We start from the raw sequence: 57,671 nt of genomic DNA, 5'->3' as shown, positions 1-57,671 counted from the left end.
GCTGTTTCTGTTCCGTGCCAAATCGCTGAAGGAATCCGAGTCTCTGCGCCTCTCCCGCATTCTTGCCGGGCTGAGCGAACGGCCGATGACCCTGAAGGAGCTGCTGGAGCTGTGCTGCAGCGGAGAAGATCCGGAAGGCATTTTCCCTGATGAGAAAACATTGCGCGGAGACCTGAAGTACCTTGAGGAGGTTGGAGTGCTTGCAAGGCAGCCCGGGCCGCGTCCATACCAGTACCGTCTGTATGACGATCTTATCCGGCAGCTGTCCGATGAAGAACTATGCGAACTGTTTGATTTCGTTGATGTGATGGCCAATACACAGGTCCCCTCGGTCCAGGGCTACTTACTCCGCGACAGCCTCAAAAAGCAGCTGAACCGCCGGAGCCTGACGGAGCCTGCAGCCGATCCTTTTTTATATAAATATCATTACTATTCCAGGATTCTTGATGAAGCACACCTCTATCCCCTGGTATCGGCTATGCGGGAGCACTGTAAAGTGCAGTTCCTCTACTTCTCTCCAAAGGAGGGCAAGAGCTACGCAGCCAAACCGACCAATCCGCTGTTCGGGCGGGAATCGGTCGGCAGTCTGGAGAAGGTGCTGCCGCTCAAAATCATCTATGACCATCAGTACGGCAGGTGGTATCTGCTGGCAAGCGACAAACGCAAAAGCATCCGCAAGTACAGGCTGGAGGGCATCACACAAATTACCGAAGCCGAGTCTGTCGCCGAGGAGCTTTTCCTGGCTGAAAAAAAGCTGCTTGAGGAGCGTCTGGCCTTGAGCTGGATGATCGATACGACGAATCCGGTGACGATCCGCGCCAGGTTTCTTCACCCGCTGCCAGGCACGGGAAATAATTTTGTTAAGGAACGGGTGCTGCTGCAGGGACAATGGGGCGTCATTACCGAGGAGGACGGGCATTCTTTTATATATGAGATAACTGTTAACGGGTTCACCGAAATCAAGCCCTGGCTGCGCAGCTTCGGCTCCAGCTGTGAAATCCTTGAGCCCCTGCAGCTGCGTGAGGAACTGATTCAGGAATGGAAGGAGCTGCTCGCCTATTATGAATCCTTTTGAAAAGATTTTTAATTACAGGGTTCTGTCCAGACTGGAGGACTCCGGAGCCTTTCTGTCCACATCCCACGAACGCTCCTGGCTGAAGCTGATGCTGGAGCATCCCTCATCGGCCACGGCCTTTTCCGGTCCTACTCTCGATAAGCTCCGCAAGCTGCTGGAGCAGGACGAGAGCATTCTTTTGCACGATCATCTCACTCACAAAGCCTCCAGCAAAGAGCGGCAGGTCTTCCATCCGCTCCTGCGGACGCTCCGCCGATGCATTCAGCAGAAACAAGGGGTCCGGCTGACTTTCACTCTGAAAGACGGCCTGATTAGCCCGAAGCAGTCCGGCCTCCCTTACCGCCTGGAGTATTCCATGGTCAAACGGGAATGGTATTTGCTGTGGTACAGCTGGAAGCGGCGTAACTTCTTGAGTGTCCGGCTGTCCAAAATAGCTTCCATCTCCGAAGTCCCTGTTCACCCGGAAGCTTATACCGCAGCACTGGACGATATTCACCACCTTCTGGAAAGCCGGAAGCAGCGGGCCGTGATTCAGGTGCAGCCGGAATATAACCGTGAGCTGTCACGCATCCTGTACGCTTTTTCCTGCTTCGAGAAGGAAGTGCATTATGAAGAGCAGACGGGTACCTACTCCATTATGTTGACCTATCTCGGCAATGAGGGTGAATATGTGTTGTCCAAGCTCCGTTTTCTGGGCAAAAGAGTGCGTGTCATCGAAGGCAGTCTGCTCAAGAAACGGATGCGTGACTCGGCTGTAAAAGCACTCACTCAATACGGGGTCTTGGAGCGGCCGGCGGAATAACTTGCGCTTATGCATTAACCCTACTGTGAACGGGCATAGTAAAGGCAGTTCTGATCAGGCTGTGCTCACATTCCATTAGGAGGCCGACAAGCATGAACACGCATGAATTCGTAGCAAAGTTTCAGGAGAACCAGCGCAAGGCAGAGAAGAACAAGCGCCGGGGCCAGGGCTCCCCGCAGGCAAGACTGGCCAATAAGCAACACAGCACCAACAAGTAAGCCGGATTGGCCGAATCCTTACGGCATGAATCATTCACGCCATTAACCCTCAAAAAAGCAGCAGCCGCTTCTGTGTGTACAGAGCTGGCTGCTGCTTTCTATTTTTTTAGCTGACACGTTTGAAGTGTATTATTATTTACTCAATTTTGCTACATTAACGGCTACCTTTTCCAGTTTAGCCTTGCTGAGCGACTGATCCGGTGAGCTGATTGTTACATAGCGGTCGTCCAGTTTGAAGGTCAGCATCGGGATATCGGAAGGTGTATACCATTTGGCGCTTGTTCCATTCGAAAGCTTCACTGCAGTTCCATCATAGTCATAGGAGTAATCACGCGGCGAAATGTTGACACGCATATGCTTGAACAGGAAGGATACGCCGTCCTCGCCGCCGCCTACACTGACAAAGCTGTCCCCGCTGATCATCTGGGCTGGAGCATAAGCTGTTTCAAAGCCCTGATAATTTGCGAATGCTTTGGTAATCTGCTCCTTTTGCGCCGCGCTGTAATTTATTGCTGCCAGATTGATAGTGGAGCCACTGTCCGGTGTCCCTGTACCTGATGTCGTTCCAAGCACAACCTGATTAGCGGAGGCGTCGAAGGTTACCGGAACCTTGAGTGCATCGGCCAGGGCACGCACCGGCAGGTAAGTCGTATTATTGTAGGTAATAGGGGCAAGTGTTTTGCCGTTCCCGTCTACAGGCGTATAAGCCGTTCCGTTAACCTTAAAGCCGATGCTGTGATTTAGATAGGCGCTGATCTTCTGCAGATTTGTTCCGGCATAGACACCTGCTGAGCCTGTTACGGCCATTCCGAACACCATGGTTGCTATGATCATTTTTTTGCTTTTCATTGAATATCGTCTCCTTTGGGGTTAGCTTTGTAGTTTGTGTTGTTCCTTGCTATACATTCATTTAACCATGGACTTGTTTCGAACTTGTATCCGGATTGTAAAGAAGGATTTCAAGGCAACGGTAATCAATATCATCCTGCAAAATAAAGCAGCCCGCGCAATCACAAGGATTACGCGGGCTGCTGTGTGTAAATAATCATTATTCGCTGCCGGAGGCAGCAATCTGGTAGACACCGGTGTAGAGAATGTCCCGGTACCGCCGGAACTCCTCTGCGCTGACAGAACAGGGATAGGTCATGATACGCAGCGGGAGCTCCTGCTGGCCGGAGCGGAGCGGAGGCTGTACATAATCATAAGGATTGAGATGAAAACCAAGCCGTTCATAAAAGCCGATTCTGCGCTGCTCCAGCTCTCCCGCCGGCGGCTCCACCTCCAGCAGTACCGGTTTGGCGGAAAGCGCAAGATAGCGGTTCATCAGCCTGCGGCCGGTTCCGCCGCTTCGGGCATCCGGGCTGACTGCAATATGTTCAACAAAGCGCAGCTCCGGAAACTCCCACGCTGCCAAAAAGGCAATAATCCTGCCGCCTTCATCCTGCTCGGTATAAAGCCGGTAATGAGGGTTGTCCAGCAGGGCCTTCTGGCCGCTGTAGGTCCTTATCTCGCTTACTGGAAACGAGGCTTCCATAATGGCAAAAATCGCATCAAACTCTGCAAGCTTCATATGTATTCCTCTCTTTCCATCAAGGTATTAGGGTAACTACAGATTTGTCAGTTCAGTTGCCGTCCGGGCAACATGCTCATAAGCCCGGCTTAATTCCTGCATGGACTGTCCCTGATGCTGGGAAAAGCCTTTAATTTCCTGAATCGAACGGTCCATCTGCAGGATTGCCTGCTTCATCCCGGCCAGCTGGCTCTGAATATTCTGTACCAGCGAATGGCTGTCACCGGCCAGCTTGCGGATCTCTGTCGCCACGACGCCAAAGCCTCTTCCCTGCTCCCCCGCCCGTGCCGCCTCAATTGCTGCATTTAGCCCGAGCATATGCGACTGGTCGGCAATTCTTTTGACAGAGGACAGGATCTCAAAGCTGCTCTCAATATCACGCACCATGTCCTGGGAGTGGCTGACCAGCTCATCGAGCCGCTGCGACACGCCCAGCGCCGAACGGGTCACCTCTTCCGAAGTAGCGGTCATTTCCTAGACCAGGGACGACAGCTCCTGCGCACCATCCTGAAGAGACGCGGCACGGTGGGTTGAAACCATCGCAGCAATAACGCCGATTACCGTTCCGTTTTCGATAACCGGCACCGCCGAAGAAAGATAAGAGACACCAAAGGCTTCAGGCCCCCGCTCCTCACGCTGAACTGCTGCAGTCTCCATGGCTCTGTAAGATACGGTCCCTTTGAATTTTTCTATAGGAGCCCCTACCGGAACCTTCAGATCAATCTGCTGACCGGGAAGATACGCCAGCACCTTCTCCATATCAGCCAGCACAAGAGCCGCATCTTCCGGATACGTCTGCTGGATTACACTAAGCATGTCCTGTAATTCTTGTAGTTTATTCATCTGCATGGGCCTCAACCGCCTGTTCCTTGAAATAAGACTCTGCACTGATTATAACATTGCCTACTATGATAAATATTTCAGATTCCGCTCAAGGTCAATACGACAGCAATAACAGTCACAAAACCTTCTTGAAAGATATTCCCACTGATTAGCATCTGGTACTAAAAGAACATGGTATACTATAATAGCTGCACCATCATGTTTATTTAGGAGAGGTTCATTTGGACAATCAGCGTTTCATTGCACCTGAAATTTATAATCTGACTTCGGAAATGGATCAGCATCCGCCGGATAAGATCGCGCTTAAATGGCTGCATGAGAATGGAAGCTGCGAGGAAATTACCTACGGGGAGCTGCTCGGCCAGGCCAACCGGCTGGCCGGCGGGCTTGCCGGACTGGGTCTTCATAAAGGCGACCGCGTGCTGGTCATGGTACCGCGCCGCATTATCGCTTATGTTATCTATCTGGCCTGCCTCAAGCTGGGTCTCGCTGTCATTCCTTCCTCCGAAATGCTGCGGGCCAAGGATTTATCCTACCGCCTGCGCCATTCAGAGGCCAGAGCAGTCATCGTCTGGTCAGAGGTAACCGGAGAGGTCAACAAAATCACCGATGATCTGCCGGCTCTCGACTACCGCCTGTCTGTATCCGGTAATAAAGAGGATCTGGAGGAGGGCTGGAGTGACCTGGAGAGCCTGATGGACGGACAACCGGAACTCCTCGAGACACCAGTCACCAGCCGCGACGATATAGCTATTCTGGCCTATACCTCCGGCACTACCGGCAATCCCAAAGCTGTGGTGCATTCCCACGGCTGGGGTTATGCCCACCTGCGGATTACTTCCCCGCAGTGGCTGGAAATCCGCGAATCCGATACCGTCTGGGCAACGGCAGCGCCGGGCTGGCAGAAATGGATCTGGAGCCCGTTCCTGACGGTGCTCGGCAATGGGGCTACCGGCTTCGTGTACAACGGGTCCTTCCATCCGGACCGTTATCTGCAGCTGCTGCAGGATGAAGGTATTCAGGTTTTGTGCTGTACCCCTACGGAATACCGTCTTATGGCCAAGACGGAAGGGCTCTCAAGATATGACCTGTCCAAGCTGCGCTGTGCCGTGTCTGCGGGCGAGCCGCTGAACCAGGAGGTCATCAATACGTTCCAGCAGCATTTTGATATCACCATCCGGGACGGCTACGGACAGACGGAAAGCACGCTGATCATCGCCGCCCTGAAGGATGATCCGATCCGGATCGGATCCATGGGCAAATCCATTGCTCCCGGCATTGCTGAAGTCATTGACGAGGACGGAAATCCGGTTCCTCCGAATGTAGTAGGCGATATTGCTGTGCATCTCAGTATGCCGGCCCTGTTCAAGACCTACTACAAGGATCCAGATCGCAAGACCAATGCCTCGCATGGCGAGTATTTTGTAACCGGCGACCGGGCGCGCAAGGATGAGGACGGTTATTTCTGGTTTGAAGGCCGGGGAGACGACATCATTATCAGCTCAGGCTACACGATTGGCCCGTTTGAAGTGGAGGATGCGCTGATGAAGCATGCGCTGGTTAAGGAATGCGCCGTTGTTGCCAGTCCTGACGAAATCCGCGGTTCTGTCGTCAAAGCCTTCATTGTCCTGAAGGACGGAAATACAGGTTCGCCAGAGCTGGTCAAGGAGCTGCAGAGTCATGTCAAAGAGATGACAGCCCCTTACAAATATCCGCGCAAGATCGAATTCATCGCCGATCTGCCGAAAACGACCTCCGGCAAAATCCGCCGCGTAGAGCTGCGTGAGCAGGAAAAACGCGAGGCGCAGCAATAATTGCCCACAGGCAGCAAAAAGCCCCGTGTTCCGCTTACAGCGGAGCATGGGGCTTTGTTCGTTATTCCGACCAGTACTGCGCTCCGGGATTCAGCTCTGTACCAATCTCGCCTTCTTTTATCAGATCGCAGTCCAAAAAGCCTTCTTCATCCAGAAAATAAGCTTCCTGCTTATAGAATTCACACAATGTCTCCAGGAACTTCTCCGGGGAGTTGTACATCACAACCAAATCACCAAAGTCGTTCAGCAGGTCACAGATCACTTCCGAGCCGTCTTCCCGCTGCCATAGACAGATAAAGTCACTGCCGTAGTTAGTCAGGACAGGATACACCCTGCCGCCTGCGCTGTGTCCCTTCTCCTCCAGAATGGAAGTCAGCACCTGCATCTCCTGCGCATACTCGGCAATATGAATCAGCCGGTAGCCGGGAATGAATTCGATCAGGCTCGGCTCTTCTTCTTCACTGCTTGTCCCGGCGACCTGGCCGTAAATGACCTTCAGGAGCTCGGGTGCCTCCGGAGCAATGTCCGTAATTGCCTTGCTTCCTTCCGCGCTGTTCCCCAGGCTGGCAATATAATCAGGCCGGAATCCCGCAGAAAGCTCCAGATACTCCCGGAATTGTGCAGCCAGCGGAGCGTCATGAGAATCGTTATGCATATTGAATATTGTCACCCTTTACTATTTTGCTGAAAGCCACTGCTTCTCCAGCCACTTGTCGAATTCTTCGCCCTTCTCGCCTTCATAGGCATCGTAGATATCGATCCGCATCTTCTGCAGCTTCTCCTTGAAATCTTCGTAGGAGTGCTCCCTCGGAAGGCTCTTCTTGATGCGCAGCATGATCTTGCCGATTCCCTTGAACAGCTCAGGCTTATTCTTGGAAGGGGCAGCAACCTCTTCGCCGAATGCAATCAGCTTCCGGTATGCAGCTTCTTGAACGGTATATACAGGATCGCTGGTCATCAGACGATTCAGGATATCAATAACTTGCTTGTGGTTCCAGTTGCCCAGCTCTTCTACAGCCGCCAGACGCGCTCTCCAGTCCGCAGTACGGCCAGCCGCCTTCTTCAGCTCCGAATAGTTCTCCGGCAGCTCTTGATTCAGTTCTTCATTAGTCAAAAGATACAATCCCCTTCTTGGTTAAATCTGTTGGTAGTGCAATTCTACCGTTTGCGCTGCTTAATTTCAATCTTTGGCACCGAAATCACTCTGCATACCAGCGCGGAATCAATCTGTGAAAATCATCGTAATCTGAAAAAGCCTGCCCGGCGATATCCATCATGCCCTGAACCTCAGCTTCCCCGAACGGAATGGCCCATTTAATTGAAAAAAGCGAGCTGTACGCCACATAAAGTGCCTGTCTCTGCCAGAACACCTCCGGCGGCGGACCTGAGAAATAGCCGTCCAGCTTCCCTTTGGCAAAGGGAATACTCAGCCTCCGGTCAAAAAACTGGACCTTGTAGAACTCCTCGGCGTAATCGGCAATATCCCAGCGGTTGAAGTCAATTACACCAATTCCGCCCTCCGGGGTGTACAGCAGATTGCCGGCATGAAAATCCCCATGGTGATATACCTTCTCTACATTATGAATGAGCCCGATGTTCTCCTGGACATAACGGATAGCAACAGAATCATTCGCCATACGGTAAGGACAATCTTCGTACTCCCTGATCCTTCTCAGGATCTTGGCCTGCATCGCCGCTTCCCAGCCGGGCAGATCCTTATCCGTGCGGATACTGTGGATCCGGCGGAGAATTCGCCCTGCCTCTGCCCCCAGCTTATACTGCTCCTCTACAGGCAAATCTGCCAGGCAGTCCTCCAGCGGCACCCCCTCCACCCAGGTCAGCAGCATATAAACCTGTCCATCGGTGCAGGTGCCGAAACGCAGTGCCCGTGACATCGGAAAATCCAGCTCGTTAAACTTCCGGATGACTGCAAACTCTGCTGTTTTCCGTTCCAGTGTGTCTGCCGCCGATAGGCGGAGCAGCAGCTTCTCCCCTTCCTTATCTTCTATATAATACTTCCTGTCGGCTGACCAGCCTTTTAGCACCGGCTCAATTTTCTGCCAGGTCTCTGCACCGGGAATGCCCGGCATGCCGATATCCGTCATTGTCAAATCCTCCGTATCTGCTAGTGATTGTCATATTATATCGGAATACCCTGTTACATTCGACCTATAAATGCGTTATAAGAGTTTAAGCCTGCTGTAATCCGGGTAATTCTATTATTTTTAATTTAATACATGCATTACCATTTTCAAATTGACATGGCTCCATCACGGGTGGTACGCTCTCTGTGCGTTCTTTAAACCGAACAAAAACGGCTCCAAACCTACCTAAAACCCAGTAAGGAGAGTCCCTATGACTGACCGGTATACCCTTGACAAAGGGAGCTTATCTAAGGAAATATCGCTTCTTCTTCACTTGCTCACTACAGACTCACCCGATGAGCTGGCGCAGCAGAATCCCGAAACATTCACGGAGATCGACTGGAAGCTGTTCATCCGGCTTACGCTGCATCACCGTGTCTTCCCTTTCCTGTATCCGAAGCTCAGCAGGATGCACAATCAGCTTATTCCAGCCCATGTCAGCGAACGGCTGCAGCAGGAATACCGCAGCAATACTGTACGGATGCTTCAGCTCAGCGGGGAAATGGCCCGGATCGGGAAAGAGCTGAACAAGCTGGGAATCCGCTCGCTTTTTCTAAAAGGGCCTGTGCTGGCCGAGGATTTGTACGGTGATTTCTCCCTGCGAACCTCGCGTGATCTTGACTTCATGGTGCCGATAGACCGGCTGGCAGAGACGGAGAATTTTCTGCTGCGGCAGGGGTATGAGAAGATCGAGGTGTATGAGAGTATTCTCGGGGACTGGAAATGGCGGGAGCATCACTTAACCTTCAATCATCCGGACAGCAAAATAAAGCTGGAGGTCCACTGGCGGTTAGGCCCCGGCCCTTCTGCCGAGCCGGATTTCGCGGAGCTGTGGAAGAATGCGCGGACAAGTACGCTGCTCGGGTCAGATGTACGTTATCTGGGCCGCGAGGACTTATTCCTCTTCCTGGTCTCGCATGGTGCGCGCCATGCCTGGTCCCGGCTCAGATGGCTGCTCGATATTAAAATGCTGCTGCTCCAGCAGCCGGACAATGAGCAGCTGCTCCGGCTGCTGAAGCAATATAACTGCGAAGCGATTGCCGGCCAGACGCTGATTCTTGCCGCTGATCTGCTGGGCGCTCCGGTTAATGACAGGCTGTCAGCCCTGACGGAGAAGCCAAAAGCAAAGCGCCTGGCACAGGATGCTATTTTTTATGTGGCACGGATGGTCAATCTGAATGACCCACCGCTGGAGCCGGAAGTAGAGCTGCATTTCAAAGCCTACAAACCGGCGATTCTGACCACCCGCAACCGGCTGCTGCGTGCAGCAGGCTTCCTGTATCCTTATGCGGCGGATGCCCGGACGCTGCCGCTGCCGAAGCCGCTGCATGTACTGTATTTTCCGCTCCGCCCGTTTCTCTGGAGCTGGCGCAAGGTGACTGGCCGGGAGGAAACGTAGGCTGCTTATATTTAGTTATGATGAACGAAAGGCAGCCCCTGTTCGCACACCGTAGGTTAAAATGGAAGTGGAAACCACCATTTCAGAGCTACATGCGAAAGGAGCTGTTACTATGAAGAATACCATAAAATACGTCGGTTTGGATGTGTCTAAAGAAAAAATTGCGGTGGCGATTGCAGATGAGGGACGGGATCCTGCACGGTATCATGGCGCGATTGCCCACACCCCAGATGCTGTAGGGCGATTGATTCGGAAACTTCAAAGCTCAGAGGTCACACTGGAAGTCTGCTACGAAGCCGGACCGACGGGGTATGACTTGTATCACTGGCTGACGAAAATGGGGATTTCATGCACTGTAATCGCGCCTTCCCGTATTCCTCAGCGTCCTGGTGATGCCATAAAAACCGATCGGCGGGATGCCGAAAGATTAGCCCAGCTGCACCGCGCAGGGGAATTGACTGCCATTCATGTGCCTACCCCGGAAATAGAGGCCCTTCGCGATCTTGTCAGAGCCAGAGAGAACGCCCGGGAAGAGTTGCACCGGGCCCGGCAGCAGCTTATTCATTTCTTATTACGGCACCAGATTCACGCCCCGGAAGGGATGAAAAAACGCTGGACCCAACGATACCAGCAGTGGTTATCTACCCTGACGTTTGAGCATGCTGCCCAGGGCCGGGTATTCAGCGAGTTACTACAACAACTACGCGAAGTGGAAGAGCGAATCAAGCGGTTCGAAGCCACGATGCGAGAAGAAGCAGGCATCTGTACGTACGCGCCTGTCATACAAGCACTGCAGGGCCTGCGAGGCATTGCTCTGCTAACCGCTGTGACGCTAGTGGTCGAGATTGGTAACTTTGAGCGATTCCGCTCACCGGCCCAGCTCATGAGTTACCTCGGACTGGTCCCACGGGAATACTCATCTGGAGCCAGCACAAAACGCGGACGTTTAACCAAAACGGGAAATGCAGCCGTACGGCGTACACTCGTCGAGTCGGCCTGGAGTTACCGTCACCGTCCAGCGGTTAAAGGGGACTTAGAAAAACGCCTAGAAGGGCAGTGTGCGCATGTCCAAGAAACGTCATGGAAAGCCCAAGAACGGCTACACGGCAAGTATTTAAAGATGGTCAGACGAGGAAAACACCGAAACTTGGCCATGGCCGCAGTCGGACGTGAGTTAATCGGATTTATCTGGTCTATTGCGGTAGATGCAGAGCAAAGAATAGCGTAGTACAGAGAAAGCATGCAGAAAAGCAGGTTCCAAAAAGTGAATCTTTTGGGCATGGAGACAAAGAGAAAGGTTCGAGGAGAATCCGCGATTTCCAACTGCACAGGATCGATGGATCTGACGTGCGATATTAGTTTACGGAAGCTCCTTCGACGTAGGCATAACATGTGGTAACCAACCCACGGATAGCAGTGTGCCAGCCGACGACTCGCATTTTGTCTCTATGCCCAAGGGATTGAAAACACCTTGGTTTAAAAGGGTGACAAACAGGGAATTGACAAATTCGTTCATAGCAGTTGGAAAATCGGCATCTAATTGTCAGATGTTTGCCTCCTCCGGGTAATTAGATGGAAAAATGACACTTAAACTCGTTGAAATTGCCCTCTGAGCGATAAACAGCCCAAATTAAATGCCTTGTTTCCAACTAATGTACTGTTAGATCAGATATACACTGAACTCAACAAAGCCCCAGCCTCTACAGTGAGTAGGGACTGGGGCTTTGTTGATATACTTCCTTTTGGATCATAGCTACATGGCCTCCTGGCTGCTGAGCAGCCGGCTGAACATTCCGCCTGTTTCGGACGCCAGCCTGCCGTAGACTCCCTGCTGGATCACCCGGCCCTGGTCAATCACCAGGATCTGATCAGCCCCGCGGATGGTGGACAGGCGGTGGGCAATGACAATCAGCGTGACCGAATGCTTCAGCCGGTCCAACGCCTCCTGAATTTTCTGTTCATTCTCGGTATCAAGCGCGCTCGTCGCTTCATCCAGCACCAGGATCGACGGCTTGCGGATAATAGCCCGGGCCAGCACCAGCCGCTGCCGCTCCCCGCCGGACAGGCGGATGCCGCGGTCGCCGATCAGTGTATCCAGCCCTTCAGGCAGCCTGCGCACAAACTCGGCTGAGGAGGCGAATTCCAGCGCCTCCCACAGCTCCTCTTCGCTGGCATCCGGCTTGATCATCGTCAGATTATCGCGGATTGTAGCGTTGTAGAGGAACGGATCCTGGGCTACATAACCGATAGAGCGGCGGTAGGATAGCAGGCTTTCACCCGTAATCGGCGCACCATCAGCCAGAATAACCCCTGACTCAGGCTGCATCAGACCCATAAGCAGGTCAACGAGTGTACTTTTACCGGCACCGGAACGTCCGACAATGGCAGTCATGCGGTTGGCCGGAATCTTAACATTCACAGCCTGCATGGAATATTCAGGCTTCTGAGGGTCATAACGGAAATGGACGTCGCGCGCTTCCAGGCCTTCCTTGAGCACCATAGGTGCAGGCGCTTTCCCGCTTCCTGCTGCAGGGCCCTCTTCAGCAGCCTGCAGGCATTCCTCTTCCATTTCCTTAAGCTGCTTAAAGGAAGGCAGGACAGAAGCAAGCTGTTCCATCAAGGACTGCAAAGAGGAAAAGGTCGGCCACAGTCTAGCAAATACCAGAATGACCAGCAGCAGATTCGGACCCTCCACATGAAGGAACCGGAACGAAACGAAGATAAAGAGGGCGATCAGCAGAGTCGAGGACATTTTGTAGAGCAGCTGGGAGTTGGAGCGCAGACGGGTATACTCCAGCTGTTCATTCTTCACCTCTCCGGTAAAGCCATGCAGCCATTCCAGCCGCGATTGCTCCAGATTATTGCTCTTGATGTCCTTGATTCCGTTCAGCTGGTCGGTAATACCGGCAAGATACGTTTTGCCAAGCTGTGTGCTGCGGCTGCCCAGCTTTTTGGCTTTGCGGATGAACCTGCGCGAGAACAAGGACAGCAGGACGGCACAGACAATCACGGCGAGTGTCATCTGCGGCGACAGCCAGAAGGCAAAAGCAATCTGCACCAGCGTGAACAGCAGCGAGGTCAGAAACTGCAGGAAGCAGCTGATGCCTGCAAGCACCCGGGCGATTTCCGTAGTCATAAGATTAACGAGGTCGGAGGTTCTTTTTTTCAGGAAAAAAGACCACTCTGCCCGCAGCAGGGCACTATATACTTCATATCGCAGCTGCCGGCCGTAGGTCTGCTGAATCTCCACATTGCGGACCGCCACAAAGCGTGCAATCAGATTCTGGCAGAGCACAATGCCGATGTATGAACCCAGCACCAGCAAAAGCGCCGTTGTCTGCGGCAGCTCTGATATAAAGCCGAGCATAGGGAGATTAAAGGCGGCTCCCGCTCCTGCCCCGCCTAGCTGCAGGCCGGCCATCCCGAGCATCGGCACCAGCAGCAGAATGGCCGAGCTCTCCAGAAGACCGCTGATGACCATGCCGAGCAGATTCAAATACAGCTTGACTCCAGACAGCTGCTGAAGCTGCCGGACATAATAGATAATGGCTTGCATGATCCCACCTCGATTACTCGGCTTGTATCACCTTGGCAAATTTCTCGACCACAACAAATCCCCGCATCGCATCGTCACCGGACACATAATACGGCCCGCTGCGCAGCCAGGCATGGGCAATCATCTGCCCCTGCTTATCCCTGGCTACCCCCATGTACAGCGTGCTCTCGATTCCGCGTTTTTCGAGCATATTCAGAGCGGCAACGGCTCTGACCATGCAGGTGCTCTTCCAAGGGGTGAGCTTGCTCCCGCCCCGGATCGCCCGGGTAATCTGCTGAATGCTCGGTACATCGGCAGCCTTAACTTCCGCCGCCGTTTCCTGAGACTTCAGGCCAAGCTGTGGTGCCGTTCTGGCAAAAGGAAACAGGAGGCGGATTCTTGCCAGAAACAGGCGCCACAGCGCCTCGGGGAGAAGCGCCAGGACAGCCCGGTCCTGGATGAGCAGCCGCTGCAGCCTCTGGATGCCCGTCATGATGCAGAATCGATGGCGATCAGATCCTCAGCCAGCAGGCTGTGCACAAATTCGAGTACATCCCGCTCTGCAGTCTCGGCTGGAACATCGAAAGTCTGCTGAATAATCTCCACGATCCGGCTTACCGGCGCAGGTTGCGCTATCGCCGACCAGATTTCTCCGCCAACCTCGCCCAGATTGTAATACTTGCCGTTCTGGATATTGAGCATCACCTTCTCACCGTCCATGTCGCTGGCGATATTCCCCGGCTGCTGGACAAGCACAGTTTCAAGGGACAACACGTTTGCAGTACTCATTATTAGCCCTCCTCTGTCATTGGTTGGATCGTGTCGTAGATCAGCTCACTCTGCTGCGGGGCGCTAAACCCCTGCTGCGGCCGGGTAATCCGGTAGATTGGCAGCCGGTTCATAAAGGAGGCCAGCATACCGAAATGCCATTCCCGGATGCCGGTCCGGTCAATCATCGCCTTCTGATAGGTGTGATTGAATAACGTGTGGAACCTTTCCATTCCGTTAACCGGCTGCACGGTTACAGGTCCGTTCTCTTCGGATACCGCCAGTTCGAATATGCCAGCAAGCGGCAGCGGTTCCTTTTGAAAACGGTCATGCACCGGAACGGCAAATTTGGTCTCCCGCTCAAACAGCGGGCGGTAGCCGGACGAATTCATTCCCATATAGTCCAGACTCTGCTGCCACAGCTTCTGCTGGGGATAGCCTGGAACTGCAAGCGGCTTGCCATCCTGCACTATAACGGGAATAACGTCGTCACTAAGCATGAGATGCCCCTGCTCCATCAAATAAGAGGCAAGCGTCGATTTACCCGCTCCGGATTGTCCGACAAGCGCATAAGCCCGGTTATTCAGGACAAGCGCACTTCCGTGCAGCGGCAAAATCTGTTTCTGCATAAGCAGAACGCCCATGCAGCTCCCCAGAATATACAGCCGGACACTGTCCATATCGGCTCCGGCTAACGGATCAACCGTGATCCGGATTCCATCCTGAACGGAAAAGACCGCCCTGCCCTTCACCTCGAACATAACCTCTCTTGCCAGAACGCCAACACTCGGGGTAATCTTGGGAATGGCTTCCCAGCGCTCTGCAAGCTCCCCCCGGATGACTGCCACACTGCCGTTTAATCCCGGCCCATCTGCGAGTGGAAGCTCCGGTAAAGGAAATTCGCTGAAAATCTGCAGGCCGAAAGCTTGATAAGCCAGACCTTGAACTGTACTTGCCATACCCGTTCCTCCCTTGCCTAAAGATGATGGAAATAGCCCTTATCCCCCTCCAGCAAGCTCAGGGGGATGAGGGCTTCTCGTACCAAATGCTCTTAGGAGTGATGTACGATCTCATCCGGATCACTTTGGAAGGAGTCGGCGATTGCCAGTCCCGGTCCAGCCATAGTCATCTTAACGTCGAGTACTTCCAAAGCAGGCTTGCTGTATTCCTTTTTCATGTTTGTCACCCCCTTTCAAGCGATTTCCTCACGACAGGCGCTTCAGGAACCTGTAAAAGACAAGTCCGCGTGCCAGCAGGCGAAAATCTGTATTAAAAATCAGATGAGGTTCGGGCTCACTACCCAGCCGGTCCAAGCATCCGGCGAGCCCCGTACTGTTCAGATATACAGCAGCCTGCGGATCACGGGTCATCTCACGCAGTTCACCGAGAAAAGCACCCCATTCCGGCAGCATCCGCTGGATGCCGTCTGCCCCCTGCACCCCGCGCCGTTTGCGGTTGAGCCGGACATTGTCGGGCAGGCGCCCGGCCATGGCGCGCCGGATCAGCGAACGGTCCACCCCTTTCTGGACGTACTGCTCCTCGGGAACAGAGAGGCAGAACCGGATCACACGCAGGTCATTCGTCGGGTCACGGTCCCATACCCGGTATTTCAATGACAGCTTCGTAGCAACCGTACCGTTAACATTCCAGATATGCGGCTGCTCAAAATGTCTTTTGCGGAAATCATATATGCTCTGTGCGGAAGGATCCCCGGCTATGTTCAACCGCTCCAGCCGCTCATACACCTCTGTGCGTTTGGCAAATCCGGGGTCAATCAGCTCAGGCAGCTCCTCCTGGCTCTGTCTGTGGGACAGCAGGCTGCGTATTTCAGGAAAGGCCTTCCTGCCTACAATTTTCATAACCAGCTTGCGGTTCGCCTGCATGGACTGGTTATAGCCTTTGTGCTCCCGGTAGAAGGAGAGCAAGCGGAATTCCCGGAGCAGCTTGGCCTGATAGTCCAGAGCCGGGCCCCAGGAGACACTCCAGTTTCCCCTCTGTCCGCTTAGCAGGATACCGATATCCTGCTGCTGGGCCTGCTCGTAAATCCCTTTCAGCCAATAAGAATTCTCGATAAATTTATAGGGCATTTCCATAATGCCCAGCCAATCCTCGATATCGTTATAGGAGTTACGTTCAGGAAAATTCAGCAGGGTCGGCTGAATATTCCCCACATAATCTATCGTTTCCTGAATATAAGGGCGTTCATCAGCTACCCGGTTGCCCAGTTTGAAGCCGGTGAAGCCGTCTACCGGATACGAGCTGAACGTATAAAGCGGCTTTCCGCGGCGGCGCAGCTCCTCTGCCGCAAAGCTGACGACAGAACCGGAATCCAGCCCTCCGCTCAGGTTAGCGCCCGCTGCACGGTAAGTGCGGAGCCTATCCTTCACCGCCCGTCCAAACACTTCCCGGAATGCTTCCTCGTACTCCCAGTTGGAGCCAAGCCGCAGCTCCGGTGGAGCCTGGATTGTTAAGTAGCGGGAGAATACAATATTCCCGTCCGTTATAGAGACGGAGTGAGAGGGAGGAAGCTGTCCCACCGAGTCATATACAGTTAAGAAACAGTCCGCAGCATCCACTCTGTCCTGTATAGCCAGAAACTCGGCCACCCACTGTTCATTCAGCCCGTGTCCTGCACCCGGCAGCGACAAAAGCGGATGAATGACCGTACAAAAGGCGAAATAGGTTCCGGACTGATGAAAATAAAGGGTACGGTTGCCGGAGAAATCTCTTGCTCCAAACAGCTTATGCTGCCGCTCATCCCAGATCATGAAGGCAAAATCGCCTACCAGATGCACAGGTGCTGCTTCCCCCCACCTTTCATAAGCAAGCAGGATCAGCAGGCTGTCAGGAATGACCTCCCGGTCTATACCCGGGACATTTAATGCATCAAACAGTTCATTTCTATTATCAATGATCGCATCGGCCGTAATGGCGAGCTTCCGCTCCGGATCATAGTATGGCAGCTGCTCATTTACAGATTGCGGTGTGATCCACTGTGACCGGCATCCGAGAAAGATATCCCGGTTCTGCCAGCCTCTCGCATCGTCAGCCGGGTAACGGTTAAGCTGCTTCATCAGGCTTGTGCCCAGTTCAGGGTCCAGACTATGCTGCTGCAGATGATAGATACCAGCGATCGCACTCATAGGAAAGCCTCCACTTAGCGACTTCTTTGCGGGTTCGTAATAAAGAACATTTCTTATATATAAGATACAGTTCAGGACATGGAATGTGAATTACACAAAGGAGGAAAAATCGTTATCCTTTAGCGTATCATTATTAGTATACTTAGGTGGTAGATGGATGGGACATTTTTCCTAATAATTCTTTTAGAGGAGGCAGCACAATGGACAATAAAGCGGATGAACCTGTTCTGTTATCCATTCCGGACCGCTTTGAAAGCAGGCGGCTAATGATCCGTTCGGCGTTATGGGGAGACGGGGAAGCTGTGAATGAAGCGGTACGGGAGAGTGCCGGGGAGCTGCGGCCGTGGATGCCCTGGGCCAGGCAGCTGCCTACCCTTGAACAATCCGAAGCCAGCATCCGCAGATCCCGGCTGGAGTTCCTTGAGCGCACCGATCTTAGACTGCTCCTGTTCAGTAAAGACACTGGCGATCTTATCGGGAGCAGCGGCCTGCACCGGATTGACTGGCAGACCCGGAAATTTGAAATCGGCTACTGGGTACGCACCTCATACGGCAGGCAGGGATATATCAGGCGATTACAGACTACGCGGTTCAGGAGCTGCAGGCGAACCGGATTGAGATCCGCTGCGACTCCCGCAATGTGCAAAGCGCTCGGGTAGCTGAACGCTGCGGCTTCACGCTCGAAGGTATTCTCCGCAATGACAAATGCGATGTGGAGGGTCTGTTGCGGGATACGATGATTTTTTCCAGGGTACGGGGTGTAGAATATTAGGCATTATTAATAGAAGGAATTTTTTAGGAGGAAGCGGCTATGCAGCATTTGCAATTCGTTACAGATTACAAAAAAGAGGATCAGCTGCGGACCAGCTTCTTCGCGCTTGCTGCAGACACCTTCGGCTTAGAGCTGGAGAGCTGGTATCAGGAGGGCTTCTGGGACGGACGGTACATCCCTTTTTCCTATGCGGATGGAGACCGGATTGTTGCGAATGTATCGGTAAACCTGCTGGATCTTGTCATCGACGGGAACACTGTGCAGGCCATTCAGCTCGGCACGGTGATGACCCATCCCGATTACCGCCGGCAGGGCTTGTCCGCAGCATTGATGGAGAAAGTGATGACAGTGTACGGCAGCAGCTGTGAGCTGATGTATCTGTTCGCTAATGAAAGCGTACTCGATTTTTATCCGCGCTTTGGCTTCCAGCCGGCCGGGGAGCAGCTTTTCTCCGCCATATACAAGCCTTCCCTGCCTGCCACAGAGCAGGCGGTTATTCGCAAGCTGGATATAAGCTGCCGTGAGGATCTGGCGTTCATCCATTCTTTTGCCGGTCAGCGCCGGCCGGTGTCGCAGCGTTTCGGGACGTCAGGCGCGCCGGGGCTGCTGATGTTTTATTGTCTGAATGTGTTCGGTGAGGACCTCTACTATTTGGAGGAGGATGAAGTGATCGCGATTTGCCGGCAGGAGGGTCAGGAGCTGCAGCTTTTTGATGTGATCAGCCGCCGGGAGCCTGATATTCACTCCATATTGTCCAAGCTTGCGGATAGCGGCACTACACAAATTGTTTTCCACTATACCCCTGATTACAGCGGCCTAGAAATGAGCAGTACTCCTTATGACAGCGGCTTATTCGTAAAAACAGGCATGGGGTTTTCTTTTGCCGGAAACATGAAGCATCCTGCTACTTCTATTGCTTAAATTACAGCGTCATAAACCCGCCAAAACGGGCAAGGAATGCTTCCTTCTCCTTATAATCCGGCATGATGCTGCCGAGCCGCCGCCAGAACGAGCGGTCATGGTTCATATGCAGCAGATGGCACAGCTCATGAATGATCACATAATCAATCACCTCGGGCGGGGCCATGGCCAGCCGGTAGTTGAAGGTCAGCTTCTTGTCCGAGCTGCAGCTCCCCCATTTGGTGCGGGACTCTACGATCTCGAACGATTTCGGCTTTACCTTCAGCTGGTTCTGGTACTGCGGCATCCGCTCGGCAATCACTTTTTTCAGACTGTTAAAATAGAACTTCTTAAGCTCCAGCTTCAGCGTCTCCGCATCCCGTTCACCGGTTGCAATCAGCTTGTGCAGCGGATATTCCTTGCCCAAATAGAGGAAGCTCCCCTCCTCCTCGTACTCCTTCGGCTGCGGAACCTGCCTGGCTGCCTCCAGGCTGCGCAGCTTCTCTGTAATCCAGGCGCCGTGTCCCTGGACTGCACTCAGGATCACTTCATCAGCCATTCCCTTTGGCGCTTTGACATTGAGCCGGCCGGCCCCGTCTATCTGCAGGGATATTTTCTTCCGTTTGCTGTACTGGATGTTCAGCGTCAGGGTCTGGTCTCCGATTTGAATCTGCATGCTTAACCTCTTTTATCGTATAAATCAGCTGTAAGGCTGTCTGGGTTAACTATAGCATGATTTAGGGAGTGGCGCCTGCTGCTGTGAGGAAGCCGGTTGTACTATACTCTGCAATGTTCAGGGAGACGTTCATTTGAAAGGTAAGCTGAATGGCCGCTGGCTGGAACTCCATGATGTACGTAACGATATATGGCGTTTCAGGATAAATCAGGGTCAGAACTAAAATGTCCCTGTCCTGCCAAGCTGCTGTAGTAACAACCTCCTGCTGATGCAAAGCCAGGTCCTTGTAGAATACCCCCTGGGTGCTGAGTGTCTGGCCAAAATGGAACGGCAGCACGCCATCCCTTGCATCCCCGTAAACCATTTGCAGCATCAGCTGCTCCTCCTGCATATCCAGTCTGATCGCCTTCAGCCCGTGCGGATTGTCTGCCAGGCGGTACACTGCTGGCTTAAGTCCGGGTCTGCTTTCGGGCGGGAGTGTGGAGGGGAGCAGCATGGCCGGATGAGCCTGGCTGATTATGAGGCTTTCATTGGCATTAAGCTCAAGTGAGTTATGCTCCTCCTGCTGATCCAGGCGGTCGAAAAGCTGTTCAAATATAAGATCAAGCAGCGTCTGCAGCTGCTGCACACCGGGAAAAGCGGACGTAGCCGCAATTACGATACTCTCCCGCGGGGCCACTAAGAGCAGCTGGCCAAAGGAGCCGTCTCCCCGGAAGCAGCCTCTCCGGCATAAATGAAACTGGTAGCCGTAGCCCTGGGCGAAATCAATCCGTCCTGCCTTGGCAGACGGCCGGTTGTCACTTTGCTCACTGGCAGCCAGCGCCAGATAACGCTCTGACACGATTCTTTTGCCTGCGTATTCCCCTTTGTTCAGCAGCATCTGACCAAGCTTGGCTATGCTCTCGGTAGACAGGCTAAGTCCCATTCCTCCTGCGGTAATGCCGAGCGGGCAAGTCTCCCAGACCGGCCGGGGAATATCCAAAGGCTCAAACAGCCGCGGCATCAGAAAATCAACCAGCTTCTCTCCGGCAACCTGTTCGATAATGGCCGACAGCATATACGTGCAATGTGTGCTGTATACATAATGGCTGCCCGGCTCATACGCGACCTCCTGGGCCAGGAACGCCTGCACCCAGTCTTCCTCTCGCGCAACAGCGCCATATATGTTATCCCCGTGCCCCGCATTCATGGATAACAGATGATGCACCGTCATCCGGGCGAGGTTGGCTGAAATGGTGTCAGGGAGCTTGTGCGGAAAAAAGGAGATGACCGTGTCCTTAAGCTTCAGTAGTCCTTCATCTATGGCGATGCCCGCCGCGATGGAGGTAACACTTTTGCTCAACGAATACAGCAGCTGCGGCTGGTCCACCCGATAGGGCTCCCGTGCAAACTCCGCCGTTACTGCACCATCCTGCAGCAGCATGAAGGTGTTGACGGCGAGTCCGGATTGCTGGATGCGGGAGAAGAAATCCCTTAGGGTACGGGGGGGTAGGCGGGGTTTGCCGGGCAGAGCTTGTGATACAGACATATTGACGCCTCCTTCCGGTGATAAAAAAATCCCCTTAGCATAAAGGGGATTTTAAGAATTAGTATGTATTACGCCGCAGAGATGATTCCGTTGCCTCTCAATGCAGAATGGGCCTGCTCATCGGCTGGACGGTAGCCTTTGTCTAACAGATCTTTGATGAAAATTTTGTTATATACAAATGAAAAAATGATGCCGGGAATCCATGCGCCGATTCCAAAAGTGAATATCCCAACGGCTACAGCAGTAATACACATAATCGCTGCCCATTTCAAATCACCTCTGAAGAGTGCCGGGAAAAACCCGAAGAAAAACGTAGTCCAACTAAATCCAACCTTAACTTCCTTTACTACTCCAGCCCTATTTTTCAACCTTACATGCATGACGAAAGTCCCCCTATTTGGCAATTAACACCAATCATATTACATTATATGACAAGATAAAAACAACCAAAATTTTAACAGACAACATATTTCTTTCAGAATTATGACAAAATTCTATATTTTCGCAGCAAGCCATAATTCAGACATAAAAAACCTCCGTTAAAACCCTGACTAAGTCAGAGTTTCAGCCGGAGGCTGGGGTTGTAAGCTATGATGAAAGTGGCGTTATAATAACATTCTTAAGGCGTAGGCATGCCGCCGTTCGCATTCAGCGTCTCACCGCTGACATAGCTGGATTCCTGGCTGGCCAGGAACACGTAAGCTGGTGCCATTTCAGCCGGCTGTCCCGGACGGGCAAGCGGTGTCTTGGCGCCGAAGTCCTTCAGCGCTTCTACCGGCTGGCCGCCGCTGATCTGCAGCGGAGTCCAGACGGGTCCAGGTGCTACAACGTTGACGCGGATCCCTTTTTCAGCAACCTGCTGGGCAAGTGATTTACTGAAGGTGTTAATCGCCGACTTGGTCGTCGCATAATCCAGCAGAATCGGTGCAGGCGTATAAGCCTGAATCGAAGAGGTATTGATGATCGTGCTGCCCGGCTTCATATGCTTGATGGCGGCTTTACAGAGCCAGAACAGCGAGTATACATTTGTCTTGAAGGTAGCATCAAATTGCTCCGTCGTCAGATCGGCGATGTCGGTCACGTACTGCTGCATGCCCGCGATATCCGCCAGAATATCAATACCGCCAAGCTCTTTTACCGCAGTAGCAATAAGCTGCTCACAGTACTGCTCGTCCTTGAGATCACCCGGCATGGCTACCGCCTTGCGTCCGGCTTCCTCAACGAGCTTAACGACCTCCCGCGCATCGGCCTCTTCTTCCGGCATGTAGGCAAGGACAACGTCAGCCCCTTCACGGGCAAAAGCAATCGCCGTCGCACGGCCGATCCCGCTGTCCGCTCCGGTAACTACCGCCTTGCGTCCGGTCAGCCGCCCGCTGCCTTTATAAGTCTGCGCACCGTCATCCGGCTTCGGATACATCTCCGTTTCCAGGCCCGGTGCAGGCTGCTGCTGCTCAAATTCCTCTGTGGCCTTCTGATATTGCGTTGTAGGGTCTTGAACCGTAAATTGATCGCTCATCGTACATTCCTCCTCTGTGAATTTCCACTGGTTGGTGACTAGGGCTATACAACTACTAAATCCTTCGACTCTTTCTATGTAACCGCGATGGTTCTAATCTAAACTAAAGTTAGACAATTGCGGAAACGCAGCCTGCTTAGTATCAATTTACCTATTACAATAAATTTTAATAAAAGGAGCCCCCACATGATCCAATCCCTATCCATCTCTTCCCGAAGCGAATCCTTACTCCAGACCCTGCTCAACATCTGGGAGACCTCTGTCCGGTCTACACATCTTTTTCTCTCCGAAAAAGACATTGCCGACCTGCGTCCTCTTGTCCTGCAAGGACTCGGGGTAATTGACCAACTGCTGATCTATTCTGTTAACGAGGGTAATGCGCCCCTCGGCTTCATGGGCATACAAGACCATAAAATCGAAATGCTGTTCATAAGTCCTACAGCCATGGGACAAAGCATCGGCAAAAAGCTCGTTACCCATGCCATTGATCACCTGAACGTACAAAGCGTGGATGTAAACGAACAAAACCCCCGGGCGCTCGGCTTTTATGAGCATATGGGTTTCTGTGTGGTTGAACGGTCTCCGCTTGATGAGCAGGGCACCCCGTTTCCGATCCTGCATATGAAATTGCGGTAGTCCTGCCTCAGTAAATTCCGCACCGAGCGCCGGGAGGCGCACGTATAAAGACCCTCCCGGCTTCCCGGGAGGGTCTTTATCACTAACAAGCTATTCCACCGACTTCAGCGCCTCGATCATATGAATCCGTTTGAGCTTGATGTGCATGAAGGCCATGACGATGCCCGAGAACAGCATGGTGAGTACCGCCGCATAAATGTAACTCGGCCACTCAATGACCGGGGCGAACATCGTCGCATCCAACTCGGCCGTCTGCAGGACAAAGCTGTGCAGCACGATGCCAAGGCCTGAACCGGCGGCAATGCCGAGCAGGGTCAGAATAATATTTTCACGGTAAATGTACATCGTCACTTCATTATCGTAGAAGCCCAGCACCTTGATCGTCGACAGCTCGCGGATGCGCTCGGATACATTGATGTTGGTCAGATTATACAGGACGACGAATGCCAGCGCCGCTGCGGATACAATCAGCACCAGGGTGACAACGTCCATGCTCTTCATTGTATCGTCAAAAGCAGTACCGACGCTGCTGGAGAAGCTGACTGCGGCTACGCGTGCACTTGCGGTCAGCTTTTCACCGAACTGGTCCTCCCAGGCACTGTCCGGGGCATTATAGTTCAGCAAAGAGGTGTTGAACACCGGCTCTTTCCCGAATACGGAAGCATAATACGCAGGGGTCATATAGGCATAGTGAAGCACATAATTTTCGGTGATTCCCGTAATCAGAAGCTCGAACGGCTCATTTTTGCTGTCCGCCAGGGTCAGGGTATCTCCAGCTTCAAGCCCGTACAGCTTGGCCAGCTTCTCCGAGATGATCACTCCTTCATCCGTAAGCTCCAGGGTCTTACCAGTGCTGCGATCCTGCAGCGACACATACTGAGGCAGCGAATCTGCAGCTTCCGGCACAAACAGATTCACATCCTGATCGTTAACACCGCTGGCCCGTGCGGTCATCGTCTCCTGGGCGACATCCAGTGTACCGGTAATAGCGGTTTCGCTGCTGATCAGCTGCTCATAGGACTGCTGCTCTTCTGCCGGGGCATCGGTATGCAGCGCTACCAGCGCATCGTATTTCATAATGATGCCGAACTGCTTCGGCGCGATGCTGCCGATCGAATCCTTGAGCCCGAAGCCGGTCAGAATCAGCGCTGTACAGCCGGCTACACCGAATACGGTCATGAACATCCGCTGCTTGTAGCGGAACAGATTGCGGGCCGTAACCTTCTGGACAAAGCTGAGCCTTCTCCAGATAAAGGTTAGCCGCTCCAGGAAAATCCGCTGTCCGCTCTTCGGCGCTTTGGGCCGCATCAGCACGGCAGCATTGCCGCGCAGCTCCACCCGTGCAGCGAACCAGGCCGTAAGGGTAGTACAGACCAGCGCCACAATAATAGAAATAATTGAATATGACGGATAGAAGCTCTTGATCAAATCCGGCAGATTGTAAAGTGAGCTGTAGGCATCAAATATAATGGCCGGCAGCAGCGTGAACCCTACAGTTAAACCAACAGCCGATCCCGCCAGACTGGCAAGCGTGCCGTACACCAGGAACTTGGCCATAATGTCACGGTTGCTGTAGCCGAGGGCCTTCAGCGTCCCGATCTGCAGCCGGTGCTCCTCGACCATCCGCGTCATGGTTGTCAGGCTGACCAGCGCCGCTATCAGGAAAAAGAATACCGGAAACACGCTGGCAATCGCCGACAGCCGGTCGGCATTGTCTTTGTACTCGGCATATCCCGGATTGGCATTCCGGTCCGTGACATAAACCTTCGGCAGCGTAAGCGCCGCCAGCTGCTGCTCGCCTTCGGCCAGCTTCGCTCTGGCTGCTTCCAGCTGCTCAGCCGCCTCACTGCCGGCTGCCGCCTGGGCCTGCCGCTGCTCTTCCGTCAGCTGGCCGGCCGCCTGCGCAAGCTGCTGCTCGGCGGCTTCCAGCTCCGCGCGGCCCTTGGCGAGCTCCGCTTCCCCTTCAGCGCGCAGCTCCGAGAGCCGCGCCTCCGGTACGCCCGCCATCGCCTGCTCCACTGCCTCCGTGTGCTGCTCCAGCAGCGTTTCATACTCTACGCTGTAAGCTTCGATCCCGGCGGTATCCTTGAAGGACAGGTACGCTTCGGTGTAGACCGGCAGCTTGAAATCTGCCTCGGCAATGACAGCGAACGCATCTGTCGTGCCTTTGCCGATCGTGCTGGTGCCGCGGTTGTTTTTCTCAATGAACTGCGGACTGCGCGCAAAGCCTACCACCGTATACTCCAGTGTCCCGAAGCTTTCTGACAGCCCTGTCTCTGTACCGTTTCCGCTGAACACAATCTTGTCGCCAATGGCGTACTCACCGGCCAGCAGGTCATCCAGCACGATCTCCCCGGATTGCTCCGGCAGACGCCCGTCCATCAGGCGGTACTGGTTAAGCGCCTGCTCTTGATTGTAGGACAAGACCTTCAGGATCACTCCGTTATCTCCCGCGAAGACATCGGCGCTGTAGCCCGGCTGCACCTCCTCGACCTCCGGCACATCCTTCAGCAGCGTAAGCTCGTCTTCTGTCAGGCCAAGCGTGCTCTGCACCTTCAGGTCCATCAGCCGCTTGTCCTTGAAAAAGGTGCCTGCGGTATCCAGCATATCCGGTCCGGCCGCCTTAATCCCGGAGAAAAAGCAGACGCCCAGCATAATAATCGCAAAAATCGAAATAAAGCGGGCCTTCGTATGCCCGATCTCCCGGAAGATATCCTTCCACAACGCCTGTTTCTTCATCGCTGCCCGCTCCTTACCATTCGATATCGTCAACGGATACCGGCGAAGGATTAACAACCATTTTCCGCACCTTGGCGTTATTGATCTCAATCACCCGGTCCGCCATCGGCGCAATCGCCAGATTATGCGTAATGACGATGACGGTTGTTCCGGTATTCCGGCAGGTATCCTGCAAAAGCTTCAGCACCTGCTTGCCGGTGTTATAATCCAGCGCTCCTGTCGGCTCATCGCAGAGCAGCAGCTTCGGCTGCTTGGCCAGCGCCCGGGCAATCGCGACGCGCTGCTGCTCCCCGCCGGACAGCTGGGCCGGGAAATTGTTCAGCCGCTCCCCGAGTCCGACATCCTCCAGCACCTTGCGCGCATCCAGCGCACGCGGGGAAATCTGCGAGGCCAGCTCGACATTTTCCAGTGTGGTCAGGTTAGGCACCAGATTGTAGAACTGGAACACAAAGCCCACATCATTGCGCCGGTAGCCGGTCAGCTCCTTACTGTTAAATTTGGCGATGTCAGTACCATCCACAATGACCTGACCTTCGTCGGCTGAATCCATCCCGCCCAGAATATTAAGCACCGTCGATTTGCCTGCACCGCTGGGACCGACAATGACCGCAAATTCACCTTTATTAATCTCGAAATCGATCCCGTCGTTAGCGACAATCGTTGTCTCACCCATTTTGTAGCGCTTGTATTCATTCTTCACCGCAACAAAGCTCATTCCTCATCCTCCTGTTTCTGTCTATGCGGGGCATATACATTCCAGTTTATCACAAATACAAGGCTGAGGCCTGCAGGCCTGAGCGGACAGCAAAGACCCACGGGAGAATATAATCCCATGGGCCCTCTGTTGCCTTTACAATATTATTTTTTCGTAAAAGTCATCTTGTCCAGATTGCCCACATACAACAGGCTGGAAGTGGTCGAACCCTTAAAGGAAACGTACAGGCTCTGCTTGCCGGTCAGCTTTTGACTCAGGGCTGCCCCTGCTGTTTTGTAGCTGCCCCAGGCGCCGCCTGTGTTGGGGAGATTTACGGTAGCAATGACAGTGCCGTCTTTGCCGCCGAGGCGGATTTCAGCCGTGATGTCTGCCGGTGTACGGTTGGTGGGTGCATCGTACAGGAATGACACGTAATTTTTGCCCTGCGTGCCGAAATCGATATCATCAAAAGTCAGCCAGGCACCTGTAAACGTATTGCCGACGGTCTTCCCGCCGTTGTTATTCTCTGTTTTGAGCGGATTGTTATTGAAGGTATTCTTCGCATCCGACCAGGCGGTGCGGTTCTCGAATTCTACAAGCACATCCGGCTCAGCTGCAGCCAGTGAGAATGAAGCATTATCAAAGTTGCCGATGTACTTAAAGGTTGAATCGGTTGAGCCTTTGAACACCAGATAAATATCCTGCAGCCCGGTCAGGGTCTTGCTCAATTCCCCTGTCACCGTCTTATACGTTCCCCACGAGCCTGCGGTCGGCGGAGCTGCCAGTGTGCCCACAAGCTCACCGTTAACTCCGCCCAGCCGGAGCTCAACAGAAGAGTCTGCAGCGGTATTCGTCGAATTGCCTGCATATTCTACTGACCACTGGTTGACACCTGCGCTGCCGAAGTTCATTGACTTATAAGCCAGCCAGGCGCCGCTGAACGTATTCGCAACCTGCTTGCCGCTTTTTCCGGCCTCGGTCTTCAGCGGCCCGCCGTTGGCCGGATTGTTGTCCGTGGACCAGGCATCGTAATTCTCCAGCTCCAGCTTGGCATAATCGGTCCGGATCGCCTGATAGCTCCAGATGAACCGGTCCAGATTCGCCACATACGGACGCGCACTGTCTGTCGTTCCTTTCAGCACGGCGAACAGGGTTTGTTTACCGGTCAGCGTCCGGTTCAGCATACCTTCCGCTGTGGCATACTGCGTCCAGCCTGCTCCCGTATTCTTCAGGGCGACCGTACCAAGAAGCTCGCCGTCTGCTGCCCCGAGCCGCAGCTCCAGCTGTGAATCCGCCGGAGTCCGGTCGGAGTTGGCATTGTATTCAACCGTTATCTTGTTGGCACCCTCATTTCCGAAATCGATATCCGCAAAGGACAGCCAGGCACCGGTAAAGGTGTTGCCTACCACCGTTCCGTTATTGCCGGCTTCCGTCTTCAGCTTGCCGTTGTTAAAGGTGTTCACCGCATCGGACCAGGCGGTGCCGCTCTCAAATTCAACGATGCGGTTATCCACCACCGGCGGCTCCGGCTCTTCCGCCGGGTCAGGTACAACCGGATTCTTGACCGGTACCGGAAGCGGCTCAGGAAGCGGTTCTTCACCGCCCGGCTGTTCGCCGCCAGGTCCGCCCGGATTGCCCGGTTGTCCCGGATTCTGCGGTGCAGGCTCCGGCTGGAATTCGACCGGCTCAGCCAGCCACAGGGAATCGTAGATGTTGCCGTTGTAACTGTCAACCAGATAGACGTTGACCTGATAACTGCCGGCATTGACACCGAAGCTCTGTGCCAGGTCAAAGCTGCCGGACTGCACAGACATTGCGCTTGAGAGCAGCGCCTGCTGTTCCCCGTCCATCAGCTGGATTACAGCAACTGCCGGGCCTGTATAGCCCCCCTTCAGGGTACCTGTTACCTCTACAGTCATGTTGCCTGTACGCTTCACATCTGCCTTCAGATCATATACATCCCACAGAATATCAGAGGTATACGGGGCATCCGATAGCAGTGCCTCGCCTGCTGTAACATTCCGTGCTTCACTTGCCTTGATGCGCACCTGTACCGCACCTGCAGCGAAGGCCTGCGGGCCCACAACCTGCGGATTAGCGTCAGCTGTCTTCCAGCTTGCGCCGTTATCGGTGCTGACTTCGTAATCAGACGGGCTCTCAAAGCCCGGTACCGGAGTCCAGCCAAACGTATTAGCCTTATCATCAACCGCCGGAGCCGTTGGCGCCTGCGGCTTCACCATCTCGCGGATCGTCTCCAGGCTGAAATCAAAGGCAATGTCCGAACTGCTGAAGTTCACCTGATGCACCTCTGCAGCAAGTACATTGACCCCTTCCTTCAGATATGCCGGATCAATCTCGTACCGGTTCCAGTCCCGCTCATCACCTACTGTGGCGTTGGCATTGGTCTCATAGGCCACAGCTCCAGCCGGCATATTCGTCCGGATAATCTCATGCCCGTTCAGATAGACCACAGCGCCGTCGTCACGGATCAGGCCGGCATCCAGCTCCAGAATATCCTTAAGATCCGCTGCTTCGAACATTGTGCGGAAATAAGTTGTCGTATATTTCTTGCTTGCATCAGGACCGTAGCCCGTTACCGTCTTGGCATAGCCCTTGTTATCATAACCAAGCGGTGCCTGTCCGAAGGACCAGCTGCTGTCATTAAAGTCAGCTCCTGTCCAGCCGTTGCCGGGCGCTTTGCCTTTGTCGTAATATTTCCATTCCGAGCCCCCACTGACCAATGCGGTACGCGAGAGGGTGTTCTCAATGTCCGCATCGTAATCCACTGTAGGCGGAGCAGCTTTGGCTGAAGCACCCCAGGCGTAATTCGGCTCGCCAGCCATATCAAATTCCAGCGTGCCGCCGTTCTTCACATCAGCATAGCTGATCCAGGCCTGGTCGAACGTTTGGCCGTTCAGCTCTGCAGACTGGATGAACCTGTTCTCAGGAGAGACATTGTCAGCTTTGATGGTGAACGTCTTGCCGCCATCCAGGTGCAGTGTCAGCTCCGAGAAAATCGGCGAGCCGATCAGGAAATTGGCATCGCCCGGGTTGCCCGGGAACAGTCCCATCGCGCTATAAACAAACCACGAGGACATCCCGCCCGCATCGTCATCCATGGAAGGCAGATAGCCTTCAGGATCAGCGCGGTAGACACGCGACTGAATCGGATAGGCATATAAACCGTGGTTGTGGTACTTCTGGGTAACAACCTCCGTTGTATATTCTCTGGCGTAATACTGGGTCAGATACGGATAGCCCAGATAGTTGAACAGATAAGGAACGTCGATATCCGGCTCATTAATCGCCATGTACTCATTTCTGGCAAAGAAGTCCTGCAACTGCTTAGCCATTTCTGTTTTGCCGCCCATCAGCTGAGCCAGACCGTTCATGTCCTGTGTTGCAGACCAGCGGTAGGTCCAGAGATTGCCCTGATAAGCGTACTTGTCCACAGCAGTTACGTCATTTTTGGCTACCGTGGTACCGTTCGGGGTGAAGAAGCCGGTTTTTACGCCGTTTTCATCAACCTGGTTCGCATTCCACAGCTTCTGGTAGGACAGTGCGAGCTTCTTATATTTGTCATAAGTGCTCTTATCCCCAAGCAATGCAGCCAGCTTCATCGGGAAGTAAGCACTCTTCGCTTTCTCCAGCTTGCCGGAGATTTCGCTGTCAGAGATTGAGAAGTTATCTGCGTCCACAGCCATTCCCTTAAGCGCCGTATACGCATCATAGTCAGTGAAGCCTTTGGCATAAGCATCAAGAATGACAGCTCCGTTGAATTCGTTACGGACCGTCGGGCTCGGCCAGTAGCCGTCCCCCCACTGGGTGTAGGTTCCTCTCGTTGTGTACAGATCAACCAGCGACTTCACCATGTTGTTGTACTTTTGCGGCTCCAATACAGAGAACAGGGCATATTTGCGGAAATCATCCCAGGTCGCCCAGCCGTTATAGTATTCAAAATCATCGCCAAGCTCAGACGTCTGGCGTACCGCGCTCTCGGCTCTGCCTGCCTTGAACGTTCCGGCAGAGCTGGTCACGTTCTTCGGATGCAGATACGTATGGTACATCTGGGTATAAAATACTTTCTTGTTCTCTTCATCCGCATCCTTAATTTCCACCTTGCCCAGTATATCGCTCCAGGCGGCACGGATCTTGGCGTGCTGGGCATCGAAATCCCAGTCTGCAATATCCTGCTTCGCTTCGGCTCTCGCCTGCTCCACACTTACCGCCGACAGGCCGACCTTGGCCTGGATCACTTTATCAGAAGCTGTATTGAAGTTGACCCACACACCGCTGTTTGCACCGCTGCGGACAGCAGCTGCCCCGGTGGTATTGCCCTCCCAGGAGGTGTAAGAACCAAAATCATGGTCAAACTGGATGGAATAGTAGAGCTTATAATAGCCGTTGCCGCAAACATTTTTGGATTGGACCATGCCTGTAATCTCATTGTTGCTCTCTACCTTCAGGTTCGCATCCAGCATCCCTGCATAGGAATTAGAGAGATCAACCAGCACAGAGCCCGTATTGGCGGAAGCCGGGAAGGTATAACGGTGGAACCCGACGTTATTGGAAGCTGTCAGTTCCACTCCGATTCCCGATGCCAGCGTTACCCCGTAATAGCCTGCGGAGGCCTGCTCGCTGCTCTTATCATATTTCTGCTTATATTCATTTACATTTTTGGTAAAAGAACCGGTCTGCGGCATCATCAGAATGTTACCGCCTGCACCGCTGCAGCCCGCACCGCTGAACCGCACCTGGGAGAAGCCCTTGAGGTTTTTATCCTGATAATAATAACCGCTGAATGCTCCGCCGTCGCTGTCCGGTCCCACTGAGACCAGGCCGAACGGCATTGACGGTCCGGGATTTGTCTGGCCGTTGTCACCCAGCGTGTTAATGAACGGATCTACATAATCTGCCGGATCCAGATTTACCGCCGGATAAGCAGGGTATTTGCCGGTATCCACCCCGTATATCTCCAGCTCATACAGGCGGACCGTATTGTCCCCGGCAGCGCCTTTACTGACGTAGAAACGGAGATACTGTGCCGTTACCGGCTCAGGCAGGTAACGGTCAACGACCGTCTGCACATTGCCCTGCACGACATCTACATCAGTCCAGGTTACACCGTCATCACTTTTCTGCAGCCGGAAATTCTGCGTGTTCCAGAACGGGCTGTTCGAGCCTTCACTAATGGCTGCGTTGTAAACCTTCCATTCATTAATTGTATACTGCTTGCCGAGATCAAGCGTCATCCACTTGATCTTGGCGGCTGTATTGTCGCACCACTTCGTATCCAATTTGCCGTCTACCGCAAATTCCGCCCGTTCATTAATATTAGCTTGTCCTGAAGCGGCCACCTTTGCATTCAGTGCAACATTCCTTGTCGGATACACCTCAATCCCGGCTTCAGCGGCGGACGCCGTGACTGTAATAGCAGTCACGGAATCCAGCAGCCCGAGCAGCATCAGGACTGACATCAGAATGGCGAACAGTTGTTTACGCATGAGCTTCATTTCCCTCGCTTTCATCTTATAAAGAAGAGCCGGATTGAACCAGACGGCTGACCATAGCAGCCACTTCAGCACGGGTAACCTGCTTCTTCGGCTGGAACTTTGTGCCGTCTCCCTGCATCAGCCCGCTCACTCCCGCTTCGGCCACACTGGCTGCAGCCCAGGAGGAAATCTGCTGTGCATCAGCATAAGCCGGATTGGACTGGCTGCCTGCCGGCAAGCTGAAATGCTTGGCCGCATGGACCAGCGCTACGGCCGCTTCCTCGCGGGTAATGCGGTCGCCCGGACGGAATGCCCCGTCATAGCCGTTCATAATACCCATTGCTGCCGCTTCAGCCGCCTGCTGCGCATAATAGCTGCTTGACGGCACGTCACTAAACGGTGCCGGAGCAACCATGGAAGGCACGCTGCCCGTACGTTCTACGGCACGCATCAGCAATGCAACGAATTCCGCGCGGGTAATGCCGCGTCCCGGCTCGTAATGCTCCGCATCCACACCGTTCACCAGATGCTTGGCGGCAAGCCGTTTCACCGCCGGCTCAGCCCAGTGTCCGGACAAATCCGTAAAGCTCTTGTCATAGACCAGCAGTGCATACGTGGAGAAATGTCCGGTCTTGAAGGTTACCGTTCCGCCCTTTATGCTTCCCGGCATATATTCTGCACTGCTGCCGTTCAGATAGTAGATGCCGGCAAGTTCTGTATTGATGGCTGCCTGCTGCGCAGGCGTCAGCTTCAGGCTAACCTGGGCCTGCTGCCCCAGCTGGTGAATGCCGGCAGTATTACTGCCGTTAACGGATTCGATAGTAAGGGAAATCATGACGCCGGTAGGAGCATATGCAGCATCGCCGCCCGCAGCGCGGGTAACCAGTGCTCCCGCTTCGTCGTTCCATACTGCGTTAAAGGTAATCCGCAGCCGGGTCTGGTCATCTCCTGACAGCTTAATCGCACCTGCCGGGAAAGATATGGTTCTTACCCCGTCTGTCAGTACAAGAGCGGTATTGCCTGTGTTCATCAGCTCCATTGATTTCCCCGGAAGCTCCAGCGTCACGTCCGTCTCGCCTGCTGTCGCCGGAAGCTCTAGTGTAATACTGCCCGCAGCCTGCTGCATGGCCTGCGTCAATGTATCTGCACCCACCAGATAACGTCCGCCTTCAACCGCCTCCGGTTTCACGATGGCACCGCTGGCAGAGCCGGCACCGGCAGGAATAACGTCTGCGGCTGGTGAGGCCGGTATGCCGCCTGTTCCGCCCGGCAAGGAAGGATTCGGTGTGGATGTCGGTACCGGGGTCGATGACGGCGTAGGCGTTGGTGCCGGGGTCGGCGTTCCCGTACCCGGTTCTCCGCCTCCCGGCTCCTCCCCGCCCGGAATGGTAAAGGTCTGCGTAAGCGTCGTTCCGCCGCTGCCGGCAATTACGGTATAGCTGCCGGAAGGAGCCAGCACCTGGCTCGCAGGAATAGCCAGCCGCTTCGTATAAGCTCCTCCATCCGCCGTAAGAACATCAATATAGAATACGGTCTGAGCGGGACTGACCACTTTGACAACAACCTGGTCTGCCTGGCCGGGTGTTGTACCTGACAGCGTAATGCTGCCGCCCCGTAAGGCTTCCTTCACACTGAGCTGCAGCGTGAAGGATGAGGCTGCAAAGACTGCAGCAGGGATACACAGGAGCATAAAGGCCATTACAGCCGCTACAACTTTTTTCACCTTCGGATTCCTCTCTTTCCTGGTCACTGAAGCTCAGCCGGCTTGGCAAGCTGCTCAGGCACTTCAAGATTGCTGTTAAATTGATCAAATACGAATACCTTGACCCGGTAGTCCGCACCTTTTACGTTGTAATACTGGGACATGGTGAGGGTATCACTCTTCAGCGGAACCGCGCTGATCAGCAGCGGAGTATCGCCGTCCAGGAGCTCGAACACCACATAGGCGCTGCCGGTGTATTCCGCCAGCTTCTCGACTGAAACCTCAACCTTGAGCTGATTATCCCGTTTGAGTGTTCCTTGGAGCGCGTACGTATCGCTATGATCATTAAGGGTAAACGGTTTATCCGAGAGCAGCGCCGAGCCTGCCGGTGTCCCGGCTGTCTCATCGCCCTTGATGCGGACCTGAACCTTACCTGCAGCGTATTCACCATCTGGAAGCGGCTGCGGGTTCGCTGTGGCCGGCTGCCACTTTTCGCCTCCGTCAAAGCTGAATTCATAATCAGCAGCACGGGTATATCCCGGTACCGGAGTCCAGCCGAAAGTGTTACGGGCATCATCAACAACCGGAGCGGTAGGGGCTGCCGGGCGTTCACCGCCGGTGAAGACAGCGGCTTCTGCGGAATTGTCACGCTTATTTACAGCCTTGACGATGAATTCGTAATCTACAGCCGGATTCGTTCCCGCTACTGTTAATTCGTACTTACTTTGTCCCTCAACTGCCGGAACATAGACGTTCCAGTTCATACCCAGCTTCCCGTTTTTCTCATAGATACGGAAGCCTCTCACAGCATCATCTGCACTCACGTCCTGAGGTTTTTCCCAGGTAAGCAGTGTAGCCTTCTCCTCTGCCCGTGCAGCCGAAAGTTTCTCAACCGGTTTCGGTTTGCTGTCTTTCCGTACAATCGTGTACGTATCAAAAGGTGCAGTATCACCGGATTTATAAGAATTGATCGTAAAGCTGTCTTCCGTCATCAGAATTCCGGAGTAAATCGGCATCTTCGGCTGTTCGTAAACGGCTGCAAAATAAGGATCTACATTCTTATTAACATCGTAAAATTTCGTGCCGGAGGAGTTGTTGATCATGTATAACGTTCCGTCCGGGTTAAGCGGATTTCCATTTTCGTCCTTGACGACATTCTCTACGACTTTGTTCCCGTACATTTGATTAGAGCGTACATAGACATGGTCATGTCCCTGCAAGACTACGTCGATTCCAAGCTCATCAAAGACGGGATACAGCGTTTCCCGCAGCTCTTTGATTTCGGTTTCGGCCGCATGTCCCCCCAGCGAATAGATCGCCTTATGGAACGCAACAACCTTCCACTTCTTGTCCGTCTCGGCGACTTCCCGCTTCAGCCACTCAATCTGCTGGTTGAAGGAATTCCGCTGACGCTCGTCCCAGCCCATATCCATCGTATTCATAACCATGATGTGGGCTTCGCCGTAGTCGAAGGAGTATACACTGCCCGGAGGAAGCGGATCATCAATGGAATCGTTCGGATAGTTAAAATGATAATAATAGTTGTCGTTATACGGACCTTCGTGGTTACCGACAGCTGCCATCAGCGGAAGCTTCATCAGCATATTCTGCGGTTTGCCAAAGTAATCGAGCCATTGGGATTCCAGTGATCCGGCATCAACCTGATCGCCCGTCATCACCAGGAACTTAGCGTCCGGATAGTCATCCAGCCCGTTCTTCAGCGTATCGGCCCAGACCTCATAGTCATGGGTGTTGGCGCCTTGGGAGTCGGTCATATACAGGAAGCTGTAGGTATCTTCCTTCTCGCCCTCGGTCGTGAAGCTGCCCTCGGCACTCCAGTTGCCGTCGCTGCCGACACGGTACTTATAGGCAGTTCCGGGAGCAAGTCCGCTGGCGACAGCCTTATGGCTGATAAAGGCCCCTGTTGTCGAGCCGGTAATTTTCAGATTAAGCGCTTTGGTATCGGCAGGATCACCTGTAAAACGCTGCTTCGCCGGAGAATCAAAGCCCTGATCCGCAGGAACAACCTCGACGATGCTGTCCATGATTCCTGCCGGTGCGCTGTCCGGTCTTTCATAGCTTGTATACCAGGCGAAGGAACGGTTCGTTTTCGCTTCGTTCAGGAAGGACATTGCGATGGCGATCGGTGAATAATCAACCGCTTCCGAATGATTATCAGGACTGAAAATGAAGCTGCCCGCAGCCGTATCCCCGTCAAGCTTAAGTCCGGCCTGTCCGTCATATTCGACGTTTACAATCTGTCCCGGCATAATGATGGTTCCCAGCGTCAGCATCAGCTGGTCAGCGCTGCTTCCTTGAACCGCCTGCAGGACCGGAATTACCTTGTCGCCCGCTTTAACGGTCAGATGTTCAGCCAGCTCTGCAGGAACAGTCTGCAAATTACCCGTGAGCTGCAGCGCTATGCTCAGGCCTCCGGAATCGACGGTGCCAAACACGGGGCCATTGTAACCGGCCGGAAGATAGAAGGCTTCCGCAGGGACAATCTGCTTCTCGATTCCAGGGCCGGACCAGCGCAGATAAAGATTGGAGCCGCCGTAGTCCTCAAAGTACTCTACCTTGAAGCTGTGCATCTCCCCGGCCTGCAGGGTTACAGGGCTGCTGGTCTGCTCAACATCCCAGTCATTCTTCCAGTGATCGACCACCAGCTTATCGTCAATCCACATCCGGAAGCCGTTATCTCCAATCATGTAGAAGGTATAATCACCGGATGCCGGTACTGCCAGCCGGCCTGTCCAGCGGATATTGGCATCATCTGCCCGTCCGGCCCAGGTCTGGAGAACCGGATCCAGATTGCTGAAGTTAATCTGTGAATCAATTCGCGTGGATTTATAATCAGCGAACTCAAAATTGTCGTTATTGGTGTAATATTGGCCCAGTAAGCCATGTTCTTTGGAGGCTGCTGCCCCTGCTGAGGCATTCAGCTCTAGAGAGAAGTAAGTATCGGAGCTTGCTCCGCGGTCCTGATGTACCTCTGCTGCAATTACGTTAACGCCTTGCATCAGCAGAGCAGGATCGATAGTGAAGTTGTTATCCAGCCGTTCGTCGCCGACGGCGGAAGAGGCATAAGTATTGTAGAGGATTGTGCCCTGCGGCATGTTGGTCCGGTAGACTTCCTGTCCGTTCAGGTATACAACAGCTCCGTCATCACGTACCAGTGTAGCTGCGAGACGGGTGACTGCTGCCGGATCTTCAACCTGGAACTCATTACGGTAATACGTTGTGGCATATTTCTGGCTGGCATCCGGACCATAGCTGATCCGGGTCTTCAGATCCAGTCCCTTACCGCTGCTTGCATAACCGAGCGGCGCTTGTCCCTGCTTCCACAAGCTGTCATCATACACATTGCGCCAGACCGTAGTCTGATCTGATCCGTCATCAAGATAGGACCAGGTGCTGTCCTTGGCGATTAATGTACCTCCGGCTGCTGCTGCGGAAAGCAATCCGGCATCTCCCAATCCCCGGGCTGCTGCTCCATCTCCGGTGCCTCCGGATGTACCGGCATTGCCTGCTGCATCGGTACTAATTGCTTCTTCAGCTGCAGTATTGCCTGTGTCTGCAGGCTCTGCACTGGCCGGAAGCAGCGGCGCATAACCGGCCGTGAGCAATGAAGCTGTGAGCATAGCTGCTGTAAGCGCACGGCTTCCCAGCATAAACCTCTTCTTCACTTCTTTTCCCCCCATATGAAAGTTGTAATCAATGGGAAATGATACGTTTAGTCCGGCAACTGTGCAATCCATGCATGGTAAAGGGCGGGTTAAGTTTTCGTAAAACCCGATGGCAGCTTTCAAACAGCTCTCCGGTAATAAAAACTCTTCATAACCATAACTTCCTTTTACTTCCTTATTCCAGCGGGCTTTCACAGCCTCATATCCGCGGCCCGATGCGCTATACAGCGATTCAGCAGCCTTTTAAGGAAATGTAAGCGGAAGGTTAAACCAACGCTGAATTTCCCTATATTTGTATACAAGATTTTTCGTATTTTTATTTGACTTTATGTATTTTTAAATCATCTGTCCCCAGACTTGCTTCAAGAAACAAATAAAAGCCGCAGTTTAACCTGCAGCTTTATCTTCTATCCGGGTCTTATTATGCCTTCCGCACAAACTCCGATTTCAGCTTCATCGCGCCAAAGCCGTCGATTTTGCAGTCGATGTCATGGTCGCCTTCCACCAGACGGATGTTCTTTACTTTAGTGCCAATCTTCAGTACGGAGGAGCTTCCTTTGACCTTCAGATCCTTAATGACCGTTACGGAGTCTCCGTCACTCAGCACATTCCCGTTGGCATCCTTAACTACCTTAACATCCTCGCTGCTCCCGCTCTCAGCTCCGGCGGTCCACTCATGCCCGCATTCCGGGCACACAAGCTGCGTTCCGTCCTCATAGGTGTACACTGAGCTGCACTGCGGACAATTCGGCAATTCATTCATGATTCCATGTCTCCATTCGTTTTGAGTTCCCTGCTGCGGCTTGCGGCAGCTCTTTTATTCTAGCATACCGCGGCAATAAGAACCCTCACAATCGGTGGCCGAGTCCTTTCAAAAACTGTCTTAAGCATCGCTATCTGCAGGCCCAATATAGTAAAATATTTCATGTGAGATACTATCTGTGTGAGATGAGGGGAGCCGCATATGAAGGAGCCATTTGTAAACAGACTGGATTTATTCGTCAGTAATACACAGCTTATCAAAAAGGCTTTTGCCTGGAAAAGCGGACAGATCAACCGTCTGGCTGCACTGCTGTATACGGCACAAAATAAAACCATAGACACCGAGGCTATCCGTGACAGCAATGAGCTGATTAAAAGCTCAACCGGCCTGTTCTCAACTTTTAGAGGGAACCTGTCCGTTTGCATTGCAGCGCTGTTGTCGCTATCGGGGGACCAAAAGACGCTGTTATCCGACACTCTCGCCGTCTATGACCTGCTTAAAGAACACAAGCTGCGGGCCTCGGATTATCTCGTTGTCGCCGCATACCAGATTGCCGCTAACTCGGCGGCCGATCAGCATCAGCGTATCGCTGAGCGGACCCGGCATTTCTATGACAGCATGAAAGAGTATCACCGTTTTCTGACCGGACAGGATGATTATATCTTTGCCGCCATGCTGGCGCTGTCCGATCTTGAGCCGGAACGCGGAGCTGCCCGGATGGAGCAGCTTTACGCCGGGCTGAAGCCGGAGTTCCTGTCCGGCAACAGCGTGCAGGCGCTGACCCAGGTCCTGGCCCTGGGCGGGGATTCACCGGAGGCTGCAGCCCGGGTGCTTGCCCTGCGCGATGCCTTCCGCCTCAGAGGCATCCGGATGGATAAAGAGTATACCCTCTCCTCCCTCGGAGTTCTGTCTCTGCTTCCGGCAGACGATGAGTCGCTTGTACAGGATATCTCTGATACCCATGACTATCTAAGAACCCAGAAAGGCTTCGGCAGCTGGTCCATTACCAAGCAGGAGCTGCTGCTGCTAAGTGCAGCCCTGGTATCCTACAAATCTATTGAGGATGTAAAAAGCGGTATTCTGACCTCGGCGCTCTCCACCAGCCTGACTAATATCGTCATTGCCCAGCAGACTGCCATCGCTGTAGCCGCAGCCTCTTCTGCCGCTGCCGCTTCCTCGGCTTCGCACTGATCTCTAATAATAAAATCGGCGCACAAAAGGGACTGTTCCACCCGCTTGGGGAGGACACAGTCCCTTTTGTTTTATTTAGGGTTGTGTACCGTTTCATTCCCCGCCAAAAGGTTACTCAATCCCGTAACCCAGCGTCAGCCGGAATCCGTCCAGCTCGTAGCCGAGCCGGGTGTAAAGCCGGATGGCTTTTTTATTGGTTCCGTAGGTGCCCAGGGTGGCGACGGATTTGCCCTGCTCCTTCAGGTACGAGAGTGCAGCACAGAGCAGGTTCCGGGCAATGCCCCGGCTGCGCCACTGCGGAATGACAAATACATTCTCCGTTGCGCTGTGTCCATCGCCAATTCTCCAGGTGGAGGTGTTGCCCAGGAACTGATCACCGCTGAATGCACAGAAGTTCACCATTTCCGGAGTGCCCTGCATCCAGGCCAGATGGTTGAGACTCCAGGCTACCCCGTCAAAGGAGGCCTGCTCTGCCTGATGATACTTCTCCCGGGCCTCATCATGATTCAGCAGAAAGGGGCGGATTTGCACATCATCCGGCAGAGGATACACGGGAACCGGACGGGTAAGATCATATTTTAAAATAACAATCGTTTCATAAACGGTAAAGCCGCGCTTCAGGTAATAGCTCTGCTCCCCGAGATCACCAGTATCAATATATTGATTCAGTACAATCCGCTTATGCGGATACTGTGCTTTGATCTCACGTGCCCGGGCGATCAGCGTGTCCAGCAGGGCATCCTTAACCGCTTCATCTTCTTCCCCGCCGCCAAAGCTGATCTCACCGGTAAGATAGCGTATAAATTCCGGATCATCGTCATGCCCGGCTGCGTGGAACGTATCATGGAACGTCAAATGGGCGAGTGCGAGCGCTTCGTTATCTTTTACCGCCAGAAACATGTTCTTCTGCTCAAAATCACCATGATACAGATAGTGCATATGCAGTGCAAAGCCAAACGCCGCAACGGTCCCCTCGTCGCCGTCATCCACGTTCCGGATTATCCAATCTCCCAACAAAAATCGTCCCCTATCTGCCCCTGTATTTCAATCAGGCAATATCATTGGTAATTTTACCCTTTTAATACTGGATAAGCTTATTTAAATATGCAAGGTAAAAGTTGAATATAAATATTCTGCACATGGAGTTCAGGCCGGAATTCTGCGATGATGATTATGCCTTTTATCCCGTTCAATTGATTGTAACAACAAATTTTCCACATAACGGGCACTGGCCATTTATTGTGTTATAATTTGCACGTAAAACTCCTTGCTTTATCTATAGGGAGGTAAGTCACCATGAAACGGTTAAGCGATTTATTGAAGATCAGAAGGAGCGTTGAACATGCTAATAGCATATAAATACCGGTTGTATCCAAACCGCGAACAACGCAAGACGATGGACTTCACATTAGAGCGTTGCCGCCTACTGTATAACCGTTTGCTAGATGAACGTATTCATGCCTACAAAAACGAAGGCAAGAGTCTTAACTATTACGATCAGGCGAACATGTTTAACGAGCGAAAAAAGGCGGTCCCAGCACTAAGGCAAGTTCACTCTCAAGTATTGCAGGACGTTGCCAAACGATTAGACAAGGCGTTTCAGGCTTTTTTTCGTCGCGTGAGGGCTGGAGAAAAGCCGGGGTTTCCGCGCTTCAATCCAGCGTCACAGTATAATAGCTTCACCTATCCGCAGGGCGGCTACAAATTGGAGCGTAATAAGCTCAAGTTGTCTAAGATTGGAGAGGTTAAGACTAAGTTGCACCGTCCAGTGGAAGGCAAGATTAAGACTTGTACGATCATCCAGAAGAACTGCAAGTATTACGCTTGTCTAGTTACCGAAGTAGGGTATCAGCCGTTACCTCATTGTTCGGAACATGTCGGCGTTGACCTCGGATTAAGGCATCTTGCCGTTACCTCTGAAGGCGAGACATTCGACACTCCGAAGTACTTACGAAAAAGCGAGAAGCGACTAAAGCGTATGCAGCGTTCCGTAAGTCGTAAGGATCGCGGTTCTAATCGGCGAAAGAAAGCTGTGCGTATATTGGCTCTCATGCATGAACATGTGGCCAATCAGCGCAAGGACTACGCGCATAAGCTGTCTCGGGGTCTCGTAAATCGCTTCGGTTTGATCGCCTTTGAGGATTTAAATACGCTTGGTATGGTCAAGAATCATCACCTCGCAAAGTCAATAGCTGACGCTGGCTGGTATCAACTCGTACAATTCACGAAATACAAGGCTGAGAGTGCTGGTAGAATCGTGAAACAAGTTGACCCGCGCCATACCTCACAACTTTGCTCTCATTGCGGTAAAATTGTCAAAAAAGAACTGAAGGAACGTATTCACAACTGTCCGCATTGCGGTTTCGTCGCAGATCGGGATGTGAACGCTGCTATCAACATTTTGCAAAGAGCAACCGCTTAACATTGACTGCTTTGGCTCGGATGGAGCCTTCAGCGAGGAAATGGGTTGCCGTTTCCGTTGACCTGAGAAGCCCCTCCCTTTAGGGAAGGGAGTCATCACAATCACTCTGGTTTATTCGTTTTCAGCATGGTAACGTACAACAGAACAAACAGAAACAGGTGATGAAATGTTTGAGCTTAAGTGGCTGTGGCAGAACCTGCAGGGTAACCGGACCCGGTACATTCTGGCACTGTGCCTCTCGGTGGTAGGCTCCGCGCTTACCATTGTCAACCCGTACATCAGTCAGCGCATTGTCGACACGTTCATTACCGGTGATCAGGCCGTCCAGAATCTGACGGATAAGCGCGGGCTGCTGATTGCCCTATGTCTGGGCATGATCGGATTTTCCCTGCTGCGTACCGGTCTGGCTTATCTGACAACAATGCAATATGAGCGTTCCTCGCAGAACATGATGTACAACATCCGTATTTATCTGTACAACAAAATCCAGGGGCAGGACCGGGAGTATTACGACCATAACCGTACCGGTGACCTTATGACCAAAATGACCGGTGACCTGGACATGGTGCGGCACTCGATGGCGTGGATTTTCAAGACGATTATCGAGTCGGTGACGATTTTTGCAGCCGCTGTCATTTACTTCTTCACCATTGATGCGGAGCTGACGTTATGGATGCTGATTCTGGCACCGCCGATTTTTATTGTGGCCTACATATTTGCCAAGCGCGTACGACCGATGTATATCGACCTGCGCGAACGGCTGTCGCAGCTGAACACGACCACACAAGAGAACATCTCCGGGAACCGTGTCGTTAAGGCGTTTGCCCGCGAAGCGTTCGAGATTGAGAAATTTACAGACAAGAACATTAATTATTCTACGGCCAATAAAAAGGCTGCGCTCGTCTGGCTTGATTATTTTCCTTATCTGGAGAGCTTTGCCCAGGCCTTTAACGTTATCCTGATGATCGCAGGCGGGCTGTTCCTTATTGACGGGAGAATTACCTTCGGCGAATTTGCCGCCTTCTCTTCCCTGATCTGGGCGATATCGAACCCAATGCGCAATATCGGTATTATTATTAATGATATTCAGCGTTTTTTTGCCAGCTTGTCCAAAATCGTCGACATCTACTATGCCAAACCTTCGATTGCCAATGAACATAATCCTGTGCAGAAGCGCCGGTACGAAGGACGCATTGAATTCCAGAACGTCCGTTTCAAATATAACAGCGCTCTCGTCCTTGATGATGTCAGCTTCACTGTTGAGCCTGGTGAAACTGTCGCCATTATGGGCTCGACCGGTGCAGGCAAGACAACCATCATCAATCTGATCCCCCGGTTCTACGACGTAACCTCAGGCCGGGTGCTGGTGGACGGCGTAGATGTGCGCGATCTTGAGCTCGATGAGCTGCGGGGTAATATTGGAATGGCTACCCAGGATGTACTGCTGTTCTCAGACACCATTGACGGCAATATTGCGTATGGCGACCCTGACTTGCCCGAAGAGGATGCCATGGAATATGCCCGGCTGGCTGCAGCCCACGACTTTATTACCAAAATGCCGGAAGGCTACGATACGGTAGTCGGTGAGCGCGGCGTCGGTCTGTCCGGCGGACAGAAGCAGCGTATTGCGCTGGCGCGGGCACTTGCGGTGCACCGCCCGATTCTGATTCTTGATGATACGACCTCTGCGGTCGATCTGGAGACAGAAGAGCACATCCAGCGGAGTCTGCGTGAACTGGAGTATCCTTGCACGAAGATCATCATCGCCCAGCGGGTATCCACGACCTGTGAAGCGGACCGTATTCTGATTATTGACCGCGGCCGCCTGATTGAAGAAGGCACCCACGCGGAGCTGCTGGCGAAGCGGGGCTATTATTACGAGGTGTTTATGCTGCAAAACGAAGGTATCGGAAGGCAGGTGAGCCAGATTGGCCAGGAATAAATTTGACGTCGATGAGAATCTGGAATCGCCGTTTAATATTAAGCATTTCCGGCGTGCCATGATCTATATCCGGCGGAAAAAGAAGCCGATGATTATCGCATTCCTCCTGAGCGCCCTGTCGGCAGCCATCTCGCTGTCGGCACCGCTGATCATGCAGCATGTCGTTGACGTGACTATTCCGGCCAAAGCCAAGGGGGCGCTGGTCGGCTGGTCCGCTCTGATGCTGCTGACAATTGTCGTCAGCGTTGTGCTGGCAACGATCCGCTCGCGGATTATGACCAGGGTCGGGCAGGATATTATTTTTGACATCCGGACAGATCTGTTCAAGCATCTGCAGGAGCTGCCGTTCAAGTATTATGACGACCGTCCCCAGGGTAAAATCCTGATCCGGGTAGTCAATTACGTCAACGCCGTATCTGATGTACTCTCTAACGGAATCATCAACTTTATTCTGGAGATTGTGAACCTGATCTTCATCGCCGCCTTCATGTTCGCGGTCGATGTACGGCTCTCGTTCGTGACGCTGGCCGGGCTGCCTGTGTTCCTCGGCATCATGCTGCTGATCAAAAACAAGCAGCGCCGTGCCTGGCAGGCTGTCTCCAATAAGAGCTCCAACCTGAACGCCTACCTGCAGGAGAGCATCAGCGGGATCGGCGTCACGCAGATGTTCTCGCGCGAGCAGCGCAATGAAGGCATCTTCACCAGGCTCGCCGGCAACTTCCGGACCGAATGGATGCGGGCCTTGCGCTATAACGCGCTGATCCCGTTCACCGTCGATAATCTGGCTACAACGGTTATGACACTGATTTATCTGGTCGGCCTGCTGACGCTGAGCCCGCAGGATGTCACCTTCGGGGTCATTCTTGCAATGAGCAGCTACGCAGCCCGTTTCTGGCAGCCGATTCTTAACTTATCGAACCTGTACAACAGCTTCATTAACGCTGTCGCCTATCTGGAGCGGATCTTCGAAACGCTGGATGAGCCGGTTACAGTCAGCGACGTTCCGGGTGCGAAAGAGCTGCCGCCTGCACGCGGGCAAGTAACCTTCGACGATGTAACCTTTGCCTATGATCCGGGCCTGAACATTCTGGAGAACGTCTCCTTTGACGTTAAGGCCGGTGAAAGTGTCGCCCTGGTCGGACCGACCGGTGCCGGTAAAACCACCGTCGTCAATCTGATCTCCCGCTTCTATAATCTGACCGGCGGCCGGATTCTGATCGACGGCGAGGACATTGCCGGGGTGACGATGAAGTCCCTGCGCAGCCAGATGGGAATTATGCTGCAGGACAGCTTTATTTTCTCGGGGACGATCCTGGACAATATCCGCTACGGCAAGCTGGATGCCACCGAGGAGGAAGTCATTGCTGCAGCCAAAACCGTCTGCGCCGATGAATTCATCCGCGAGTTCGAGCAGGGCTATATGACCGAGGTCAATGAGCGCGGCTCCAAGCTCTCGCAGGGACAGCGCCAGCTCATCTCGTTCGCCAGAACACTCTTGGCCGACCCGCGCATTCTCATTCTGGATGAGGCAACCTCCTCGATCGACGCCAAGACCGAACGCCTGCTGCAAAAGGGGCTGAACGAGCTGCTTAAAGGCCGCACCTCCTTCATCATCGCGCACCGCCTGTCGACCGTGAAAAACTGCGACCGCATTATGTACGTGGCTAACAAGGGCATCGCCGAAAGCGGCTCGCATGAGGAGCTGCTGGCACGCAAAGGCCTTTACCATCGGCTCTATACGGCTCAGAAGATGGAAGCATAGGGTTTACTTAGTAGATAGTGGAGCGGATACTCCCCTTTGAGGGGGTATCCGTTTTTTGCATCTGCTGGGGGGATGCTGATGGGATCGGCACGGACTGAGCCGGTTTCGCGGCACGCTTGAGCCTACTTAAAGGGGAAAGTCCCTCTGTTTCGCGTACTTCCGGCCCGCTTCGGCCTACTTAAAGGGAAAAATCCCTCTATTTCGCCTACTTCCGGTTCGCTTTGACCTACTTAAAGGGAAAAATCCCTTTATTTCACATACTTCCGGCCCGCTTTGGCCTACTTAAAGGGAAAAATCCCTCTATTTCGCCTACTTCCGGCCCGCTTTGACCTACTTAAAGGGAAAAATCCCTCTATTTCGCATACTTCCGGCCCGCTTTGACCTACTTAAAGGGAAAAATCCCTCTATTTCGCATACTTGTGCTATCTGAGCCCAATCAAAAGCATTTTTGCCTCTCATTTCACTCATTCAGCCGCCTATGCCCAAATCAAGGGCATTTTTGCCTCTCATTTCGCACATTCCGCCGCCAAAGCCGAAATCAAAGGCACTTTTGCCTCTCATTTCGCACATTCCGCCGCCAGCGCCTAAATCAAAGGCACTTTCGCCTCTCATTTCGCGTATTCCGCCATACGCGCTCACTTCTCTTAATACTATTGTTACTCCCATCACCCTCAATGCGCACATCCCGCCACCTAAGCGCCAATCCCCATCCTTTCCCCCTTTTAACCATTCCTTTACTCCTATCCTCTCCTCCCACATTCCCCAACACACCCCCACCATAAAAAAGCAAAACGCCACCTCCCCAATGGGAAGCGGCGCCTGACTTTTCACACTATTATTAGTATCCTGACAACTCTAGTATCCCAACAAACTCTTAGTCTTCGCAAAAATCTCGTTCGCCATCTCCGTGTACCGCGTGCTGCCGTTAGCCTCTACCTGGGCTTTATAGTTATCCCAGTTGTCGAGGCTCTCCTGGCCGGTGACGAATTTGAGTGTCATTGTCTTAACATAATCCATAAGCGGAGTCGAGATCAGCTTCATCTGCTCGCTCTCCTCGGCTGTCGCCATGATCGGCGGGATCAGCTTGCGTGCCTCGCGCGTCTCCTGGATACGGGTCATGAAGTCACGTTCACCTTCGGTCATTTTGGACAAGCGGAGCTTCTCCGAGCCGCCGTAAGCGAACATCCCGCCGGCGAAGCCGTAATCGACGTTAAGCTGCTTAGGAGCGCCTTCGTTCATTCCGTTATAGTAAATATCCGGGTTCAGCACCACATTGCCGTCTGCATCAAGCGTATACGTCTCGCCCTCCACACCCCAGAGGCTCAACATCTGGCCTTCATTAGAATACCAGAACCAGTCGATGAAGCGGAGCATTTTGATAAAGCCTTCTTCACCCAGGTCATCCAGGGCATTCTGGCTGATCATAATGCCGTTCTCCAGCCGCGAGTTCTCGATCTGCAGCTTGCCTTTTGGACCGCCCGGCTGGGTAATCATATACAATTCGGCATTCGGGTCCTGCATCTTGCTCTTAAAGTCAGCCAGTACCTGGTACACGCCGCTGATCGCGTAGGTATCGCCTTTGAAGAACTTCGCCTGGGCCGCATCATCCTCCTGGGTGAACGTTTCCGGGTCCAGGATGCCGTCAGTGACGAGCTTATTGAAATACCCCACAAAGCTCTTGAAGTCATCGGAGTTATCGGCAAAAGCGAACTGCTGTTTATCCTGATCAAACGTCAGCCCGTTGGAAATCCCCCAGCCGGCGGTCACACCATACTGTACAGCTGCGATATTCAGTGCAGATTCACCCTTGAACTGGTCAGAGATAACGTATGGGGAGCCGGTGAAATCTTTTACCTTTTTCAGAGCTGCAGCAAATTCCTCATAGGTCCAGTTACCCTGTTCACCCTCTACATCCACTCCGGCCGCCTCAAAAATATCCTTACGGATAATATACGAGTAGCCGCCGCCCGCAATTTCCCACATGCCCGGAAGCAGATAGTACTTGCCGTCGTCCCGCAGCTTCATCTTCAGGTCCTCTTCCATGCCCCAGTCCTTGACCGCCTTGGAGTAGTTCGGCATGTACTGGACCCAGTCACTGACCGGAACGATCTGGCCGGATGCTACAAACGCAGATTCATCATACGTCTTCGGAATGATATAAGGAGCGTCACCGCTGTTGACCAGCAGGGATTTCTGATTCTCATATTCGGTTCTGGCCGTAATGGACAGATCGAAGGTTACATTGGTCTTCTCCTGAATGGCGCTCCACAGTCTCCAGTCCGCTTTATACGGATAGTTCTCATGGTCGCTGTACATCATGGAGTAGCTGACCGGCTCATTGGAATGAAACGTCTGGCCCTCGCCAAAAGTATAAGCCTCCGCAGCGCCTGCTTCCGCATTTGAAGCCCCTGCATTCGCCGATTTTGTTGCTTCCGGCTTGTCTGTGTTCGCTGCTCCGTTGTTACCGGATGAACAGGCTGTTGAAACAACAAGCAGCAGCGCCATCATACCCATGCCAACTGATTTTGTGAATTTCATATTTTGCCTCCCCTTTATGGTTCAAGCTTTGTATAGAACGGAGCGCGGCAAGCGCTTCCGGTTATACCGTTACCCTTTGACGGCCCCGATCATCATGCCCTGTACGAAATATTTTTGGACAAAAGGATAGATACAGATAATCGGCAGTGACGTAAGCACCATGGCTGTTGATTTGACACTTGCGGCAATCTGGCTCGTCTGGTCGGAGGTAGCCCCGATTTCCGTCGGACTGATCGCGTTATCAATAATTTGCTTCAGATATAGCGCGACCGGCCATTTCTCCTTCGACTGCAGATACAGGGAAGGACCGAACCAGTTGTTCCACATCCCGACCATCACGAACAGCATAATGGTGACGAGAATCGGCTTCGACAGAGGCAGAATAATCCGTGTAAAAATCCCGAATACCCCCAGGCCGTCCACACGCCCCGCCTCCTCCAGCTCACCCGGCAGACCGGCGAAGAATGTCTTCATCAGAATGACATTGAATGCGCTGATTGCTCCCGGAATGACAATGGCCCAGATGGTATCCCGCAGCCCTAGTGTTTTGGCTACCAGAATGTAGTTGGGGATCAGTCCGCCGCCGAAATACATCGTAAACAGCACGAAGGGAATAAAAAACTTATTCAGCCGCAGCCTCTCCTTGGAGAGCGGATAGGACATGACAGCGGTTGCAGCCACAGCTATAAAAGTGCCGACAACGGAATACACAATCGTGTTCCAGTAATAGAGGAAAAAGTCCGGCTTGCTAAGAATGACCTGATACGTCTTCGTTGTGAATTCCACCGGAAAAATCGACACCGAACCTGCATAAATAGCCGCCTCCGAGCTGAAGGACTGGGCCACGAGATAGACGAACGGATACAGCGTAAACAGCACAATTAGAACCATAAAAATACTGTTAATGACGTTAAACAGGCTGAAGGCTCTGCTGGGTTTCATGTTCTCTGCTCCTTTCTACCATAAGCTTGATTTCGTAGTCCGCTTGGACACAGCGTTGGCCGTCGTCACCAGAATCAGCCCGATAATACCTTCGAACAGGCCGACTGCAGTCGCATAGCTGAAATTACCGCCGGTGATCCCCATCCGGTACACATAGGTGGAGACGACATCTGCCGATTCATAGGTAAGCGGATTGTAGAGCAGCAGGATTTTTTCAAAATTAGAGCTTAGAATGCTGCCGATGTCCAGAATCAGAAGCACCATGACCGTCGGCAGAATGCCGGGAATGGTAACGTGCCTGGCGAGACGCATCCGGTTGGCCCCGTCCATTTTGGCTGCCTCATAGAGTGCCGGATCAATGCTGGTCATTGCCGCAAGATATAGGATCGTGCCCCAGCCCAGCCCCTGCCATACCCCTGAAGTCACATAGATTGGTGTGAACCATTCCGGCAGCGAGATGAAGGCGATTTTCTCAAGTCCAAGTGTGGCCAGCAGGCTGTTGACCGGACCGTTTAAAGAAAGAATTTCCTTAATCATCCCTGCGACAATAACCATCGAGATAAAATGGGGCAGATAGGAGACGGTCTGGACGAATTTTTTCCATTTGAGCCTGCGAATTTCGTTGAGCAGAAGCGCGAACAGCAGGGTGAGCGGGAATTTAACCACCAGGTAACTGACGCTGAGCGTCAGATCGTTGAAGAACGCCCGCCAGAAGGTCGGGTCCTTCATGAACATTTCAAAGTAAGTAAAGCCGACCCATTCTGTCCCCAAAATATTCGGCCCGCCCCTGTACTTGCGGAAGGCAATAATATTCCCCAGCATCGGAGCGTACTTGAATATCAGGAAATAAAGTACGGGAATGACCAGGAACGAATAGAGCTTCCATTCCTGCTTAACATGCCTCCAGAGCGGCACCTGCTCCTTCGTCTTAAGCTGCTTGCGGGCTGCCCCACTGATTTGCGGCTGAGCTGCCATTATGCGATCACTTCCTTAATAGAAATTCATCCTGTCTGACATGAATCCGTTTACATCCCGACTGTACCCCGCGCTCCGCCTGTGCATCAATGTTCAATAAGGAAAATGATGTACGAAACCCGCGATTTGGCGGGTGATATTTTGAATATGATGGACTTTTTTAGGAAAACAACTTGTATCAAACAGATTGAACTGATGATCTTGCTATTAAGGTACAGCCGTGACTCCAGAGAATGTTTGGACTTCCGGCCGCTGCCCTTCTGCAGATTTCTTGAATTAACCCGCTGTTCGCAGTTGAAATCCGCAGACAGCTTATGCTTCCGTAGCGAGCTTTTCTGCGAAAAGCTTTCAGGCGGTCGCTATCGCTCCTACAGTTCCAAAATTCCTTCCGCCACTTTCCCTTTTGTAAATTTTCAAGTTCAATCCATACAATGCAAAAAAAGATGGCCCCGGGCTACCCCGGAGACCATCTTTCTTCTATATAAAAGAGTTTACGCCTGCTCCTGAATCGTTCTGTACTTGCCGGGGGTGATGCCTTCGTATTTCTTGAACACACGGATCAGCGCATGGCTGCTGGCGAAGCCGACGCGGGCCGCCGTCTCGTCAATGCTTACTCCCTCTAGGAGCAGCGATTTGGCCGCTTCCACCCGGGTATGGTTGATATAATCATGCAGCCCCATCTCTCCTGTCTGCTCACGGAACAGCCGGGATACGTACTGCGGAGTTAGCCGGAACTCATCGCCGATGAGGGCAACACTGAGGTTTTTGTCAGTATAATTCTTCTGAACAAAATCAATAATCTTCTCGCTGATGCCGGTGCTGGCCTGATTATTCTGCTTATTTTTCAGCAGCCCGCATACCCGCCCGAAAATATCCATAAGCTCCTGCTCAAACTCCGCCTTGGTGGTGCAAGATAAGAGCCGCTTGAGCGGACGCCATTCCTCCCAGGCGATACCGGCCTGCTCCGAGTCGGGAATGGTTTTGATCATTGTTGTTGCCAGATCCAACAGCACGCATTTTGCCATCTCATGGGAAGCCTCACACTGGAACGCCTGCCCGATTACGTTGCTGATCATCTGCTGCGCCTTGCCGAATTCCTCCGCCTTCAGAAAGTTGATCAGAATCATCTGATCATTCACGGTGAAGAAATAGCTGCTCTCGCCGGGCTTGATGTCCCCATACCAGATCAGCGCCCGCTCCCCGAGCATAATCCGGTGCTCCTGTGCCTCCAGCGCCTGCACAAAAGCCTGATGAATCCCATCCAGTCCGCTCTGCAGATTACTGCCTACTGCGGTGAACCGTAGCTTGTACCGTTCGAGAATGAACTTGCCGGCCTGCGCCAGATCCTGCTCTAACTGCTCCTTCCATTGCTCCGTGAACTCCGGATGTACATTTACAACCGTAGCAAGCATACCGTCCACATCTGTAAAATGGAGCATCACTCCCTCACCGGCGGTATCCTGAACGATATTCGAGACAATGAACTGGGATAAGGCCAGATCGGTTACTCCGCCCTCACTGCTCTCAATATAAAACAGCATTACGGCAAAGGTGTCCCCCGTCCAGGACAAATGGTAGGCCTTCGCCAGCTCCGTCAGCGGAACATTGCGGTCCGTTTGCCCCTTCAGCAGCTTGACCAGATAATAATCCTTCAGCACCCGCAGCTGCTGGGCCTGCTTGTTGTTCATATCATCGCGCTCGCGGATCGTCTCCAGCACGCTGCTGCGGATAAAGGTGTACTCATCCAGATACGCCCCGCTGCGCGGCATCGTATTGCGGGCAAATACACTTACCAGCTGCTTGATCGGGTCATAATTTTTCCGGGCAAAATAAGTGATCACCGCGCCCCCGATCACAAAGCACAGCAGCAGCCCGAGCAGATTCAAGTTACGGATGGTGCCGACGCGCTCCCAGAACACTTTTGTCGGAAACACACTGATATACTTCCATCCCGTTGTATCTGAGGATTCAATGGTAATCACCGATTCCACTTCCTGAAAGGAGCCCATAAACGTCCCTGTCCCGCGGTCATTCCACTCCCGGTACAGCGGAGGAGCCACTGTATTTCCGCCGGCATTCTGGATCAGCACCTGATTGTTCGTATCCATTATGAACACCTGGCCGCGGTCCACCCAGTCGATATTGCCCAGCATGGTCATGATTTTCTCGGCGTTGAGCGCAATAATCAGTGTACCCGAGGTCTCCGAGCTCCCCTGCTTCGTCAGCGACCGGACATAAGCCGGAGTGTAGACGACAGTCCCCTGATTCTCCACAGGAAGCATCACATAGCCGCGCGTCTGCTCTCTGTTGATCAGCTTTTGCCAGCTATCGTAGCTGAACGTATCCGTCTGCAGCTTCATTTCATAGAAGTCCTGCTCCTTCACATAGGTTTCGCTTGAGAGCACAGTCTGCAGAGGCTTCGAGTACAGGTAAATCCCCTGTATAAAATCATTCGCCGACAGCAGCTTGTTCAGCTCCTGCTTCATCTCATATACACCGTAAGCGTTTTCCGTTTTGGATGAGATTAATTTACGCACATCCGGATGGATGGCCAGCTGGGCCGCCAGGCTCTCCGTCTGCAGCAGCTCGCCGTCCACGATGTATCTGACCTGCTGCAGCATCGCGCCGCTGGCCAGTACGATCTCACGCTTGACGATCTCCCGGGTCTGGCCGTATATGATTAAACTGAGTATGACCGGTATACATAGAATCACAGCATACGAAACAAATAGTCGGTAAGCTACACTCCGCGTGAATTTTCCCCGCATCCAAGCCAATACTGATCCCCTGCCTCATTGTTCGTTTAGTAGAGTTGCTCTTTTGTACATCCCAATGATAGCACGATCCTGGCGCAGGGTTGATGTACAAATTGAACCTGCATGTTCAATTTGTGTATTGCGGGGGAAATCCGGCTGGCACTCCGGTGCGGATTGCTTAATTCTGTCCGCCTTGCCCGCCGCTCCTATCCATACCCTGCCCGCCGTTTCGTCTCATCCCGCCGTTCATCCCGGGGAACCCGCCATCTGTACCGCGGCCGCCGCCAAAGCCTGGCCCCCCGTTCATCCGCGGGCCTGAGCCGCTGCCGTCACTGGAGATTTTCTGGGCCGTAATGGCATCGCACGAAGTCAGCACCATAGAGCAGCTGAGTACGGCTATGATCAGAGCGGCAGATCGTCTGGTCCGCATAACTCATCCCTTCCTTCCGGCAAAGTAATCATACACATCTTTAAATCCCATATAGGAGAACACGATCAACAGCGGATACACTGGGAAAATATACCGTGCCTTAATCTCCCACAGCAGATAAAATCCGATAAACCCGAGTATAATCAGCACCAGCGGAGTTTCCCCGTAGCGTCCAGCCCTGATGCTGCCAATCAGCCGGACCAGGATGCCCCCATACATCAGCAGGTTCAGGACATACAGCATCCACAGCAATCCGCTCCGGTAGCCGGAATCTCCTTTAAAAAGATCAGTAGCAGCGTTTGTGTAGCTATAGCGGTCCATGACCATGCCAACCATTCTCCCTCTGTTGCCGGAGGAGCTGTCATTGCCAAGTCCGTAGCGCTCCATCTGATAGGTGCCCTCCGTCCAGGTCCAGATCAGCTTTTTATAATACATGTTCACCAGATCGCCTGTGCTTGCATCGGCCAGCTTGTTGCTGATCTCTTCCTTGAACAGCTCCGTACTTGCCGCCTTATTGTAATCAGCATCCTGCTGGTAGATCGTATAGCTCTCCCTGTTGTCCCAGAAGCCGAACGTCTCCAGATTGATGCCCATATTCAGCCACATATAGACCGGTGCAGAGTTGGTATTCACGGATTCATCCACCACACCCGCTGCCTGCAGCGCCGCATTTTGCGTCCAGCCAGGTACATTAAACAGCACACCTGTAATGAACAGCGCCGCCAGCGTCTTCCGTACACCCAGCTTACGAAGACCCAGCAACAGGCTAAGCAGCACCGCAATCAGCACAATAACACCGATGCTACGGAAGTAGTTCCCGATGGCCAGCAGGATTGCTGCAAACAGAATGTCCTTTAAGGATTTTCTTTTCATAAATTTCACGGCAAAATATAATGCGCTCGTCAAAAAAGCAGTGGCAATCACATCATTATAAATAAAATTGCTCATAAACAAGGCCGGCAAATAGGTAGCCCCCAATACCAGAACCCCGTAGTCGTGCTCCCTGGACTTGTCGTTAAGCTCCTTATACAGCAGGTAAATCATTAACGTGGTTAATAGAGTGAACAGGATGTTGAATATTTTAATCGTCAGGTAATTATCCGGAAAAAGGTATAGCAGCGTCTTTAAGTAGAGGACCGTCGAGAAGTTAAACGGAAACATATGCAGATACCCGCCCGTCTCAAAGGACGAATAATCGCTGCGGTAGAGCATATCGAGCGCCAGATTAAGCACCGTCTCGGAATCATCCGTCGGCAGACGGGGGAACAGAAAAATAATGGCCAGCTGAATGGCAAAAGACACCGCCAGAACGGCAGGAATGACGATCCGTCTGCTGAACCTATTGAGCTTCAGGCTTATTGTATAGAGCGCGGCGCTTATTGCCAGCATCAGAACGATGACCAGAATGAACAGGCCGAGCTGCTGCTTTTCCAGTACCGGTGTGTCCCCGTATACGAAATAACTGTACTTTGCCCTGATAAAAAACGAGGAAGCAATGAACAGGCCGATGAACAAGCTAAGGATAATGTAAAGTGATTTGTGAATACCCTTGACCATGTGAACCTCCTCTTGCGGAGTAGTGATAGACGCATTATAAACTCTGAAACTGAACGTTAGATGAAAATAAAGTTAAGGGGATGGCAGGCTCCGGTCAGCTCAAAAACACCTCCAAAAGTTGCACTGCACAGCGGCAGGAATGCATCTCTTGAAGGTGTCCGGATTAGCTGCTTATTGTCTATTAAAAGGTGAACCTTTTTACTGACTCGGTTAACTGGGATGCCAGCGCAGACTGCTGCTCCATGGATACTGCCGCCTCATTCATCACCGCGCTAATATCGGTCAGGCTGGCATTAATCTCGGCCGTATACGCAGAGGCGTTCCCGGAGGTATCTACAACCGTATCGATCACCTTACTGATCTCTTTGATGGAAGTATTCATCAGGCCGGCAGCGCCGTTCACTTCCGTCGAAATCCGGTGGATCAGCGCCGCGTCTGACTGGTACTGGCGTCCGGTTTGCAAGAGCAGTTCGTACTCCGCTTTTACATTATGATCAATGTACTCCAGCACATCCTGGGAGCTGCGCGACAGATGATCGAACACCTCTCTTACCTGAGTCACAAGCTCCTCAATCCCGGTGATCGCCTGAGTGGACTGGTCAGCCAGCTTCTTTACCTCACCTGCCACCACCTCAAAGCCCCTGCCCTGCTCACCCGCTCTGGCCGCTTCAATCGATGCATTCAGGGCCAGCAGATGGGTCTGTGACGAGATTGCCTTAACGCTGTGGGAGATGACGCTGATTTCCTCAACGATTGCACCGGCTGCAATGGCTTTTAGAATATTGTCCTGCTTTTCCCTGTAGGTCTGTTCGGCCTGCTCCAGGGAAGCTTTTACCTGCCGGCTCATCTGTACAGCACGGTTTTCCATTTCATCCGCTGAGCTCAAGGCCGATCCGGCATTCGCCAGCAGCAACCGGTTCTGCTCATGGATCTGCTCGAAGGAGCTGTTTGCTTCCTGAGTAGAATGAAGCAGACTCAGCGCATCATCCGCAAGGATTGATGAGGTTGTATGTATCGTGTTCATGCTGGCCGAAGAATTACGGGCCGATTCCATTAGCTCATAGCTGGCCGTGTTGATGTTGCCTGAAATAGCTGCTATTCCGGAGACCAGGGATTTGATCTGGGCAGCGCTTTTATCGAGTGAATGGCCAAGTCTGCTGATCTCATCATTGCCGCCAAACTTAAGCTCCCCCGATAGAACGCCTTCTCCCAGCTGCTCGGTGTACCCCAGTACCTTTTTCAGCCGCTTGAGGACCAGCTTATCGTACACAAAGACAATAATGAACACAGAGATCAGAATGCTGAGGCCTGAAGAGACCATGAATCCGATGTTCCCCTCAATGTATTTGGAGTCCCCTCCGACAATCTCAATCACCTCTCCGCTTCTGTCCAGCAGATAATTCACAGCCTGTCCGATATTCGTGCTCAGCACCTGAACAATCACAATCGCCAGCACCAGCTTAAACTTAATGGAGTTCACAGTAGCATTCAACAGCCAGTTCTTTATGCCCATAAGCCTCTCCCCCGCAAAAAAATAATATCTATACCATACCCCAGCCGGATTAACTGAACATTAACAACCGGGGATGGCCGGCTGATTATTGGGATAGTGGATGGCGGGAGTGACTCGAGTGGCGGTGGGGCGGTGGGGCGGAGTGGCGCAGTGATGGAGTGACGGGAGTGACGGAGTAACGGAGTGATGGGAGTGGCAGGAGCTAGATGTTAGGTGGGCTGGAGGACGGGGAGCTCAGGAGTCTGGAAGTGCCGGGGGCGAGATGCAGGGTTGGCGGGGTAACTTTATTAATGCTGTTAATTGAGCTAAACCGGACATACTGGTGTCACTGCTCTATGGTATAACGGAGTTAAGAATACAGGGAGGAGTATAGCTAATATGGCAAGCTATGAATATAACTCCAAGCAGGAGTTGCTGGACACGATCCACACTAACTACATATTGTTTGATGCAGAATTTACGGGAATAAGTGACCGTCACAGGAACTTGCGGATACCTGAAGTAGACAAAACACCGGGCGAAATCATCGCCTATCAGCTCGGCTGGCTGCATCTGGTTATGGGCTGGGACAAGGCGGAGCTTGCAGGCCGGAGTGTCCCGATGCTGTCCGCGGACTATAAATGGAACCAGTTGGGCGGACTGTATCAGTCCTTCTATAAAGAGTACGAGAGCTACACGCTTACCGAATTGCGGGGCCTGCTCCGTCAGGCGGAGCAGGAGTGGCTGGCCTGGGTAGGCAGCTTAACGGAGGAAGAGCTGTTTACTCAAGGCGTTCGCGTGTGGACAGGCAGCAAGGACAACTGGCCGATGGCCCGCTGGATTCACATTAACTCGGCCGCCCCTTTCAAAACCTTCCGGGCAAAGATCCGGAAGTGGAAAAAGCACGTTCCGGCGGAGTGAGCACGGAACGGCGGATGAGCGAGTGCTGCGAAGCAGACTCGTTAGCGACCGAAGCGGATACGCAGACAGAATGGCGCGTTAGTTGCGGGCTTACGTGCGGACTGGCACGTTAGCTACGGGTAAGCGTACGGACTGACGCATTAGATGCAGATATGCGTGCGGACTTGACGCGTTAGTGAGCGGGATTTGAGGAATGTTCCCTTTGATTCCACTATTCCGCTCCTTCTAGCGCCATATCAAAGGGATTTTTCCCTTTGATTCTGCCGTTTCGCCTCATAGAGGCGGAATCAGAGGCACTTTTGCCCTTGATTCTGCCGTTTCGCCTCAT

At 52.9% G+C, this 57,671-nt stretch carries 45 protein-coding genes and 1 pseudogene (1 of these 46 running past the window's edge); 14 read left to right on the top strand and 32 right to left on the bottom strand.

The genetic code is table 11. From position 1 onward, the window contains the following. From BLR64_RS19815 to BLR64_RS19805, 3 genes are all read left to right on the top strand, one after another. A protein-coding gene (locus BLR64_RS19815; protein ID WP_090716775.1) for a helix-turn-helix transcriptional regulator crosses the window boundary here: on the top strand, positions 1-1,075 show its 3' portion. Its footprint begins 242 nt before the window's first position; the window shows 1,075 of its 1,317 coding nt (coding positions 243-1,317); its start codon lies beyond the left edge, outside the window; its stop codon occupies positions 1,073-1,075. Continuing rightward, entirely contained in the window at positions 1,062-1,877 is an 816-nt protein-coding gene (locus BLR64_RS19810) for a WYL domain-containing protein (protein ID WP_090716774.1), read from the top strand. The genes BLR64_RS19815 and BLR64_RS19810 overlap by 14 nt, the downstream gene beginning before the upstream one ends. A 92-nt stretch (positions 1,878-1,969) precedes the next feature. Further along, positions 1,970-2,095 (top strand): DUF4023 family protein, encoded by a 126-nt coding sequence (locus tag BLR64_RS19805; RefSeq protein ID WP_082708158.1) that lies wholly within the window; start codon positions 1,970-1,972, stop codon positions 2,093-2,095. A gap of 132 nt (positions 2,096-2,227) precedes the next feature. Here BLR64_RS19805 and BLR64_RS19800 read toward each other — a convergent pair whose 3' ends face one another. The 4 genes from BLR64_RS19800 to BLR64_RS19785 form a co-directional block, all read right to left on the bottom strand. Continuing rightward, positions 2,228-2,944: a stalk domain-containing protein gene (locus BLR64_RS19800; protein WP_090716772.1), complete on the bottom strand. Its 717-nt coding sequence runs from the start codon at positions 2,942-2,944 to the stop codon at positions 2,228-2,230. 199 nt (positions 2,945-3,143) lie between these two features. After that, a complete protein-coding gene (locus BLR64_RS19795; RefSeq protein WP_090716770.1) occupies positions 3,144-3,665 on the bottom strand; it encodes a GNAT family N-acetyltransferase in 522 nt (173 codons plus the stop codon). Positions 3,666-3,701: 36 nt separating this feature from the next. Next, positions 3,702-4,136: a methyl-accepting chemotaxis protein gene (locus tag BLR64_RS19790; protein WP_090716769.1), complete on the bottom strand. Its 435-nt coding sequence runs from the start codon at positions 4,134-4,136 to the stop codon at positions 3,702-3,704. A 3-nt stretch (positions 4,137-4,139) separates the two neighbouring features. Next, entirely contained in the window at positions 4,140-4,508 is a 369-nt protein-coding gene (locus tag BLR64_RS19785; RefSeq protein WP_167360736.1) for a hypothetical protein, read from the bottom strand. A 272-nt stretch (positions 4,509-4,780) separates the two neighbouring features. Here BLR64_RS19785 and BLR64_RS19780 point away from each other — a divergent pair, with 272 nt between their 5' ends. Next, positions 4,781-6,322, top strand: a complete 1,542-nt coding sequence (locus BLR64_RS19780; protein ID WP_090716784.1) for an acetate--CoA ligase — start codon at positions 4,781-4,783, stop codon at positions 6,320-6,322. Between the two features lie 61 nt (positions 6,323-6,383). Here the strand turns inward: BLR64_RS19780 and BLR64_RS19775 are convergent, their stop codons facing one another. The 3 genes from BLR64_RS19775 to BLR64_RS19765 all read right to left on the bottom strand — a co-directional run bounded on the left by BLR64_RS19775 (position 6,384) and on the right by BLR64_RS19765 (position 8,427). Continuing rightward, a complete protein-coding gene (locus BLR64_RS19775) occupies positions 6,384-6,977 on the bottom strand; it encodes a hypothetical protein (RefSeq protein ID WP_090716766.1) in 594 nt (197 codons plus the stop codon). Positions 6,978-6,998: 21 nt separating this feature from the next. Next, positions 6,999-7,436 carry a HEAT repeat domain-containing protein gene (locus BLR64_RS19770; RefSeq protein ID WP_090716764.1) on the bottom strand — a complete coding sequence of 146 codons (438 nt, stop codon included), beginning with the start codon at positions 7,434-7,436 and terminating at the stop codon, positions 6,999-7,001. 85 nt (positions 7,437-7,521) lie between these two features. After that, on the bottom strand, positions 7,522-8,427 hold the full coding sequence (locus tag BLR64_RS19765; protein WP_208607202.1) for a phosphotransferase family protein: 906 nt from the start codon (positions 8,425-8,427) through the stop codon (positions 7,522-7,524). A 250-nt stretch (positions 8,428-8,677) separates the two neighbouring features. Between BLR64_RS19765 and BLR64_RS19760 the strand changes: the two genes are divergently transcribed. Continuing rightward, positions 8,678-9,865, top strand: a complete 1,188-nt coding sequence (locus BLR64_RS19760) for a nucleotidyltransferase domain-containing protein (protein WP_090716763.1) — start codon at positions 8,678-8,680, stop codon at positions 9,863-9,865. A 112-nt stretch (positions 9,866-9,977) separates the two neighbouring features. Continuing rightward, positions 9,978-11,093, top strand: coding sequence for an IS110 family RNA-guided transposase (locus BLR64_RS19755; protein WP_090716761.1), 1,116 nt, complete (start codon positions 9,978-9,980; stop codon positions 11,091-11,093). A gap of 525 nt (positions 11,094-11,618) precedes the next feature. Here BLR64_RS19755 and BLR64_RS19750 read toward each other — a convergent pair. The 6 genes from BLR64_RS19750 to BLR64_RS19730 form a co-directional block, all read right to left on the bottom strand. Then, positions 11,619-13,421 (bottom strand): ABC transporter ATP-binding protein, encoded by a 1,803-nt coding sequence (locus BLR64_RS19750; RefSeq protein WP_090716759.1) that lies wholly within the window; start codon positions 13,419-13,421, stop codon positions 11,619-11,621. A gap of 13 nt (positions 13,422-13,434) precedes the next feature. Beyond that, positions 13,435-13,893, bottom strand: a complete 459-nt coding sequence (locus BLR64_RS19745; protein WP_090716758.1) for a lasso peptide biosynthesis B2 protein — start codon at positions 13,891-13,893, stop codon at positions 13,435-13,437. Further along, positions 13,890-14,189, bottom strand: coding sequence for a lasso peptide biosynthesis PqqD family chaperone (locus tag BLR64_RS19740; protein ID WP_090716757.1), 300 nt, complete (start codon positions 14,187-14,189; stop codon positions 13,890-13,892). Before BLR64_RS19740 ends, BLR64_RS19745 begins: the two co-directional genes overlap by 4 nt. A gap of 2 nt (positions 14,190-14,191) precedes the next feature. Beyond that, entirely contained in the window at positions 14,192-15,127 is a 936-nt protein-coding gene (locus BLR64_RS19735; protein WP_090716755.1) for a phosphoenolpyruvate carboxykinase (ATP), read from the bottom strand. A gap of 92 nt (positions 15,128-15,219) precedes the next feature. Then, a complete protein-coding gene (locus BLR64_RS30065; RefSeq protein ID WP_039869839.1) occupies positions 15,220-15,345 on the bottom strand; it encodes a paeninodin family lasso peptide in 126 nt (41 codons plus the stop codon). A gap of 28 nt (positions 15,346-15,373) precedes the next feature. Continuing rightward, positions 15,374-17,311: an asparagine synthase-related protein gene (locus BLR64_RS19730; RefSeq protein ID WP_090716753.1), complete on the bottom strand. Its 1,938-nt coding sequence runs from the start codon at positions 17,309-17,311 to the stop codon at positions 15,374-15,376. 200 nt (positions 17,312-17,511) lie between these two features. Between BLR64_RS19730 and BLR64_RS19725 the strand changes: the two are divergent. Both BLR64_RS19725 and BLR64_RS19720 read left to right on the top strand, forming a co-directional pair. Beyond that, positions 17,512-18,083 (top strand): annotated as a pseudogene (locus BLR64_RS19725) (GNAT family N-acetyltransferase). Positions 18,084-18,122: 39 nt separating this feature from the next. Further along, positions 18,123-19,004: a GNAT family N-acetyltransferase gene (locus tag BLR64_RS19720; RefSeq protein ID WP_090716752.1), complete on the top strand. Its 882-nt coding sequence runs from the start codon at positions 18,123-18,125 to the stop codon at positions 19,002-19,004. 1 nt (position 19,005) lies between these two features. Here BLR64_RS19720 and BLR64_RS19715 read toward each other — a convergent pair whose 3' ends face one another. The 4 genes from BLR64_RS19715 to BLR64_RS19700 form a co-directional block, all read right to left on the bottom strand. Beyond that, positions 19,006-19,659, bottom strand: a complete 654-nt coding sequence (locus tag BLR64_RS19715) for a M48 family metallopeptidase (RefSeq protein WP_090716750.1) — start codon at positions 19,657-19,659, stop codon at positions 19,006-19,008. Between the two features lie 61 nt (positions 19,660-19,720). Continuing rightward, positions 19,721-21,187, bottom strand: a complete 1,467-nt coding sequence (locus BLR64_RS19710; RefSeq protein ID WP_090716749.1) for a serine hydrolase domain-containing protein — start codon at positions 21,185-21,187, stop codon at positions 19,721-19,723. Positions 21,188-21,255: 68 nt separating this feature from the next. Continuing rightward, positions 21,256-21,567, bottom strand: a complete 312-nt coding sequence (locus BLR64_RS19705) for a hypothetical protein (RefSeq protein WP_090716747.1) — start codon at positions 21,565-21,567, stop codon at positions 21,256-21,258. A 239-nt stretch (positions 21,568-21,806) separates the two neighbouring features. Further along, positions 21,807-22,703: an SDR family oxidoreductase gene (locus BLR64_RS19700; protein WP_090716746.1), complete on the bottom strand. Its 897-nt coding sequence runs from the start codon at positions 22,701-22,703 to the stop codon at positions 21,807-21,809. 186 nt (positions 22,704-22,889) lie between these two features. Here BLR64_RS19700 and BLR64_RS19695 point away from each other — a divergent pair, with 186 nt between their 5' ends. Further along, positions 22,890-23,339 carry a GNAT family N-acetyltransferase gene (locus BLR64_RS19695; RefSeq protein WP_090716744.1) on the top strand — a complete coding sequence of 150 codons (450 nt, stop codon included), beginning with the start codon at positions 22,890-22,892 and terminating at the stop codon, positions 23,337-23,339. A gap of 90 nt (positions 23,340-23,429) precedes the next feature. Here the strand turns inward: BLR64_RS19695 and BLR64_RS19690 are convergent, their stop codons facing one another. From BLR64_RS19690 to BLR64_RS19665, 6 genes are all read right to left on the bottom strand, one after another. Further along, positions 23,430-26,078, bottom strand: a complete 2,649-nt coding sequence (locus BLR64_RS19690; RefSeq protein ID WP_090716743.1) for an FtsX-like permease family protein — start codon at positions 26,076-26,078, stop codon at positions 23,430-23,432. Positions 26,079-26,091: 13 nt separating this feature from the next. Continuing rightward, complete coding sequence (locus BLR64_RS19685) at positions 26,092-26,793, bottom strand: ABC transporter ATP-binding protein (protein WP_068728401.1); 702 nt, start codon at positions 26,791-26,793, stop codon at positions 26,092-26,094. A gap of 143 nt (positions 26,794-26,936) precedes the next feature. Next, positions 26,937-32,357: a GH92 family glycosyl hydrolase gene (locus BLR64_RS19680; protein WP_244157777.1), complete on the bottom strand. Its 5,421-nt coding sequence runs from the start codon at positions 32,355-32,357 to the stop codon at positions 26,937-26,939. Next, entirely contained in the window at positions 32,302-33,987 is a 1,686-nt protein-coding gene (locus BLR64_RS19675; RefSeq protein WP_090716741.1) for an S-layer homology domain-containing protein, read from the bottom strand. Before BLR64_RS19675 ends, BLR64_RS19680 begins: the two co-directional genes overlap by 56 nt. A gap of 23 nt (positions 33,988-34,010) precedes the next feature. Continuing rightward, on the bottom strand, positions 34,011-37,652 hold the full coding sequence (locus tag BLR64_RS19670; protein WP_244157776.1) for a PA14 domain-containing protein: 3,642 nt from the start codon (positions 37,650-37,652) through the stop codon (positions 34,011-34,013). A gap of 421 nt (positions 37,653-38,073) precedes the next feature. After that, positions 38,074-38,415 (bottom strand): zinc ribbon domain-containing protein YjdM, encoded by a 342-nt coding sequence (locus BLR64_RS19665; RefSeq protein WP_090716739.1) that lies wholly within the window; start codon positions 38,413-38,415, stop codon positions 38,074-38,076. A gap of 201 nt (positions 38,416-38,616) precedes the next feature. Here BLR64_RS19665 and BLR64_RS19660 point away from each other — a divergent pair, with 201 nt between their 5' ends. After that, on the top strand, positions 38,617-39,606 hold the full coding sequence (locus tag BLR64_RS19660) for a DUF4003 family protein (protein WP_090716738.1): 990 nt from the start codon (positions 38,617-38,619) through the stop codon (positions 39,604-39,606). Positions 39,607-39,717: 111 nt separating this feature from the next. Here the strand turns inward: BLR64_RS19660 and BLR64_RS19655 are convergent, their stop codons facing one another. Continuing rightward, the gene (locus BLR64_RS19655; protein ID WP_090716736.1) at positions 39,718-40,620 is read right to left on the bottom strand and encodes a GNAT family N-acetyltransferase; all 903 of its coding nucleotides are present in this window, start codon (positions 40,618-40,620) and stop codon (positions 39,718-39,720) included. A 328-nt stretch (positions 40,621-40,948) separates the two neighbouring features. Between BLR64_RS19655 and BLR64_RS19650 the strand changes: the two genes are divergently transcribed. The 3 genes from BLR64_RS19650 (at position 40,949) to BLR64_RS19640 (ending at position 45,732) form a co-directional block, all read left to right on the top strand. After that, complete coding sequence (locus BLR64_RS19650) at positions 40,949-42,028, top strand: RNA-guided endonuclease InsQ/TnpB family protein (RefSeq protein WP_090716734.1); 1,080 nt, start codon at positions 40,949-40,951, stop codon at positions 42,026-42,028. Positions 42,029-42,194: 166 nt separating this feature from the next. After that, entirely contained in the window at positions 42,195-43,970 is a 1,776-nt protein-coding gene (locus BLR64_RS19645) for an ABC transporter ATP-binding protein (RefSeq protein WP_090716732.1), read from the top strand. Beyond that, positions 43,957-45,732 (top strand): ABC transporter ATP-binding protein, encoded by a 1,776-nt coding sequence (locus tag BLR64_RS19640; protein ID WP_090716730.1) that lies wholly within the window; start codon positions 43,957-43,959, stop codon positions 45,730-45,732. Before BLR64_RS19645 ends, BLR64_RS19640 begins: the two co-directional genes overlap by 14 nt. 468 nt (positions 45,733-46,200) lie before the next feature. Here BLR64_RS19640 and BLR64_RS30390 read toward each other — a convergent pair whose 3' ends face one another. The 8 genes from BLR64_RS30390 to BLR64_RS19600 all read right to left on the bottom strand — a co-directional run bounded on the left by BLR64_RS30390 (position 46,201) and on the right by BLR64_RS19600 (position 56,443). After that, complete coding sequence (locus BLR64_RS30390; RefSeq protein WP_167360735.1) at positions 46,201-46,344, bottom strand: hypothetical protein; 144 nt, start codon at positions 46,342-46,344, stop codon at positions 46,201-46,203. A gap of 243 nt (positions 46,345-46,587) precedes the next feature. Next, complete coding sequence (locus BLR64_RS19630; protein ID WP_090716726.1) at positions 46,588-48,270, bottom strand: ABC transporter substrate-binding protein; 1,683 nt, start codon at positions 48,268-48,270, stop codon at positions 46,588-46,590. 69 nt (positions 48,271-48,339) lie between these two features. Beyond that, complete coding sequence (locus BLR64_RS19625) at positions 48,340-49,212, bottom strand: carbohydrate ABC transporter permease (protein WP_090716725.1); 873 nt, start codon at positions 49,210-49,212, stop codon at positions 48,340-48,342. 15 nt (positions 49,213-49,227) lie between these two features. Continuing rightward, entirely contained in the window at positions 49,228-50,187 is a 960-nt protein-coding gene (locus BLR64_RS19620) for an ABC transporter permease (protein WP_090716723.1), read from the bottom strand. Positions 50,188-50,678: 491 nt separating this feature from the next. Further along, the gene (locus tag BLR64_RS19615; protein WP_244157778.1) at positions 50,679-52,955 is read right to left on the bottom strand and encodes an AraC family transcriptional regulator; all 2,277 of its coding nucleotides are present in this window, start codon (positions 52,953-52,955) and stop codon (positions 50,679-50,681) included. A 166-nt stretch (positions 52,956-53,121) separates the two neighbouring features. Continuing rightward, positions 53,122-53,373 (bottom strand): hypothetical protein, encoded by a 252-nt coding sequence (locus tag BLR64_RS19610; RefSeq protein WP_090716720.1) that lies wholly within the window; start codon positions 53,371-53,373, stop codon positions 53,122-53,124. Between the two features lie 3 nt (positions 53,374-53,376). Then, positions 53,377-54,930, bottom strand: coding sequence for a glycosyltransferase family 39 protein (locus BLR64_RS19605; RefSeq protein WP_090716719.1), 1,554 nt, complete (start codon positions 54,928-54,930; stop codon positions 53,377-53,379). A gap of 181 nt (positions 54,931-55,111) precedes the next feature. Further along, the gene (locus BLR64_RS19600) at positions 55,112-56,443 is read right to left on the bottom strand and encodes a methyl-accepting chemotaxis protein (RefSeq protein ID WP_090716717.1); all 1,332 of its coding nucleotides are present in this window, start codon (positions 56,441-56,443) and stop codon (positions 55,112-55,114) included. Between the two features lie 378 nt (positions 56,444-56,821). On the opposite strand from BLR64_RS19600, the gene BLR64_RS19595 reads away from it, so the two are divergent. Continuing rightward, positions 56,822-57,343, top strand: coding sequence for a ClbS/DfsB family four-helix bundle protein (locus BLR64_RS19595; RefSeq protein ID WP_090716716.1), 522 nt, complete (start codon positions 56,822-56,824; stop codon positions 57,341-57,343). Positions 57,344-57,671: the final 328 nt, after the last annotated feature.

Source organism: Paenibacillus typhae (genome assembly GCF_900099765.1).
Taxonomy (GTDB): domain Bacteria; phylum Bacillota; class Bacilli; order Paenibacillales; family Paenibacillaceae; genus Paenibacillus_AQ; species Paenibacillus_AQ typhae.
Note: the sequence above shows the minus strand (reverse complement) of the source record. Positions and strands in the feature narration are given on the sequence as shown.

Bases quoted from the DNA above. Each gene is read 5' to 3' on its own strand.
- BLR64_RS19810 (WP_090716774.1), top strand. From the start codon at position 1,062: ATGAATCCTTTTGAAAAGATTTTTAATTACAGGGTTCTGTCCAGACTG.
- BLR64_RS19805 (WP_082708158.1), top strand. From the start codon at position 1,970: ATGAACACGCATGAATTCGTAGCAAAGTTTCAGGAGAACCAGCGCAAG.
- BLR64_RS19800 (WP_090716772.1), bottom strand. From the start codon at position 2,944: ATGAAAAGCAAAAAAATGATCATAGCAACCATGGTGTTCGGAATGGCC.
- BLR64_RS19795 (WP_090716770.1), bottom strand. From the start codon at position 3,665: ATGAAGCTTGCAGAGTTTGATGCGATTTTTGCCATTATGGAAGCCTCG.
- BLR64_RS19790 (WP_090716769.1), bottom strand. From the start codon at position 4,136: ATGACCGCTACTTCGGAAGAGGTGACCCGTTCGGCGCTGGGCGTGTCG.
- BLR64_RS19785 (WP_167360736.1), bottom strand. From the start codon at position 4,508: ATGAATAAACTACAAGAATTACAGGACATGCTTAGTGTAATCCAGCAG.
- BLR64_RS19780 (WP_090716784.1), top strand. From the start codon at position 4,781: ATGGATCAGCATCCGCCGGATAAGATCGCGCTTAAATGGCTGCATGAG.
- BLR64_RS19775 (WP_090716766.1), bottom strand. From the start codon at position 6,977: ATGCATAACGATTCTCATGACGCTCCGCTGGCTGCACAATTCCGGGAG.
- BLR64_RS19765 (WP_208607202.1), bottom strand. From the start codon at position 8,427: ATGACGGATATCGGCATGCCGGGCATTCCCGGTGCAGAGACCTGGCAG.
- BLR64_RS19760 (WP_090716763.1), top strand. From the start codon at position 8,678: ATGACTGACCGGTATACCCTTGACAAAGGGAGCTTATCTAAGGAAATA.
- BLR64_RS19755 (WP_090716761.1), top strand. From the start codon at position 9,978: ATGAAGAATACCATAAAATACGTCGGTTTGGATGTGTCTAAAGAAAAA.
- BLR64_RS19750 (WP_090716759.1), bottom strand. From the start codon at position 13,421: ATGCAAGCCATTATCTATTATGTCCGGCAGCTTCAGCAGCTGTCTGGA.
- BLR64_RS19745 (WP_090716758.1), bottom strand. From the start codon at position 13,893: ATGACGGGCATCCAGAGGCTGCAGCGGCTGCTCATCCAGGACCGGGCT.
- BLR64_RS19740 (WP_090716757.1), bottom strand. From the start codon at position 14,189: ATGAGTACTGCAAACGTGTTGTCCCTTGAAACTGTGCTTGTCCAGCAG.
- BLR64_RS19735 (WP_090716755.1), bottom strand. From the start codon at position 15,127: ATGGCAAGTACAGTTCAAGGTCTGGCTTATCAAGCTTTCGGCCTGCAG.
- BLR64_RS30065 (WP_039869839.1), bottom strand. From the start codon at position 15,345: ATGAAAAAGGAATACAGCAAGCCTGCTTTGGAAGTACTCGACGTTAAG.
- BLR64_RS19730 (WP_090716753.1), bottom strand. From the start codon at position 17,311: ATGAGTGCGATCGCTGGTATCTATCATCTGCAGCAGCATAGTCTGGAC.
- BLR64_RS19720 (WP_090716752.1), top strand. From the start codon at position 18,123: ATGCAGCATTTGCAATTCGTTACAGATTACAAAAAAGAGGATCAGCTG.
- BLR64_RS19715 (WP_090716750.1), bottom strand. From the start codon at position 19,659: ATGCAGATTCAAATCGGAGACCAGACCCTGACGCTGAACATCCAGTAC.
- BLR64_RS19710 (WP_090716749.1), bottom strand. From the start codon at position 21,187: ATGTCTGTATCACAAGCTCTGCCCGGCAAACCCCGCCTACCCCCCCGT.
- BLR64_RS19705 (WP_090716747.1), bottom strand. From the start codon at position 21,567: ATGCATGTAAGGTTGAAAAATAGGGCTGGAGTAGTAAAGGAAGTTAAG.
- BLR64_RS19700 (WP_090716746.1), bottom strand. From the start codon at position 22,703: ATGAGCGATCAATTTACGGTTCAAGACCCTACAACGCAATATCAGAAG.
- BLR64_RS19695 (WP_090716744.1), top strand. From the start codon at position 22,890: ATGATCCAATCCCTATCCATCTCTTCCCGAAGCGAATCCTTACTCCAG.
- BLR64_RS19690 (WP_090716743.1), bottom strand. From the start codon at position 26,078: ATGAAGAAACAGGCGTTGTGGAAGGATATCTTCCGGGAGATCGGGCAT.
- BLR64_RS19685 (WP_068728401.1), bottom strand. From the start codon at position 26,793: ATGAGCTTTGTTGCGGTGAAGAATGAATACAAGCGCTACAAAATGGGT.
- BLR64_RS19665 (WP_090716739.1), bottom strand. From the start codon at position 38,415: ATGAATGAATTGCCGAATTGTCCGCAGTGCAGCTCAGTGTACACCTAT.
- BLR64_RS19660 (WP_090716738.1), top strand. From the start codon at position 38,617: ATGAAGGAGCCATTTGTAAACAGACTGGATTTATTCGTCAGTAATACA.
- BLR64_RS19650 (WP_090716734.1), top strand. From the start codon at position 40,949: ATGCTAATAGCATATAAATACCGGTTGTATCCAAACCGCGAACAACGC.
- BLR64_RS19645 (WP_090716732.1), top strand. From the start codon at position 42,195: ATGTTTGAGCTTAAGTGGCTGTGGCAGAACCTGCAGGGTAACCGGACC.
- BLR64_RS30390 (WP_167360735.1), bottom strand. From the start codon at position 46,344: ATGAGAGGCGAAAGTGCCTTTGATTTAGGCGCTGGCGGCGGAATGTGC.
- BLR64_RS19630 (WP_090716726.1), bottom strand. From the start codon at position 48,270: ATGAAATTCACAAAATCAGTTGGCATGGGTATGATGGCGCTGCTGCTT.
- BLR64_RS19625 (WP_090716725.1), bottom strand. From the start codon at position 49,212: ATGAAACCCAGCAGAGCCTTCAGCCTGTTTAACGTCATTAACAGTATT.
- BLR64_RS19620 (WP_090716723.1), bottom strand. From the start codon at position 50,187: ATGGCAGCTCAGCCGCAAATCAGTGGGGCAGCCCGCAAGCAGCTTAAG.
- BLR64_RS19615 (WP_244157778.1), bottom strand. From the start codon at position 52,955: ATGCGGGGAAAATTCACGCGGAGTGTAGCTTACCGACTATTTGTTTCG.
- BLR64_RS19610 (WP_090716720.1), bottom strand. From the start codon at position 53,373: ATGCGGACCAGACGATCTGCCGCTCTGATCATAGCCGTACTCAGCTGC.
- BLR64_RS19605 (WP_090716719.1), bottom strand. From the start codon at position 54,930: ATGGTCAAGGGTATTCACAAATCACTTTACATTATCCTTAGCTTGTTC.
- BLR64_RS19600 (WP_090716717.1), bottom strand. From the start codon at position 56,443: ATGGGCATAAAGAACTGGCTGTTGAATGCTACTGTGAACTCCATTAAG.
- BLR64_RS19595 (WP_090716716.1), top strand. From the start codon at position 56,822: ATGGCAAGCTATGAATATAACTCCAAGCAGGAGTTGCTGGACACGATC.